The organism is Neoalteromonas facilis (assembly GCF_002807665.1).
Classification (GTDB): Bacteria; Pseudomonadota; Gammaproteobacteria; order Enterobacterales; family Alteromonadaceae; genus Alteromonas_E; species Alteromonas_E facilis.
Genome location: NZ_PEAY01000004.1, coordinates 1 through 57,671, shown reverse-complemented (window position 1 = coordinate 57,671; position 57,671 = coordinate 1). Strand labels below are relative to the sequence as shown.

50 protein-coding genes (1 of these 50 running past the window's edge) are annotated in these 57,671 nt (G+C 45.3%); 42 read left to right on the top strand and 8 right to left on the bottom strand.

Annotated elements, in window-relative coordinates; translation table 11 throughout:
• The 8 genes from CSH93_RS11665 to CSH93_RS11630 form a co-directional block, all read left to right on the top strand.
• A protein-coding gene (locus tag CSH93_RS11665; protein WP_100643454.1) for a glucosamine kinase nucleotide-binding domain-containing protein crosses the window boundary here: on the top strand, nt 1-866 show its 3' portion. 25 nt of this gene lie to the left of the window's left edge; 866 of the gene's 891 nt are visible here — the last part of the coding sequence; its start codon lies beyond the left edge, outside the window; it ends in the stop codon at nt 864-866.
• A complete protein-coding gene (gene nagB-II / locus CSH93_RS11660; RefSeq protein WP_240615588.1) occupies nt 859-1,869 on the top strand; it encodes a glucosamine-6-phosphate deaminase NagB-II in 1,011 nt (336 codons plus the stop codon). Before CSH93_RS11665 ends, nagB-II begins: the two co-directional genes overlap by 8 nt.
• Complete coding sequence (nagA, locus tag CSH93_RS11655) at nt 1,866-2,987, top strand: N-acetylglucosamine-6-phosphate deacetylase (RefSeq protein ID WP_100643453.1); 1,122 nt, start codon at nt 1,866-1,868, stop codon at nt 2,985-2,987. The genes nagB-II and nagA overlap by 4 nt, the downstream gene beginning before the upstream one ends.
• Nucleotides 2,988-3,011: 24 nt before the next feature.
• Nucleotides 3,012-4,328, top strand: coding sequence for a sugar MFS transporter (locus CSH93_RS11650; RefSeq protein ID WP_100643452.1), 1,317 nt, complete (start codon nt 3,012-3,014; stop codon nt 4,326-4,328).
• Between the two features lie 62 nt (nt 4,329-4,390).
• Nucleotides 4,391-5,050 (top strand): cupin domain-containing protein, encoded by a 660-nt coding sequence (locus tag CSH93_RS11645; protein WP_205663319.1) that lies wholly within the window; start codon nt 4,391-4,393, stop codon nt 5,048-5,050.
• A gap of 13 nt (nt 5,051-5,063) precedes the next feature.
• Nucleotides 5,064-6,677 (top strand): hypothetical protein, encoded by a 1,614-nt coding sequence (locus tag CSH93_RS11640; protein ID WP_100643450.1) that lies wholly within the window; start codon nt 5,064-5,066, stop codon nt 6,675-6,677.
• A gap of 234 nt (nt 6,678-6,911) precedes the next feature.
• On the top strand, nt 6,912-7,109 hold the full coding sequence (locus CSH93_RS11635; RefSeq protein ID WP_100643449.1) for a hypothetical protein: 198 nt from the start codon (nt 6,912-6,914) through the stop codon (nt 7,107-7,109).
• Nucleotides 7,110-7,111: 2 nt separating this feature from the next.
• On the top strand, nt 7,112-7,573 hold the full coding sequence (locus CSH93_RS11630) for a hypothetical protein (protein ID WP_100643448.1): 462 nt from the start codon (nt 7,112-7,114) through the stop codon (nt 7,571-7,573).
• Nucleotides 7,574-7,594: 21 nt separating this feature from the next.
• On the opposite strand, the gene CSH93_RS11625 is transcribed toward CSH93_RS11630, so the two are convergent.
• Nucleotides 7,595-8,755, bottom strand: coding sequence for an iron-containing alcohol dehydrogenase (locus CSH93_RS11625; protein WP_100643447.1), 1,161 nt, complete (start codon nt 8,753-8,755; stop codon nt 7,595-7,597).
• Between the two features lie 153 nt (nt 8,756-8,908).
• Between CSH93_RS11625 and CSH93_RS11620 the strand changes: the two genes are divergently transcribed.
• The 6 genes from CSH93_RS11620 (at nt 8,909) to CSH93_RS11595 (ending at nt 18,898) form a co-directional block, all read left to right on the top strand.
• Nucleotides 8,909-9,229 (top strand): TraR/DksA family transcriptional regulator, encoded by a 321-nt coding sequence (locus CSH93_RS11620; protein ID WP_100643446.1) that lies wholly within the window; start codon nt 8,909-8,911, stop codon nt 9,227-9,229.
• Nucleotides 9,230-9,447: 218 nt separating this feature from the next.
• Nucleotides 9,448-13,944, top strand: a complete 4,497-nt coding sequence (locus CSH93_RS11615) for a PAS domain S-box protein (protein WP_100643445.1) — start codon at nt 9,448-9,450, stop codon at nt 13,942-13,944.
• A 75-nt stretch (nt 13,945-14,019) separates the two neighbouring features.
• A complete protein-coding gene (locus tag CSH93_RS11610) occupies nt 14,020-16,557 on the top strand; it encodes an efflux RND transporter permease subunit (RefSeq protein ID WP_100643444.1) in 2,538 nt (845 codons plus the stop codon).
• A gap of 17 nt (nt 16,558-16,574) precedes the next feature.
• The gene (locus tag CSH93_RS11605) at nt 16,575-17,360 is read left to right on the top strand and encodes an outer membrane lipoprotein-sorting protein (protein WP_100643443.1); all 786 of its coding nucleotides are present in this window, start codon (nt 16,575-16,577) and stop codon (nt 17,358-17,360) included.
• Complete coding sequence (locus CSH93_RS11600) at nt 17,360-18,667, top strand: hypothetical protein (RefSeq protein WP_100643442.1); 1,308 nt, start codon at nt 17,360-17,362, stop codon at nt 18,665-18,667. Before CSH93_RS11605 ends, CSH93_RS11600 begins: the two co-directional genes overlap by 1 nt.
• Before the next feature lie 15 nt (nt 18,668-18,682).
• Complete coding sequence (locus tag CSH93_RS11595; protein ID WP_100643441.1) at nt 18,683-18,898, top strand: YgaP family membrane protein; 216 nt, start codon at nt 18,683-18,685, stop codon at nt 18,896-18,898.
• A gap of 41 nt (nt 18,899-18,939) precedes the next feature.
• On the opposite strand, the gene CSH93_RS11590 is transcribed toward CSH93_RS11595, so the two are convergent.
• Complete coding sequence (locus CSH93_RS11590; protein ID WP_100643440.1) at nt 18,940-21,102, bottom strand: winged helix-turn-helix domain-containing protein; 2,163 nt, start codon at nt 21,100-21,102, stop codon at nt 18,940-18,942.
• 212 nt (nt 21,103-21,314) lie between these two features.
• On the opposite strand from CSH93_RS11590, the gene CSH93_RS11585 reads away from it, so the two are divergent.
• The 18 genes from CSH93_RS11585 to CSH93_RS11500 all read left to right on the top strand — a co-directional run bounded on the left by CSH93_RS11585 (nt 21,315) and on the right by CSH93_RS11500 (nt 40,351).
• Nucleotides 21,315-22,676, top strand: a complete 1,362-nt coding sequence (locus CSH93_RS11585) for a trypsin-like serine protease (RefSeq protein WP_100643439.1) — start codon at nt 21,315-21,317, stop codon at nt 22,674-22,676.
• Nucleotides 22,677-22,802: 126 nt separating this feature from the next.
• On the top strand, nt 22,803-24,455 hold the full coding sequence (locus CSH93_RS11580) for a tetratricopeptide repeat-containing diguanylate cyclase (protein WP_100643438.1): 1,653 nt from the start codon (nt 22,803-22,805) through the stop codon (nt 24,453-24,455).
• Between the two features lie 62 nt (nt 24,456-24,517).
• On the top strand, nt 24,518-24,952 hold the full coding sequence (locus CSH93_RS11575; protein WP_100643437.1) for a hypothetical protein: 435 nt from the start codon (nt 24,518-24,520) through the stop codon (nt 24,950-24,952).
• A gap of 291 nt (nt 24,953-25,243) precedes the next feature.
• Nucleotides 25,244-26,389, top strand: coding sequence for a tyrosine-type recombinase/integrase (locus CSH93_RS11570; RefSeq protein WP_100643436.1), 1,146 nt, complete (start codon nt 25,244-25,246; stop codon nt 26,387-26,389).
• Complete coding sequence (locus tag CSH93_RS11565; protein ID WP_100643435.1) at nt 26,386-28,041, top strand: phage integrase SAM-like domain-containing protein; 1,656 nt, start codon at nt 26,386-26,388, stop codon at nt 28,039-28,041. Before CSH93_RS11570 ends, CSH93_RS11565 begins: the two co-directional genes overlap by 4 nt.
• Nucleotides 28,038-29,906, top strand: a complete 1,869-nt coding sequence (locus CSH93_RS11560) for a tyrosine-type recombinase/integrase (protein ID WP_100643434.1) — start codon at nt 28,038-28,040, stop codon at nt 29,904-29,906. The genes CSH93_RS11565 and CSH93_RS11560 overlap by 4 nt, the downstream gene beginning before the upstream one ends.
• The gene (locus CSH93_RS11555; RefSeq protein ID WP_100643433.1) at nt 29,899-30,318 is read left to right on the top strand and encodes a TetR family transcriptional regulator; all 420 of its coding nucleotides are present in this window, start codon (nt 29,899-29,901) and stop codon (nt 30,316-30,318) included. Before CSH93_RS11560 ends, CSH93_RS11555 begins: the two co-directional genes overlap by 8 nt.
• Before the next feature lie 339 nt (nt 30,319-30,657).
• Nucleotides 30,658-33,009, top strand: coding sequence for a PAS domain-containing hybrid sensor histidine kinase/response regulator (locus CSH93_RS11550; RefSeq protein ID WP_205663318.1), 2,352 nt, complete (start codon nt 30,658-30,660; stop codon nt 33,007-33,009).
• 434 nt (nt 33,010-33,443) lie between these two features.
• Nucleotides 33,444-33,860, top strand: a complete 417-nt coding sequence (locus CSH93_RS11545; protein WP_100643432.1) for a GFA family protein — start codon at nt 33,444-33,446, stop codon at nt 33,858-33,860.
• A 28-nt stretch (nt 33,861-33,888) separates the two neighbouring features.
• The gene (locus CSH93_RS11540; RefSeq protein ID WP_100643431.1) at nt 33,889-34,269 is read left to right on the top strand and encodes a VOC family protein; all 381 of its coding nucleotides are present in this window, start codon (nt 33,889-33,891) and stop codon (nt 34,267-34,269) included.
• Between the two features lie 39 nt (nt 34,270-34,308).
• Nucleotides 34,309-34,668 (top strand): cupin domain-containing protein, encoded by a 360-nt coding sequence (locus CSH93_RS11535; protein ID WP_100643430.1) that lies wholly within the window; start codon nt 34,309-34,311, stop codon nt 34,666-34,668.
• A 170-nt stretch (nt 34,669-34,838) separates the two neighbouring features.
• The gene (locus tag CSH93_RS11530; RefSeq protein ID WP_100643429.1) at nt 34,839-35,213 is read left to right on the top strand and encodes a hypothetical protein; all 375 of its coding nucleotides are present in this window, start codon (nt 34,839-34,841) and stop codon (nt 35,211-35,213) included.
• A gap of 129 nt (nt 35,214-35,342) precedes the next feature.
• The gene (locus CSH93_RS11525) at nt 35,343-35,774 is read left to right on the top strand and encodes a GNAT family N-acetyltransferase (RefSeq protein ID WP_100643428.1); all 432 of its coding nucleotides are present in this window, start codon (nt 35,343-35,345) and stop codon (nt 35,772-35,774) included.
• Between the two features lie 98 nt (nt 35,775-35,872).
• Nucleotides 35,873-36,379 carry a GNAT family N-acetyltransferase gene (locus tag CSH93_RS11520; RefSeq protein WP_100643427.1) on the top strand — a complete coding sequence of 169 codons (507 nt, stop codon included), beginning with the start codon at nt 35,873-35,875 and terminating at the stop codon, nt 36,377-36,379.
• Between the two features lie 110 nt (nt 36,380-36,489).
• On the top strand, nt 36,490-36,825 hold the full coding sequence (locus CSH93_RS11515; protein WP_100643426.1) for a 5-carboxymethyl-2-hydroxymuconate Delta-isomerase: 336 nt from the start codon (nt 36,490-36,492) through the stop codon (nt 36,823-36,825).
• Nucleotides 36,826-36,879: 54 nt separating this feature from the next.
• Nucleotides 36,880-37,341: a GNAT family N-acetyltransferase gene (locus tag CSH93_RS11510; protein ID WP_124748971.1), complete on the top strand. Its 462-nt coding sequence runs from the start codon at nt 36,880-36,882 to the stop codon at nt 37,339-37,341.
• 161 nt (nt 37,342-37,502) lie between these two features.
• Nucleotides 37,503-38,438 carry a hypothetical protein gene (locus tag CSH93_RS11505; protein WP_124748970.1) on the top strand — a complete coding sequence of 312 codons (936 nt, stop codon included), beginning with the start codon at nt 37,503-37,505 and terminating at the stop codon, nt 38,436-38,438.
• Nucleotides 38,435-40,351: an alpha/beta hydrolase family protein gene (locus tag CSH93_RS11500; RefSeq protein WP_100643423.1), complete on the top strand. Its 1,917-nt coding sequence runs from the start codon at nt 38,435-38,437 to the stop codon at nt 40,349-40,351. Before CSH93_RS11505 ends, CSH93_RS11500 begins: the two co-directional genes overlap by 4 nt.
• 101 nt (nt 40,352-40,452) lie before the next feature.
• On the opposite strand, the gene CSH93_RS11495 is transcribed toward CSH93_RS11500, so the two are convergent.
• Nucleotides 40,453-41,751 carry a sigma-54 interaction domain-containing protein gene (locus CSH93_RS11495; protein WP_240615586.1) on the bottom strand — a complete coding sequence of 433 codons (1,299 nt, stop codon included), beginning with the start codon at nt 41,749-41,751 and terminating at the stop codon, nt 40,453-40,455.
• A gap of 207 nt (nt 41,752-41,958) precedes the next feature.
• On the opposite strand from CSH93_RS11495, the gene CSH93_RS11490 reads away from it, so the two are divergent.
• The 8 genes from CSH93_RS11490 to CSH93_RS11455 all read left to right on the top strand — a co-directional run bounded on the left by CSH93_RS11490 (nt 41,959) and on the right by CSH93_RS11455 (nt 50,787).
• A complete protein-coding gene (locus CSH93_RS11490; RefSeq protein ID WP_100643422.1) occupies nt 41,959-43,230 on the top strand; it encodes an NAD(P)/FAD-dependent oxidoreductase in 1,272 nt (423 codons plus the stop codon).
• 3 nt (nt 43,231-43,233) lie between these two features.
• Nucleotides 43,234-43,857, top strand: coding sequence for a Tll0287-like domain-containing protein (locus CSH93_RS11485; RefSeq protein ID WP_205663316.1), 624 nt, complete (start codon nt 43,234-43,236; stop codon nt 43,855-43,857).
• Nucleotides 43,858-44,059: 202 nt separating this feature from the next.
• Complete coding sequence (locus tag CSH93_RS11480; RefSeq protein WP_100643421.1) at nt 44,060-45,652, top strand: cytochrome ubiquinol oxidase subunit I; 1,593 nt, start codon at nt 44,060-44,062, stop codon at nt 45,650-45,652.
• Nucleotides 45,649-46,785, top strand: a complete 1,137-nt coding sequence (gene cydB, locus CSH93_RS11475; protein WP_100643420.1) for a cytochrome d ubiquinol oxidase subunit II — start codon at nt 45,649-45,651, stop codon at nt 46,783-46,785. The genes CSH93_RS11480 and cydB overlap by 4 nt, the downstream gene beginning before the upstream one ends.
• 10 nt (nt 46,786-46,795) lie before the next feature.
• A complete protein-coding gene (cydX, locus tag CSH93_RS11470; protein ID WP_100643419.1) occupies nt 46,796-46,906 on the top strand; it encodes a cytochrome bd-I oxidase subunit CydX in 111 nt (36 codons plus the stop codon).
• On the top strand, nt 46,906-48,516 hold the full coding sequence (locus CSH93_RS11465) for an ATP-binding cassette domain-containing protein (protein WP_100643418.1): 1,611 nt from the start codon (nt 46,906-46,908) through the stop codon (nt 48,514-48,516). Before cydX ends, CSH93_RS11465 begins: the two co-directional genes overlap by 1 nt.
• On the top strand, nt 48,513-50,105 hold the full coding sequence (locus tag CSH93_RS11460; protein WP_100643417.1) for an ATP-binding cassette domain-containing protein: 1,593 nt from the start codon (nt 48,513-48,515) through the stop codon (nt 50,103-50,105). The genes CSH93_RS11465 and CSH93_RS11460 overlap by 4 nt, the downstream gene beginning before the upstream one ends.
• Complete coding sequence (locus CSH93_RS11455; RefSeq protein ID WP_100643416.1) at nt 50,092-50,787, top strand: MBL fold metallo-hydrolase; 696 nt, start codon at nt 50,092-50,094, stop codon at nt 50,785-50,787. The genes CSH93_RS11460 and CSH93_RS11455 overlap by 14 nt, the downstream gene beginning before the upstream one ends.
• On the opposite strand, the gene CSH93_RS11450 is transcribed toward CSH93_RS11455, so the two are convergent.
• From CSH93_RS11450 to CSH93_RS11440, 3 genes are read right to left on the bottom strand one after another with little or no spacing between them, the layout of a single operon-like run.
• Nucleotides 50,776-52,050, bottom strand: coding sequence for a sensor histidine kinase (locus tag CSH93_RS11450; RefSeq protein WP_100643415.1), 1,275 nt, complete (start codon nt 52,048-52,050; stop codon nt 50,776-50,778). The genes CSH93_RS11455 and CSH93_RS11450 overlap by 12 nt on opposite strands.
• Nucleotides 52,047-52,730 (bottom strand): response regulator transcription factor, encoded by a 684-nt coding sequence (locus tag CSH93_RS11445; RefSeq protein WP_100643414.1) that lies wholly within the window; start codon nt 52,728-52,730, stop codon nt 52,047-52,049. Before CSH93_RS11445 ends, CSH93_RS11450 begins: the two co-directional genes overlap by 4 nt.
• Before the next feature lie 19 nt (nt 52,731-52,749).
• Complete coding sequence (locus CSH93_RS11440; RefSeq protein ID WP_100643413.1) at nt 52,750-54,168, bottom strand: S41 family peptidase; 1,419 nt, start codon at nt 54,166-54,168, stop codon at nt 52,750-52,752.
• A 135-nt stretch (nt 54,169-54,303) separates the two neighbouring features.
• Here CSH93_RS11440 and CSH93_RS11435 point away from each other — a divergent pair, with 135 nt between their 5' ends.
• Nucleotides 54,304-55,398: a type 1 glutamine amidotransferase domain-containing protein gene (locus CSH93_RS11435; RefSeq protein ID WP_100643412.1), complete on the top strand. Its 1,095-nt coding sequence runs from the start codon at nt 54,304-54,306 to the stop codon at nt 55,396-55,398.
• A 270-nt stretch (nt 55,399-55,668) separates the two neighbouring features.
• Nucleotides 55,669-55,854, top strand: coding sequence for a hypothetical protein (locus CSH93_RS18010; RefSeq protein ID WP_205663314.1), 186 nt, complete (start codon nt 55,669-55,671; stop codon nt 55,852-55,854).
• A 3-nt stretch (nt 55,855-55,857) separates the two neighbouring features.
• Here CSH93_RS18010 and CSH93_RS18005 read toward each other — a convergent pair whose 3' ends face one another.
• Nucleotides 55,858-56,082, bottom strand: coding sequence for a hypothetical protein (locus tag CSH93_RS18005; protein ID WP_205663312.1), 225 nt, complete (start codon nt 56,080-56,082; stop codon nt 55,858-55,860).
• A gap of 100 nt (nt 56,083-56,182) precedes the next feature.
• Nucleotides 56,183-57,334 carry a serine hydrolase domain-containing protein gene (locus CSH93_RS11425; RefSeq protein ID WP_100643411.1) on the bottom strand — a complete coding sequence of 384 codons (1,152 nt, stop codon included), beginning with the start codon at nt 57,332-57,334 and terminating at the stop codon, nt 56,183-56,185.
• Nucleotides 57,335-57,671 lie beyond the last annotated feature (337 nt).

The window sequence follows — 57,671 nt, the reverse complement described above, 5'->3', positions numbered from 1 at the left end:
GCGTCGATGGTGGCGGAACCAAGTGTAAAGCCGTTATTTTTGACAACGATTTATCCGCTATCGCTGAAGGCATTGCAGGACCCGCCAACGTCGCTCGCGACCCTGTTTTAGCTATACGCTCGATTGAACAAGCGATCACTAACGCTATTGCGAAACTGAGCTTCGCAAACGAGCTACGCCTGTCTGATTTACACGTGTCTGCCGGATTAGCCGGTGCCAATATCACCAGCGCAGCAGAACACCTAGGTCACTGGCAGCATCCGTTTAAGTCATTTGAATTTATGACTGACCTCAAGGCCGCTACGATTGGCGCTCATGCAGGCAATGATGGCGCAGTATTAATTGTGGGTACCGGCTCTTGTTCGGCGGCAATGCGTGACCATGTACTCACGCAAATAGGCGGCCACGGATTCTTACTTGGAGACAACGGTAGCGGCGCCTGGTTAGGCCGACGCGCGGTGACAGAAACTTTAGAAACACTCGATCATGTTAGGGCGCCTTCGGTCTTAACAGACAAAGTGCTCGCCCATACTGGCGCGACCAATTCAATAGAGCTAATCGAACAGTTCAATATTCTAAAACCGGCTCTGTTCGCACAACTGGCACCGATTGTTTTTGATGCCGCAATAGAACAGGACCCTCACGCTCTATCAATAATCAGCCAAGCGGCTGACTATTTATCAACAATAGCACAACAAGCCATTACTCAATCAAACGGCCAACTTGTGCTTGTTGGCGGCGTGGCGACGGCGATACAGCCTTGGTTAACTAAATCCGTTCAAAGCGCTATTGTGCCAGCTCAGCACGGACCTGAATGGGGTGCTGTTTTTCATCATCTACAACAAGAGAAAATTCATTATGGTTGAGGCGATTTCACCTAAAAGTTTAATGCACAAAGAAGCCAGCGAAACGCCTGATGTTATCGCCGCTCAGCAGTCGGAAAATCACGGCTTGTGCTATTCCCTAACAGAAACATTGCGCAATACACCACCTAGAATGATTTTTATGATAGGGCGCGGAACCTCTGATCATGCGGGCGTGTTCGCCAAGTATCTATTTGAAACCGCATGCCGCATACCTGTTTGTGCTGCGGCTCCCTCTGTGGCTGGCGTATTTAATCAACAACTAGATTTACGCGACAGTCTCGCCATTGTTATTTCGCAATCAGGCAAAAGCCCCGACATTGTTAAGCAAGCACAGGCAGCCAAACGCGGTGGCGCAATGACGCTGGCGTTGGTCAATGATACTACCTCGCCACTTGCGCAAGCCGTCGACTATGTACTGCCGTTGCGTGCGAATGCAGAGTGTGCCGTTGCCGCGACTAAAAGTTACTTGGCAACACTGAGTGCGCTATGCCAGTTAGCGGCTTACTGGACACGAGACTCTGCCTTAACTGACGCACTAACATTGTTACCGGCTTCATTAAGAAATGTGCAGAAGTCTCCTGCAAAGCTGGTTTCCAGAGACTTGCACAATATCAAGCATTGCGTAGTGCTTGGCCGCGGTTTCGGCTACGCCATTGCCCGTGAGGTCGCACTGAAACTGAAGGAAGTATTGGGCATTCATGCTGAAGCATTTAGCAGCGCAGAATTCCTTCATGGGCCCGTCACCTTGGCACACAATCACTTGCTTGTATTGGATATCAGTATTGATGATGAGACATTGCCCTCTCATAAACAGCAAATTTCAGATATTGTAGAACGCGGCGCTATCGTGAAAGACATCAGCGTAGACGCTGTGCTGCATCCAAGACTTCATGCGTTATTGATCATGCAGCGCTTTTATTTAGATATAGAAGCCATTGCACAGGCGAACGGAATTGACCCAGATTCGCCCAAAGGCCTGAAAAAAGTGACCGAAACATTATGAAAATAACCTGCGACCGAATATTGATGGGAAGTGATTGGAAAACCAATCAAACCATTACCATCGACAATGAAATCATCACGGATATATCGCCTACGACGGCAGATAAAGACACATCTGCTATCCAGGTAAATACGTTGATACCGGGTTTTATTGATATTCAGGTCAATGGCGGTGGCGGGGTATTGTTTAACCAAACCCCTAACGCTGAAGCGTTACATCAAATGTTTAATGCGCATCAGGCTTACGGCACAACTGCTATGTTGCCAACGTTGATCACCGATTGCGAGCGCGTTATGCAGCAAGCGGCTGATGCGATTGCTGAAGTCAGATCGACACATCCAACCCAATTTATCGGCATTCATTTTGAAGGCCCTTGGTTAAGTCAGGCTCGAAAAGGTGTTCATCCACCAGAGTTTATTCGTTCACCCTCAGCTGCTGAACTCGCCATTTTAAAACGCCAAGATCTAGGTTTGGTTATGGTAACCATCGCTCCCGAGCATGTACCAACCGACATCATCAAAGACATGGTGGAAAGTGGCATTATTGTATTTTTGGGCCACTCCGCTGCAACCTATCAGCAAGTCCAATCAGCATTAGATGCAGGTGCGAGTGGGTTTACCCACCTATTTAATGCCATGTCGCCGCTGCAATCTCGCGAACCGGGTATGGTTGGCGCGGCACTCGCCCATGACGGCTGCACCGCGGGGTTAATTGTTGATGGCTACCATGTAGACCCTGTGTGTTGCCAAATCGCGATTAAAACGATGGGTATAGAACGTATTGCACTGGTCACTGATGCCATGGCATTGGCCGCGTGCGAAGCAAACGAAATGCCTTTCTTTGATACCACGATTCGTAAAGAGAACGGTAAATTGACGACGCCAGATGGCACGCTGGCAGGTTCATGCTTAACGATGCATGATGCTCTCCTGAATGCCCAAAGAATGTGCAATGTCTCGCTAGCCCAAGCCGCCTACATGGCGTCTACTTCTCCAGCCAAGGCCCTTGGGATAGAGCATTTACAAGGCCACATAGCGGTTGGATGTCATGCCAATTTAGTGGCGTTGGACGACGCTTTGGCCATTACTCACGTATTTCAACAAGGTCGACCTTTATAGTCGGTATAATTGCAGGTAAGCCCTATGACGACACAAACCGCAACAACACACACTACTCCCAGTGCCCTTATGCCCATGCTGATTATTGGTGGGCTGTTTTTTATTTTTGGTTTTATTACGTGGTTAAATGGCGCGTTGATCCCATTTTTACAAATAGTGTGTGATCTGACGGAAACACAAGCGCTTTTGGTCGCTTTTAGTTTTTACATCGCCTACACGGTAATGGCACTGCCAATGTCATGGGTGCTGGATAAAACCGGTTACAAGTATGCCATGGTCTGGGGTTTAGTCATCATTGCGGTTGGCTGTTTACTCTTTATTCCAGCTGCATATAGCCATCAATTTTCACTTTTCTTGTTGGCTCAGTTTGTCGTCGGTAGTGGTTTAACCATTTTACAAACGGCTTCCAACCCTTACATCGTTAAAGTTGGCCCGCACGAAACCGCGGCGGTACGCATCTCAATCATGGGTTTGCTGAACAAAGCGGCGGGCGTAATAGCACCCGTAGTATTTACTGCATTGGTGTTGGGAGACTTTGCTCATGTAACAGCTCAATCAGTTGCCCTAATGAGCGAAGCTGAACGTGCCATAACGGTAAGTTCTCTAGCGGATGGACTCGTTAGCCCCTATTTAGGCATGGCAATAGCGCTGATTGTTTTGGCGGGCTTATTGAAAGCATCGGCATTGCCAGAGCTTGAAGCAGAAGCAGAGCAAGATACTCACGCAGATAACACCTCTATTTTAAGCTTTCCACACTTGATACTCGGTGCCATTACCTTATTTATGTATGTCGGTGTTGAAGTTATCGCTGGCGATACGATTGGCCTGTTTGGTTCACAGCTGGGTGTAGCAAACGCCACCACACTGACATCCTACACCATGATGTTTATGGTTATTGGCTATCTTGCAGGTTTGGTGCTTATTCCTCGCTTGATCAATCAAGCGCAGGCGCTATTAATGTCAGCACTTTTGGGTATCGTTTTATCTATTCTTGTTGTGATGTCAGATCCAACCTCGTATGCGGTTTCAAGTATACTGTGGGGATGGATGGGTATCATGACAGTCCCAGACACAGTGGCGTATATCGCTCTTCTGGGCCTAGCCAATGCGTTAGTATGGCCCGCGATTTGGCCGCTTGCTTTGGAAGGTCTGGGTAAGTTTACCTCAAGAGGTTCTGCCTTGCTGATAATGGGAATTGCAGGTGGGGCGATCTTACCACTGGTATACGGCGTATTAGCAGAAGCCAAAACCGGACAAGATGCGTATTGGATGCTATTGCCTTGCTACATATTCATCTTGTTCTATGCGGTTAAAGGGCACAAAATTAAACAGTGGCGCTAAGTCCCCCTTGTTAATCATCATAGGGTTGTGCGGCGCTGGCATTACCCTATGGAACAATTAGCATGCAAATTAATCATGATTTTACCCAGCGCGTCGTCATCACACCTGATCAATATCATTGGGTAGATAGCCCCGTCGCCGGCGTCGAAAGGATGATGCTCGATCGGATTGGCGAGGAAGTGGCACGTGCAACATCGCTTGTTCGCTATGCCCCCAACTCTGAATTTCCTGCCCATGAACATGGTGGAGGCGAGGAAATCTTAGTGCTGTCCGGCACTTTTGCGGATGAGCACGGTGAATACCCTGCGGGCAGTTATCTCAGGAACCCCATTGGCACTTCTCACTCACCGCGCGTAGGGCCGGACGGAGCCATGATCTTCGTTAAATTACATCAATTTACAGCTGACGATACTTGCCAAATCGCCATTCAAACCAATGACATGCAGTGGTCACCGGGTATTGCAGACGGCTTGCAGGTAATGAGCTTACATCAGCATGGCAGTGAGAGTGTTGCATTGGTTAAATGGGCGCCGAATACCCAATTTCACCCCCACCGTCACTGGGGAGGAGAAGAAATTTTCGTATTAGAAGGGACCTTTCATGATGAACATGGCAGCTACCCTAAGGGTTCGTGGATACGTAGCCCACATTTGAGTCAGCACACACCATTTACCAAAGAAGACGGCGCTTTGATTTATGTTAAAGTGGGGCATCTCGCGTAATAAAGGCAAAGGAATGAGTAACACCTGCTGGCAACTACTTGCTATTGAGCCAACAACTGATCCAAAGAGCATTGAACAAGCCTATCAACGTCAGTATGACTTACTCATCGAACAAGGGAATACCGAGTTTTTGCATGCGTTGAGTGACGCTAAGCAGCAAGCACTAGCCTATGCAGCTCCCTTTGTTTTAGACGAATTAAACTTTCAACACGTACAAACGCTTATCGATTGGTTCGAGAACGCCTTGAACAATAGCGCCATGCGCCAAGATCCTGAGCAATGGCAATATTTCTTCCATTATCTTACTGACACAAATGCCGAATCACTGAACGCTATTCGACTATTATGCTTTGAGATGATCGCCGACTACTTAGATGGCAATAGAGCCCAGCAATACCCCTTTGACCTACCGCCGAACATATTGTCATCTATCGCCACCGAACTTGACTGGCATGCGCACAAAGACGCACTCACTCATTACTATTCAGCGGGTCGCGTAGATTCTGCCTTTTCTATTATTAACGGCGATTTGTCACCGTTTGCTCAGAATAATAAACGACCTGCGCACACTCCCTTTTACTATGCTGCAAGCCTGTTCTGTATCGTGGGTATTATTTTATGGCTCGCCAACATCTCACACCAGCCGACAGAGCCTCTCGCAACAGAACTCGCAATGGAGTGGGAACCTGACTTAGTACTATGTAATGAGGTTGAAAACGCCGAAGCCACAGCTGCATTTGAGCGCTGCCTTGAGCTAGCGAATGAAGATTGGCTAGAAGCCAAAAAACGGATTGCATGGGCCTACACCGTAGAACATGACGCACAAGATTGGGCAGAGGCCTATCGTTGGCTTCAAGATATTAGCCATGTCGATCAACACGCTGAATTTTTAGCCAACATCATACTCTTTATGCTTGGCGAAGATGAACAAGACAAGCTTAATGGTGAGCGACGGATCCGCGAGCAGGCAAACCTGCGCTATGCGCCTGCTGAAGCCTATTTAGGCACTATTTATGCGCTAGGTTTAAACTTGCTTGAACGAGATGCGAATATAATGTGGTTACTGGAAAGTGCCTATGAGCAAGACGCCAGCCTGATCAGTGTATATGACATGATCCAAATTCATGTTAATGGACTGAAAACACGTGTCAATTTGACCAAAGCGCGCCAGCTATTGGCCGAGTATGCACAATCAGACGCCCCGGGAACCGTGAACAATACCGCTTGGTTTCTCGCTACCTTGGACAATAACCAGCTACATAAACCATCCCATGCAGTCGAATTGGCAGAAACCATAGTAAAGTCGGAAACCGGCAGTCAAAACTATTCTTATATCGACACGCTAGCGGCCGCCTATGCTGCCGATGAGCAATTCGACAATGCAGTTAAGTATCAGCAACTAGCATTATCTTTACTGACAGCCGACCAACCTGAAAACGAATCCGAAATTGCCTATTATCAAGAGCGCTTAACGCGCTACGAGCAGCAAAAATCCGTGATCTACGATGATCTTGTGGTGGACAACCCAAGAGATTTTTTTGACGATATTAAAACCGATATCGAACAAATTATGCTGAACTATTTCTACAATGAAATTGAAATCCCTGACCAGACCTTATCAGAATGATTTTGGGGTTGTGCGTTGTAAATGGTTGCTATCCAATTGCACAACAGCAACATCACCAACCATGTGGTTAACTTCAGTAAAAGCCATGCCTAGCGGTGTTAAAAATATCACTGAAATGTTTAGTAAAGCTTTAATTGTTGAAATACTAGCCCAACACCACCACTATTAGGTTAGTACCAGCCAGTAGACGCCGGAGTATCTCTGAAAAACCCTTTTTCATCATTAAACACAAAAATGAAGCAAGCGATTCGTGACAAAGCAATCGATCGTGCACGTACACGCATTGTGCTAATGAAACGCAAACCTGAAGATTTTTCTCCTGACGAACTCGAAGTCGTTGTGCAAGAGGAAGAATCTAAAATTTACTCTGCGATCAAAGAGAAAGGGCTGTTGGCAATCTTAGCAGTGTTGGGTTTCAATATTTTTGGTTAAACATGAATAAGCTTATCAACATCATTCTCTCTGGCCTATTGTGGCGAAAATACAAATTTTTACTGGTGTCTTTGCTTATCACTATTGTCGCGATCGTTTTAATCGGTCAGATTCACAATGACTATTTACGTTATGCAGAATCGACTCAGAACGCCTCAGTGGGCTGGTCGTTTGTCATAAAGTGGAGCGCCTGGATTGCCGTCGCAATGGGCTTTTTATTGGCCAATCATGGCTACAATCAACGCAAACAAGCTATTGCTGATCAGCAAGGCTCTAATACAGCTTTGCAGCGACTGCTGAAGTTTAAACATAAAATAAAAGGCGATGAACAGGCAGCTCCGGATGATGAGGCCACTCGTCCACCCGCATCACCCGATAAACACGATCCTTTCGCACACCTCAGGCATAAAGACAAACTGCGTTCTTACGCCGACATAGTGATTGAAAATAAAGACAAAGACTAAACACTACCTTTATCGGGAACTTCAGCTATAGGCTTCTTCGTATAGGCTCATAAGTGCCTTCTTTTCTGGCACTTTAGGGTTATTTGCAGGTGAACCCGAAGCAAGTGCTTGGGTCGCCATCAAGTCAATCAAGTTCGCATATTGCGCTTTGTCGATACCGAATTCAGACATTTTGGGAACCTTTAACTCAGTATTGAGCAAGTTTAGAAAGTCCATGAGCTCTTTATGGCAGAGTTCGATATCAAACGTAGAGTCTACTAGTCCAAGATGCTTTGCACATTCCGCATATTTATTAGGATTTCCTGACAGTGAGTACTCAGTTACCAATGGTAGCAACATAGCGTTACTCATGCCGTGTGGCACATGAAAATGAACGCCAATAGGACGGCTCATACCATGAACCAGCGCAACCGATGCATTAGAAAACGCCATGCCCGCTAAACTTGCGCCTAGCATCATGGCCTCTTTTGCGCTTTTATCGTCGGGTGATAAGCAAGCACTCAATAAGTTAGGGGCTATTAAACGCATAGCACTGATAGCCATCTGATCACTGAAAGGATTGGCTTTCTTGCTCACATAGGCTTCAATAGCATGCGTGAGTGCATCCAACCCCGTATCAGCAGCCACTCTGAACGGTACTGATAAGGTAAGTTCATAGTCCAAAATTGCACACTTTGGCATTAAGCCGGGCCCCATACACAGCATTTTTTCAGCCGATTCGCTGTCGCTGATCACGGTGACACGAGTGCACTCAGAGCCCGTTCCAGCAGTCGTCGGGATGGCAATCACGGGCATACTTTGCTCGCTGATAACGTGTGGCACCTTATAGTCACGCATTGCACCTCCATGCGTTGCCAATAACGCTATCGCTTTTGCGCTGTCAATCGCACTGCCGCCGCCTAATGCCACTAAACCATTGCATTGATGCTGCTTGACCAATTCAACCGCACCGACAATTGAACGGTCATCTGGCTCTGGCATTACGTCACTGAACAGTGCTGCTGAGATCCCCTCTTCTTCCAACTGCGCGGTCAGTTTCGCCACCCAACCCAGCGTCACCATAATCGGATCAGCAATTATGCAGGGTTTTGTTACGTTCAATTGCCTCATGATAGCGGTCAGCTCATTAAGTGCTCCGCCGCCTGATTTAATGGTTCCTGGAATTTGAATATCTGCAATCATGCTCAATGCCTTTTAACCTTCTATTTGGTCACCTTGAGCGCGATCGGATTGCTTTGCAAGTGAAAAAAACACGATTTTTGTTGGCCCAAATCAATAAATCTGCCCTGCAATTCCCACACAATATGGGCTCACCCTACAGATAAAGGCACCATTATGAGCCAAACTTGTATCGACTACGGCGCAATTCTAAGCGCCAAACAAAGCGAACTCCTTTCGCGCATTGATGCACTAAAACATGACATTGCCAAAGCACATTCGGCTGATTTTGCCGAGCAAGTCACTGAGCGAGAAAACGATGACGTTTTGCACAACCTTGTTCATGAGGCAACTGTAGAGCTGCATCAAGTCAATGATGCCCTTGATCGCCTAGCGCGCGATGAATATGGGGTATGTGCAAAGTGCGGCGTCGACATTTCACAACAAAGACTGCAAGTCATTCCGTACACACAATTTTGCCGCGATTGCGCACAATAACTCTGCGTATAGCCCTATGTGTTACAACATACATAGGGTTAAAACTTCGCGCGAATTACCAGCTCTCTGCTATGTTTTATAAGCAGGCAAATATTGCGCTGCATAAAAGGTATCAATTTACGCACCATAGATGCGGTTAAGCAGCGTAAAAACTGGCCGATATCTTTTATAGTATTGATTTCGTTAAACTTGATTCTTACTGTCAGGACCGAATTGTAATGCCATACCGAGCGCTCACATTGTTGCCATTGAAGGCAAAGTTTTTCGTTTTTCTCGCATTGATACTCAATGCGTCTTCAGCATGGGCTATTTCTGAGCCTCTGCAATCAGCAAACCCGCTGGTGCTGGATGCAATATTAATTGTGCTGCTCGTTGCCATTATTGGTCTCGCCATCACGATTTTCATGCAAAAAGGTAAGCTTCAAACAAAGGATCAAGCGTTAGCAGCGTCGGACGACAATATTGCCCACGTTCAAGAACAACTCGATCGCTTCAATAGTGGCATTATTCAACTCGACGCAGAGGGTAATATTCTCTACGCCAACCGCATGGCGGCCTACTTCCTGACCAAAAAAATTGAACACATGATCGGTACGCCATTTGTGCAAGTGTGTCCAAAGGAGCTTAACGACGAAGTTAGTGCAGCGCTATCACAACACCAAGAAAGCCATATTCAATGTTTGTTAGGTAGTCGTGATAGTCAGGTGCGCATGCGTATCGCACCGCAAAAGAAACCGATTGGTGACATCGTCACATTGATCGCCATTGAAGACATCAACAGTTATCAAGAAAACATCGATGAGCAAAGAGGCATCATTGCGCATCATGTTGGCACCTTCATTAATGCGCATGTGAGCCGGGCCGAATTTGATCTCGATGCCGAAACACTGCATGTAAATGAGCCACTGGCGAAACTGCTCGGGCTTGGCGATTCAGAATCCATCTCGCTAGCCTCGTTTACGCGGATGTTGCAAGAAGGAAATAAGCCCGAATGGGAGCGCACGATCAAACAATTCGCAGAAGGGCGCTCAGCTGAACTTAACGTTGAATTGAACGTTAACGAAAAAATTGTGCCCGTCATTATCAATGCATACCCTTACACTGCAGCGGGCAAAGAGTCACCTCAATCGATTACTCTGATCTTCACCAGCCTAGCTAAAATTGAAAAGCTAAAAGCCCAATCTGAGCTCTATCAAAAACAACTTAAAACACTTATTGCGGCAAGCCCGTTACCGGTTTATTTCCTAAATGAGAAAAATCAATTGGTGGATTGCAACCGAGCCTTTTGTTCACTGTTTAAAATTGAGCTCAATCGCATCAAAGGCAAGTCTATCGACGATATCGAGATTTTCAGTGACGAATTCATTGGCGTACATAAATCCTCTGAAGGGCTCGGCGCCAAACGTAAGTCGCTTACTATCATGACAGGTGACGAACAACCGGCTGATGTAAACGTCCATGTACTGGCGTACAAGCTAGAAGGTGTTCACGCTGGTACTATAGCCGTGATTGAAGATCTAACGCCGATTAAAACCATGGAACGAGAGGCTGAAGCTAAATCGAAAGCATTGGAAAGCTTTATTGACCAATCGCCGCTCGGCATCGCCATTTTTAACGAAGAAGACAAGGTGATACGCGTCAATACGTCACTCGGTACCATTTTGGGTAAAAGCCAACAAGAGCTGGAAAAACAAACCTTCTATCAGTTCTTTAAGAATCCAGAGCACTCCGGTACTGCAGCAAGGCTATTGCATCAAAAAGGCCTGATTGAAAACTTTTACTCTGAACTGGCGTGTGGCGAAGATGGCTCCATTGCGACTCGTTTGGACGTTACCAAACTACCCGGCAAAGAAACTCGCTATGTATGCTGGGTAACGGATTCACGTGACAAGCATTTCATCAGCGAAAAACTAGACCGTTTGATAACCTACAGCGCGATGCCAATCGCTATTCTTGGTAGTGACGGGTTTACTCAGTTAAACCCTGCTGCATGTGCCTTTTTTGACGTTAAAAGCGAAGACGAATTACGCGGGCTTTCACCAGCCAGTAAGCAGCTTAACAGTGATGACCAACACGCTGATGAAATGAGCACCTATTTAGATCGTGTCCAAGCTGAGAAAAAAGTGAATTCATTCTCTTGGGTGCATGAGCACAACGGTGTCCAGCTGCCGTGCGAAGTGACGCTAGTACCATTGTTTGACCAACAGCAATACGTTGCCACATTGTGCTTATGGGTTGACCTGCGCGCTATTGAGCAAGCCAATGCAGCACGTTTAGAAGCGGTAAATCTGCGTGCCGCGGCTGAACGTGAAATAGCCGAGAAACAACAACTGCTTGAAAGTAGTCAAGACTTGTTGGCCAGCCGAGCACGCTCACTGCAAGATACACAAGATAAACTGCAGGCGGCGGAACATGATCTCGCAGCCAAAATGGATACCATTCAAGATCTGCAACAAGCGCACGAAGATATCAGCGGTCACTTGCAATCATTGCAGGACGATTACGCCCGCAACCGTGAATTATTAGCAGAGAGTCAAGAGGCTAACGCCGAGCTCGAAGCACAACTGGAAGAATCGAGTGACAAGGTTAATCGACTTCAGAAACAGCGTAATCAAATTGCAGATGCCCTTCAATACAGTGAGAAGAAACACAAGAAGGCGCAAGAACAATTAGCGTTAAGTGAGCAAAATACCGAACGTTTGAAAGCGGAACAGGCTAAGCAACAAGAATCTCTTCAAGCGTCGTTGGCACAGATTGATTCACTCAAAAGCTCTATCGATTCCAAAGATAAGCAAATCAGTGACGTCAGCGGCCAGATCAATAACTTGCAATCTCAATTGGTCAGTTCTAGCCAAACCAGTGAGAAGTTACGTGAACAACTCATCAATCAGCGCAAGGCCTCTGAACTGGCTGAGCAAAAACGTCGTGAGTTGGAACTGCTGTGTCAGGAAGCACAAGCTGAGTTAAGCAATAAGAGCAGCTATGTCGATCACTTACAGCATGAAATGAAGATGCTTGAGCAAATGTCACAGCAACAAAAAGGTGACATGGAGAAGCAAACTCAGCAACTAGCACAAGAGCTCAAAGCCAAGCAAGAGCAACTTGATACAACTGAGCAAGCCTTAACCCAAGCGCGTGAACAATCAGAGAAAGAAAAGCAAGCAAGTGCTGCACGCGAAGCGGAACTTGAACAATTACACCATGAGCTACAAGAAGTTGAAAAACGCAGTATAGAGCAGCAGGAAAAAATCGCCGAGGCTGATGCGAAATGGCAAGCACAGCAAGCGGAACTGCAGGCTGAACTAAAAGCAAAACAAGAAGAGCTACAAAAAACAACCGAGCAACTCAGTAGTACTCAACAGCAAACCGAAGAAGAAAAAGCACAGCACGCAGCATTACTTGAGAAGCTCGAAGCTGAATTAAAAGACGTTGAACAACGCGCTGCTGCGCAAGATGAAAAAATCGCGCAAAGCGACCAACAATGGCAAGAGAAACAAAAAGCATTGGCTGAAGAGCTCGCGGCGAAGAAAGCCCAGCTCGACACAACCCAAGCCCAATTGGATGAGCACCAACGCCAGGTGGATGCGGAAAAACTTGCACGCAAAGCACAACAAGACAAGCTTGCTCAATTGAAGCAAGAAATGGCTGATGTTGAGTCTCGTGCTGTTAAGCAACGCGAAATGATGGAAGGTAATGACGAGCAATGGCGTCAACACCACGCTGAAATTGAAAAGCAAAAGCAACAGTTGCAACAAGCGCTTGAACAAGCCGAAGCGCAAAATAAAGAAATGCAGTCTACCTTAGACAACAAACTAGAAGCACTGAAGAGTGCGGAAACAACCGTTTCTAAGACACAATCTGACGAGCAAAAACTCACGCAAGAATTAAATGCTGCCAAAGAGCAGGCTGACGCATTGCAAGCACGTATCGCGCAGCAAGAAGAGGAAGAGAAGAAACTTAAGCAACAAGTTATTGAACAACAAAACAGCCTGCAACAGCGTGAAGATAACATTCAAGCGTTGCAAGAAGAGCAACAGCGACTCACCGAAGCGTTACGCTCAGTAAAAGAAGAATATGCGCAAAGCAAAGCGTCACTGAATGATCAAAACAGCAGCCAGCAAGAGCTCAATGAGCAATTAAAAGCGCTGGAAGCTGAGCTGCAAGACAGTAAACAGCAACTAAGCAGTAAAGAAAACGCATTGCAGGATGCGCAAAAACAAATTGCTTCAAGTGCAGATAAATTGGCTGCACAAGAGCAGGCGCTGATTGATGCTCAGAAAGAAGAATTGAAACAAGTTAATGAGCAGCAACAATCAGCCGAGCCGCGCCCTGTTCCAGAGTTTGCAAAATTGCCCATGCCTTCAGATCCGGCTGTATGGTTTGATTTATTACCATACTTACAAAATCATCAGGGCGTGACGTCACTGGCAAGCACCCTTCAAGGATTGATCGACGGCTTACAAGAGCGAATTGATGAATTAGATAAAGCCGTAGAAGAGAATAATAACCGTGATATTCAGCTTTCTTCACGCAAGCTAATAACGATGCTAGAAAGTATTCATTCGGCGCCGCTCAGTGATATGGCGAACCGTTTGCAGATGTTCTGTGAAAACCGTTTAATTGATAACATTGCGATTTTCTGGCCGACGGCTAAGCAGAACATTAATTCAACCTTACGCGTGATTTATTCGCATTTACACGCAGAAGAGAGCTAGCTAAACCGCTGCATATAATACGGCACGATTCTTGTTTATATATTCTTAGAGTATTTAGTTATCGGTTTTTATTATATGCAGCACATAGCGAAAAATCTTGTCCATTTTTGTATCACCAAGCCTAAATTGGTGTATGCAGTGTTGGCAATTTTAGCCCTTATTTTTACAGCGCAAATCCCTCGGATCCAGATAGATACTGACCCAGAGAACATGTTGGATGCTGAGCATCCGGCGCGTGTTTTTCATAATGATGTGAAAACCCGCTTTGCAATGCATGACGCAATTGTGGTGGGTGTGGTTGAGTCAGAGCACAGTGACGGCGTGTTCACACCAGCGGCTTTGACTGACATTTTTGACATCACAAAGTCAATTATGTCAATTGACGGTGTCATCGCGGCTGATTTGATGTCCATTTCAACTGTCGACAACATCTCACAATCTGCGCCTGGCACCATCCGATTTGAATGGATGATGTCTAAACCACCCGAGTCAGAGTCTCAAGCTGCACAAATTCGTCATAACCTGTCGCGCTTGCCACTGCTGCAGGAAACGCTAGCCTCTCAAAACGGTAAAGCAGCAGCTATTTACGTTCCGATAGAAGACAAAAACCAAAGCTATCGGATTGCAGAGCAGATCCGTGGCGAAATCGATAAGCTAGACGGTACCGCAGACTGGTACATCACAGGATTACCCGTAGCAGAAGATCAGTTTGGCGTTGAAATGTTTGTGCAAATGGGCATTTCTGCTCCGTTGGCTGGCCTCACCATATTCATTCTGCTGTTCATTTTCTTCAGGAATATTCCGTTGATTATCGCGCCGATGATTGTGGCCATGGCAACGGTCATGATCACCATGGGTGGGCTTATCGGCATGGGATACACCGTGCACATCATGTCCTCGATGATTGCTATTTTCTTGATGCCAATTGCCGTGGTTGACTCTGTGCATATTTTGTCTGAATTCAGTGACCGCTATTTACCCGGTAAAAACTTAAACGATACCATTGAAGAAGTTGTCGGGCATTTGTTTACCCCTATGTTGTACACCTCGATTACCTCGTCAGTTGGTTTCTATTCTTTGATGCTGACACCCATTCCGCCGGTACAGATTTTTGGTGCGTTCGTGGGCACGGGTATATTGCTCGCCTTCTTGATCACGATTGCCTTTATGCCAGCTTATCTATCACGCATGAATGAAGCATCGTTGAATAAGCTTCAAGAAGTCATGCATGCACAACACGGTGGCAGTAAAATAGCGGTTGCAGCACGACAGCTCGGAAAGTTCGCCATGGGTTATCGCGGTACATTAATCGTTGCATTTGCAGCGGTCTTTGCGGTATCGGTTTGGGGTATCACTAAAATCCAAATTAATGACAACCCTGTTCGTTGGTTTAAGCAAGATCACGAAATTCGCGTAGCTGACAGAGTGTTAAATGAGAACTTTGCCGGTACCTATGATGCTTATGTTGTGTTGAGTGCATCAGATACGCTGCCGTCGATTGAAGCCTTCTTATCACAAGGCGCACCGTCTGAACTTAACGAGTGGGTCGCTGAACGCACGCAAGCGCTGGCTAATTCACCACTGAATGAACAATACCAACAATTGATTGTTGATATTGATGACAAGTTATTTGGTGATAACTCTGATGAAGTCGTGACTTTCCTTGAAGCTCGCTTATCAGCTGCAGAGAAAGCATTAAGTCAGTCTAAAGCGTTCCAATCACCTGAGCTACTCGCCTACATTGCCGACCTACAAGTACATCTGCAAGCGTCTGGTTTAGTGGGTAAGTCAAATTCACTGGCGGATGTAACCAAAATAGTGAACCGTGAGTTGCGCTCTGGTGACGACAAGGACTATCTGATCCCTGATTCACCACAGGCAGTGGCGCAGACATTATTGCAATACCAGTCTTCTCACAGACCTGACGATTTATGGCACTTTGTTACACCAGATTTCCAGCAAACGCTGGTGTGGTTACAGCTCACCTCTGGTGATAATCAAGATATGACACGTGTCATTCAGGTTGTTGATGAATACGTCGCTAACAACCCATTACCTAGCGGCTTAGAGCTGGGTTGGGCAGGTAAAGCGTACTTGAATGTTGTGTGGCAAGAAAACATGGTAGCTGGCATGTTAGATAGCTTAATGAGCGCCTTTGTCATCGTCTTCATCATGATGATAGTGCTGTTCCGCTCATTAGTGTTTGGCGTATTGGCCATGTTGCCACTTACTATCACGATCTCGTTTATCTACGGCCTGATTGGTATTATCGGTAAAGACTACGACATGCCCATTGCGGTGCTATCTGCACTTACCCTCGGGCTGTCAGTGGATTTCGCTATTCACTTCTTAGAGCGTGCTCGTGAAACCTATTCTCAAACGAAAGATATCAAGCGCACATTTGAATTGATGTTTGGTGAGCCTGCAACAGCAATCGCGAGAAATGCGCTGGTTATTGCACTTGGGTTCACCCCATTATTATTTGCGCCACTAGTGCCCTACATCACCGTAGGTATTTTCTTAGCCAGCATTATGGCGATATCTGCATTAGTCACCTTGCTTGTCTTGCCATCGGTTATGACGCTGGCAAAACGCATCGTTTTTAAAGCGTGATTTTCAGGAGAAAAGTTATGTTGAAATTTATGTTAGCCGCAGTCGCATTAAGTGTATCAACTGTCAGCGCTGCTGAGGTGGATGTGAACGCACTCGTGACATCGGCTGAAAAGGCCGCCTATTACGGTGGCAATGATGGTCGCTCAGACGCTCGCATGATGATTGTTGACGCCCAAGGTCGTAAACAGATGCGCCAGTTTACTATTTTACGCCGTGACATCGCTGACAATGGCGATCAACAAATGATGGTGTTTTTCTCGCGTCCTGCGGACGTTAAAGACACCGTGTTCCGTGTTGAGAAACACACAGATGCCAGTGTTGATGATGATCGCTGGTTGTATCTACCGGCTCTTGATCTAGTCAAACGCATCTCTGCAGGCGATAAACGGACTTCTTTTGTCGGCTCTCACTTTTTCTATGAAGATGTATCGGGTCGAGCTATCAGCGAAGATAACTTTGAGTTGGTCGAAGAAACCGATACCTATTACCAGTTGAAAGCGACACCCAAATCGCCCGACAGCGTAGAATTTGAGTACTACTTGGTCAATATCGACAAGGCCACTCAATTGCCTGTATTGATTGATTTCTTCAAAAGCGGTGACGACAACTATCGTCGTGTAGAAGCGGTAAAAATAGAAGACATTCAAGGCTACCCAACCGTTGTGCGCTCTAAAGTGAGTGACTTACAAAGTGGTGGATATACGCTAATGGAATTTCGCAACATCAGCTACGACATTGGTTTAGATGATGATGTATTCACAGAGCGCAGCCTGCGTACTCCACCGCGTCAGTGGTTGAATTAATGAATATCAAAACCCTGTTTAGCATCGCTGCTTTAGCGATGCTGTCCAATCAAGCGCTGGCACAAGACGATGCCGCAGACGATGAATGGGACATGGACGAATGGCAAGAGGAAGAGGTTAAACCTTACCGCTTTTCAGGATTCTTAGAAGCGGCATACGGCACTCGTTTGTCTTCTGATCCCGCAATAGAGCGCAATAAAACGTTAACGGATGTGCGCGGTCAGCTGTCATACGACTATGATTTCAGTGCATCACGTTTCAGCTTAACGGTTGATGCTTACTATGACGGCGTGCGCGAACAATTACGTGCACAACTGCGCGAGGCGGCATGGCAAGGCAGTTTGGCTAATCTAGGTGATTGGGGTAAGCATTTCGATCTAAAAATAGGCCAACAGGTACTGACCTGGGGCACAGGGGACTACGTATTTTTGAATGACTTGTTTCCCAAAGATTATCAGTCGTTCTTTTCTGGTCGCGATGATGAGTACTTAAAAGCCCCGTCTCTTTCGGTGCGCTTATCTGGCTTTTTTGAGCTCGCGAACATTGATGTAGCGATTACGCCTGAGTTCACATCGGATAACTACATCAATGGCGATTACTTCTCGTTTTTCTCGCCCATGGCTAGACAAAATGTAGCCCCAGGCTTTGAAGTACCCTCATCACTGGAGCCTGATTCCCCAGAAGTTGCCGTTCGCGCGTACAAAACCATTGGTCAAACCGAATATGCAGTCTATGCATACGATGGCTATCACAAGTCACCTAATAGCTTTACCATCAATGGCATTCCGTATTTTGCGGAACTCGCGGTGTATGGGGCTAGCGCGATTACTCCCATGGGGAGCGGTTTATTTAATGCGGAATTTGCGTATTACGATTCAAAGGATGATGCTGAAGGCAACAATCCTCTGATTGCGAATAGTCAAACACGTTGGCTAGTAGGGTATGAACAAGAGCTGATTAAAAACCTCACGGGTAGCGTCCAGTGGTACATGGAGCGCACGCTCGACCATGACCAGTTAATCCTTAACTCTCCCACACCTGAATATGAGCCAAATCGCAGCCGGGTTGTATTAACCCAACGTTTAAGCTATCGCGCATTACAACAAACACTGACCTTCAGCCTATTTAACTTTTATTCAACCTCAGACAGTGATGGTTACGCCAAAATGAGTGTGGATTATAGTCCAGGTGATAAATGGCGTTTGTCAGGTGGTTTAAACCTATTTTATGGCAATGAGCCGCAGTCTTTCTTTAATCAATTCGCCGATGCCAGCAATGCGTTTGTTCGCTATCGGTATTACTATTAAATATTAGGAGGCAATATGTCAGCAGAAAGAGCGTTAACCGCGTTTGCTGGTTTTATGGTGTTATTATCAGTGGCATTAACCGTTTGGGTTCACCCCAATTTCATCTGGTTTACCGTATTCATTGGGGCTAACTTATTCCAACAAAGCTTCACGGGCTTCTGCCCAGCCACGATTGTACTGCGTAAAGTGTTCGGCTTTAAAACTGAAAAAGAACTCGCATTACAAAAGTAACATTAGCGCTCGGGTTTCGCTAAAGGCGCTACCCGAGTCCTTCAATCAACGTCGGCTTGTTTAATAAGGGCGATATCCATTTCTTTTTCTAAGCGACGGAAAAGCGCTGTACTTTCATCCTGACTGATATCGATTAAGATTTGGTTATCAGGCACATCCATCACCTTGCTGGCTTGTCGCGTTTCAAGATCAAAATGCCAGAGTTGATATTCCGCAGCTTGTCGTACTTGAAAATACATGCCACTGGCACTGTTGACCGACATTTCAATATTGTCTTTTTGCGAATCCCAAAGTTGCACGAGTTGCCCATCTTTGTCGACCAGAAATAGTCTGTTGTTCTGGATCACGACAATATTGTTATTGGCGATGGCATGCGCCGCCCACTCAGGCTTTATGAGGTAAACAGGGGTTAGCGTTTGTGCCTTCGGATCATAACGCCCCATCCACATTTCACCGGCTTGTCGATAGGCCAACAGTAGAGTTTGAGTGTCTGGATGCCAACTGAGCAAATGCAAAACATAGATGTCGATGGCAAAATCTTCAGTTAACCCTGATCCTGTTGCAATACGTTTCAATTCGCCATTGATTGCGACAAAAAGGGAGGACTCTGATTGCCACAACGGCGCGCTTATGCGGGTACCGTCATTTTCAGTGCTCACCAATAATTTTTCACTACCTTCTGCCCGAACGTACAGCTGATGTACGCTGCCTCGTTTAGACACAAAGGCCAACTTGTCGGCTTGAGGAGACAGGCGGGCGCTGTGATCGATCTGCGTTGAGTTAATCAACTCCGTTGCATCTTGGCGGTGCTCTTCACCCCCAATGGTGTAGCTTACAATATCCGAATCACGTTTAACCAAGCTAAAGACTATCCTATCAGGGCCGGCGAAACTTACGTCCTGTAGCTCAGAAAGACTGACATAATTTATTGGCGAGAGTTGATTGTTCGCATCCAATAAACGTAGCTTTTGACCATCATTGATTAATAGGGTTTTGTCATTCGGGTGCCAACTCACTTGATTATGAGCCGATTGCAACTTGATGCGCGGCGTCAATCGCTGCTCCATCAATTCATATTCAAAAACTTGCTCATTTAAGTACTTATCTTCTGCTACCAACGCAAGTCGGCGACCATCATGTGACAGCGCCATATCATTCAAGCTCAACTCATCTAAAAAGGGTGGCAGTAAATTGTGTTGCCCTGATACCAAATCCAATCGAAGGATATTCATACTGTAAGAATCGGCCGATTGCACCAACGCATACATGACATGATCATCTGCAATAAATAGATCGCCGAGAAATATGTAGCCTTCTATCCGTTGAAGCAGTTTTACATCGACTGAATCACCAGTGAGCGTTAACCGCTTTATTAAGAAGTGCGCATTGTCATCAACATATTCTAACTCCGCGAATATAAGAGCATGGATACTCTTTAGCCATGCCAACGAGAGGACAGGATTCTTCGCTGCATATAAAAAACGGTGACGCTCTGAGTCACCTTCACGCAACCAAAGCTCATTGGCTTGCGTCGTCTCTTTTACGTATGCGGTATAACGTAAGTCATAAGAAAAGCGCGGAAAATATTCATCGTCTTCACTTGAAGACAGCACCTGTAGTTCAATTTGCTGAAACGCTGGCTGCTCAGACGATTGCCAAATCCTCTCATTCAACAGTAACAATATGCACAGCGATACCAATAAGATGATTGTTGATTTCCAATACTTAAAGCCCACAAAACGAGGCATGTTGTCTACCTCTTTGGATGAAGGAGAAACTGCTGAGATTTCATCTGAGTTTGAGGGGAGCTTGCTTTCGTCATCAACATGGTGAGATTGGCGTACATCAGCTACTAGACTGTAACCTCGCTTTGGATGGGTTTTTATAACCTGCTGTGTTTTTGCGTCATCGCCCAGTGTCTTTCTGAGAATCGCAATGCAGCGCTGAATTGAACTTGGATTAAATATCGACTGAGGCCAAACAGTAGCAAATATAGATTCTTGGCTAACAAGCTCACCACGCTGCTTAACCAACAGTAACAGTACTTGCATGACTTTGGGTTCAACCAAAACTGGGGCGCTTGAGGTGCTTTCAATGTTGGTCGTTTCAGGCGTGGAGAACCGAGAAATGAGCCCTTTTTCAGGTTCAATGTAGTAGTCCTTCAACCAAAATGGTTTGCTTACATCCAACTTTATTTGATCCACTACTACCCTTAACTCTTTGATTTATATATGCCTAAGGTTTTCCTCAGGAAAAAAACAGTGTTCCTACATTGGCAATACCAACTACCCATATCACCCTGTAGCGGCATCAATATAGCTCTTCATCAACGCATTTTTAAGAGCCCATAGAAACAGCCCGTTGCGTCCATGGTTAACCGCATTTTAACCACAACGCTTTAATTCAAGGTAATAAAATGAACAAGCACCACCTTCTAAAATCACTATGCGCTTCTCCACTATTATTCGGTCTAGTGCTTACGTCTATCGCAGATAACGCCAATGCCATTGTTATTCGTCATGACAAAGCTGACGCTGAATATCTGCAACTGGCAGAGACTTTGGCACCTTTTGTTGCGCACTTAGATAGCTGTGTCGCCACGGTCATAAATGACCACTGGCTAATTACCGCTGCCCACTGTGTGAATGAAGCGGAGCACTATCCCGTAAAAATTACGCATTTGCAAAATGATTACCCCGTCTCTCGTATTATCAGACACCCTGACTTCGCCAAAACCGGCGACTCTGACATTGCTTTGCTGCAACTCGATTGGCCACTGACCTCAGCACAACATGCTGCGTTGTACACCCGTGACGACGAACTGAATCAAACAATCACCATCGTCGGTAAGGGTGCGACCGGAAACGGTATAACCGGTGATGCCATGCGTGATCATAAGTTACGCGCCGCTACCAACACTGTTGCGGTTGTCGATGGCAATTGGTTGTCATTTGAATTCAATCAAGCTGACGCTGCGACGGCCCTTGAGGGTGTTAGCGGCACCGGGGATAGTGGTGGGCCGGCTTTTATTTATCAGGCAAACGTTCCTTACTTAGCGGGCGTAAGTTGCTGCCAGGAGGCCGAAGAACAGGGCACTTATGGCGCAATGGAGCATTATTCACGAGTATCAACGCACTTAACATGGTTGCAGGAGCAACAATCCGCGCACCCGATTGAGGCACAAGTAGAAAGCGACATACTGTCCTTATTGCAAGCAGGTAGCCGAGCTGATGCATTGTCATTAATTAGCTCCCGTACCGATTGGCACGCGTCAGATAAGATCACCCAAGCCATACTCATTTATGCGTTTATTGAACAAGACTTAGCACTGCTTAAGACAATGGTAGCGACTTCACCCAAGTTGTTGGAGGCACAAATTCAGGGGTTACCGCTGCTGGATTACGCTTTAAAGCAAGGTAACGGGCGATTCTTTAAGTACCTCGTGGGTGCGGGTGTCGACTTGAATCATCGCGGCTTTCGCGGTCAACATTACTTGAGCCGACTGATGTGGCAATACTTTAATGACGACGCAGTAGAGTTGGCCCAAACGCTCATTGATGCCGGCGCTGAGGTTAATCTGCAAGATGAGCGGGGGGATTCTGCGCTGCATATGGCTGGCTATCAAGGCGATCTTGAGCGTGTTAAATTTTTGGTCGCACAGGGGGCTGATTTGAATTTGCAAGACAACCAAGGCAATACATTGTTGATGGATGCTCAAAGACGCGGTCAACAAGATATCATTGAGTACGTACTCTCCATCGGTGCGAAAGCCGAATAGCGCTGACTTTCACTCGGGTATCGCTTTACGCGTTGCCCGAGGTCTTCTTATTGCTGCTGTGACTGTTGCACCACCCAATTGATGGTGTTAGTTTGATACGCCTCAGTTCTTAACGTCCAAGTAGTAATGAAGAGCTTTCTCCTGTGTGGCTGGTTGTGGTTTTCTTTATCGCTTTCTCTATCGGTTTTTAATCCCAATGTCGTTTATGCCGTTGATAACGATGCAGCCAGCAGTGCTCAGATTGAGATAGATGCATTATTAAAGACATCCCAAGACAACTGGGGCAAATCGTCAGATGTTGCGCTGACTACAGCAGAAGAAGCTTTCAACAAGGCGTTAAAAATAAACGATATAAAGCGGCAGGCTCAAGCACTTCGTTTGCAGTCAGTCGCGTATTGGTACAAAGACGACTATCCCATGGTGGTCAAAAAGGCCGATCAGGCGCTCACACTGTTTAAACAAATAGATGATAAACAAGGCATTGCGGCCGCGCTAAATACAATAGCCACCACCCATTTAAACCTGTACAACCTTGAGCTGGCGAAAAAGAGCTATCTGGAAGCACTAGCCATCGCGCAAGAGATCAATGACGTAAACCGACAAGCCACGGTTTTGCAAAACTTAGGCACCGTCGCCATCGGTCAGGAAGATCTTGCTCTAGCTGAAGATTACTTGCTGCAAGCTCTCGAAATAAGGGCATCGGTACCCGATACCTTTGCTGAAATGACAATCATGGCTAATCTTGCCAGTGTCTATAGACGCCAAATGAAACTAGGACAGTCTTTTACGCTGCTTGATCAATTGATTACCATCGCGCAACAAGAAAACAATGCCACACGACTAGCCGATGCCTATGCAGACTATGGCACGACCCACTTTGAAGCCGGAAACTACGCGGAAGCAGTAGTCATGTATCAAAATGCATTAGCCATTGCCCAAGAGCATGAGTTACTGCGAATTGAAGAAGCCGTCAGCAATGGCTTACGCCAATCTTATGAGTTACTCAATGACTATCAAAAGGCCTACACAGCCTTTGAACAATATTCAGAAATCCGCGAAGCCCGATTGAATGAAAAGAACAATGAATTACTCGCCGAACTTGATGCGAAATATGAAGCGGAAAAAAGCCGCGCGTTGATCTTAGAGCAAAAGGCTGCGCTGGAAAGTGAACGCTTTGCGTCTACGGTTTACATGATTGCATTCATCTTTGCCGTGATCATCGCTGTCGCGCTCTATTATGTCTATAAGCTGAAAAAGGCCGCCGCAGACGTTTTACATGCGCAATCGCGGACCGATAATCTAACCGGATTAAATAACCGCAGAGCATTTAACGATATCATTGCCGACGGATTTAAACATCTGCAGCAACACAATACCCCGATGTCTATTGTGCTAATCGATATTGATAACTTCAAATCCATCAATGACACCTATGGCCATGTGGCCGGCGATAAGGTTTTAGAAACGATGTCAGAACTGGTCTCTCAGACCGCACGTAGCATTGATATTTGTGCGCGCTGGGGCGGCGAAGAGTTTATTTTGTATCTACCAAATACAGATTCAAACGTTGCCCAAAAAGTTGCCGAACGCATACGCGTAGCCGTAGAAGAAGCACTTTTCACACTGCCCGCCCCGCATGCGGCTTTGCATATAACCATGACGGCAGGCGTCGCACAGGCCAACCAAAGTGATGATCTTGAGGCATTGACTGAACGCGCTGATCAGGCCCTGTATCAAGGTAAAACATCAGGTAAGAATAAGGTAGTTGTGAGCCAATAAAACGGCTCAAGCAAAATTGAAGTCGTTAGCCATCGCAATTTACTCATGTCTAAAGGAATAACATGCACTCATCGAAACCGGATTTCACCCGCTACTCGCAAGAAGAGCTGCGAGAAGCCTTAGATTATATCGATAAAGAACAATTTCCAGAGCGTGTTGCTGAAATCAAAAGCCTTATTGTCGCTTCAGCGCCCATAGCATCTGACGATTCTGCTGGCCCACCGAAGAAGAAAGTATGGTCGCCCACCACTCAATTTTGGTGTTGCCTGTGTTTCTCGCTGTTCATGGGAGCGTTATCGTACAACGCTATTGTGAGCGGGCATATTCGGCTAAAAAGAAGTGATATCTATCTTGAAGACTCACCAACCGGCTTTTATATATCACTGCTTGTCTATATTGTATTACTGGGCTTTAGTTTGCATGGTATTTATGAATCCAGAGTCAGGGCACGAAAGCTTGAAACCGCGGACGATTGTCTCGGCACTGGTAATCAATAATCCATAGAGCAGCAGAGATGAAATATCCTCGTCAATATGCAACAAGCATGTTGACTAATAACCCTCCTTGTATAAACTGAATAAATATACAGTTTTATTATGTTTGTTATTGTTGTTGGGTTGTGTGTTTGTGGAGAATTAGTGTGTGTCTTTTTTGGTAGAAGTTGTGGGTAACTGCCTAAGCAGTTATCCATCAGCTTATACGAAACAGTCCACACGGTGAGCGAAGCGAAAATTCCCACAATCCACAACTACTGTATTTCTTTTTGGTTCTTTTTCTTTAGGTTAATAATGGATCTCGTCACTAGCACGGAAGACTTTAAAATAAAGGGGATAAGCTGCCCTGACTTTCCCATTTTAGTCGACAAGGATGGCGAGATATTCATGTATGCGGTAGAGTTTCTGGTCTATCACTGCTTGAAACGCGGCAGCGTGCAAAGCGTGCATAGCTGGAAGACGTATGGGCAGGACTTATATGATTTCTTTGGGTTTTGTGAAGGGAATAGTATTGACTGGCGAGAAGTTCGCTGTCGCCAAGATGAAACCATACTGGCTGTTTATCGTGACGCATCAATGAAGTATTTTGGAGCAGCGGCGAGCACCATTAACCGACGTTTACGCTTTCTCATTAAGTTTTATCACTACGCTTATAACCGTGGATGGGTGAATACGCTTCCCTATGAGCTTGAGGCGGTCTTGGTGAGAAAGCCCAAAGGGTTCTTAGCTCATACCGACACATCAGGTGGTGTTAAAGTGCGTCCTGATATCATGCTTAAGCAAAAGAGAACGAAGCTTAGAGTCCTCAATGGTGAACAGGCGACCCAATTACTAAGCGCTATTAAGAACAAGACGCTCAAGCTCATGGTCAGGCTAGGGTTGCTTACCGGACTGCGTAAAGCCGAAATCCTAACCTTCCCATTGTCTTATGTGGTTAATCCACAAAACCTGACTAATCGAAGCCACATCAAGGTATCGCTTAACCCTCAAGAGATGCAAATAAAGGGCAGCAACCCACGCAATATTATGGTGCCTGTAAGCCTCATGTCCGATTTGTGGGATTACGTCCTTCACGAGCGACACCAATTACTTGACGGTCAGGATGAGCCAACCGACAGGCTGTTTGTGACGCGTGACGGCCAGGCATGGAGCCTGAAATCTAAATCATTTAACAACCAGCTTGATGCGCTTACACTGCCTTTTCCCGCTCACCCACACATCTTGAGGCATACATTCGCTACCAACACTTTAAAGTGCTTAGAGGAGCGCAAAAGCGAAGGGACGTTCGGTGGCAATCCACTGATGACAGTGCAGTCATTGCTTGGTCACGCCAGCATTAATACTACCATGCAATACCTGCACTTCCTGCATGAGCTGGAAGATGATTTATCCACCGAATACCAACGCGAAATCGAAGCGCTATGCGAGGCCGTGACATGAGTAAAAAGCAGTTTAACGTCATTACTGATGATAAGATTGACGATGCTAAACGCCCCTCTGAATCAAAAGGCATTAACACCGACAAGCATAGTGTAAGCACCAATGTTGCCCCGAAAACGCCGGCCACCATGAAGGTTCACTTTCCCGAGAACCCTAGTAGTGTTAGAGCCTTCGACTTTGCGCCTTATTATGGACAAGGCTTTGATGCGATTACCACGCTATGTCAGGCGACTATCGAGAAACTCATCCAGCAGAGTGCCGATACCCAACAGGCTGCCATCGCTGTCACAACGATAACGAACTATTGTCGTATCGGCCTTAAACCCTTCTTCGAGTTTTTAACGCTGTGGCACGCTGGTGCGAAACGTGATTTACAGCCTGTCGATATCACACCTGAATTGATTGAAGAGTTTATCCATCACCTGAGAGCGTCGGATATCGGATATACAAGCCAGAAAAATTATTACACAGCCACCAAAGCCACACTGACTGCGTCGCACACGCAGGGCTATTTACCGCACGCAGATATTAAGCGCTTATTCCCGAAAAACCCCTTTCCCAATTCCAATCGCAAAACTAAAGGACAAAGGCCATTAACACAAGCAGAAACCAAACAGCTGGTGTTAGCGCTGAAAATGGAGATGACACGCATTCTGGCAGGCAACGCGCCGCTCGATAGCTTTGATTTAATGGTCTGCGTGCTGGGTATCGGTATGGTCACCGGGATGAATCCCATACCTGTATTATCGTTGCCGACAGACTGCATCCAGCCACACCCACTTAAACATAATCTGCGATTGCTCGTGGCCTTCAAGCGCCGAGGCAATGCCACGCAAGTGGTATCACTTCGCCAGTTTCAGGACATAGCATTACTTCGCAGCGTTAAGCTCAATGCTGCCAATACCATTGAGATGATTATTGAGCGCAACGCCGTCCTTCGTCGGCAATACCAAGACCCGATGCAGTTGTTGGTGTATCAGAATAAACGAGGCACGCACCATAGCGCTATCACGGCCTTAACCACAAATAATTTGAAGAAAAATATCAACACCCTGATTAACAAACATCAATTGACCGATGACGACGGGAAACCGATGCGCCTCAACATGATGCGGCTGCGCAAAACCTTCGTGAATCGCATTTGGGAGTTATCAGGGCAGGACCCGCTCATTGCAGCACGCTATGGCAAGCACACCCCTGAAACCAGTCAGCGGGATTACATGGTCGCTCCACCCGAGGCGGAAACGAACATGCGCTTTATCGGAGAGGCGCGCATTGAAGAGTTGCGCGTCAGCTATGGCCCCAAAGAGAACACTCCGATATCTGGCTGCAAAGACAGTAAATACGGGCATCGCGCCCTCAAAGACGGTTCAGTGTGCACAGAAACGCTTGATTGCTTTCGCTGCAAAAGCTTTGTGGTCACCGAAGAGGATTTATACCGCCTGTTCAGCTTTTATTGGGCGGCAGTGAGGGAGCGTGACAGCTTCGGTATCAAGAACTGGAACAGATACCTTCGCCATATCATTCGCATCATTGATGAGGACATCGCCCCACAGTTTGATGGCGAAAAAGTGACGGCGGCGCGGGAAAAAGCCAAAACCACACCCCATCCCTTCTGGCGCGATTTAACGATGGTGAGGATGGCACGATGAGCAATCGGGTCACCCAAGAGGTTATCTTTGCCGATAAAAACCGTCTCAGAGATGACCTGCGTACCCGTAATGGTCTGCATGGTGTTATCACCTATTTAAAGCTTGATAATGGTCAGTACCACGTACTCTCGCGGTATGAGCAGGATGAGTGGACACTGCCAGGGCATTGGTTTCCAAACGAGGTATCTGAGAACCAAAAAACACTTAACTTCGGACGCATCAACATCCCTGCCTTGCGTGATGCCGCAAAAGTCGTGATGGCGCGACTGCTGTGGGGGGATAACGCGATAAGCGGCAAGCGTCGAGGGGGGACACTTAGTAAACGCTTTAATGATATTATCTTATGGCTAAACTGGCTACCAACACTCGGCGTAACCGAGCTATCTGCGGTTACGCCACTTGTTGCCATGCAGTATGTTACGCATGTGAAATCCTTAACCTCCAATCGGGGTAAACGCAAAGGTAAGCCTCTTGCGCTCGACACAATGAGTCAACGATTCTTGGCAGTGGAGGCGTGCTACCAACAGCTTCGTGACACCCAATACGGGTTTGCGCATCCGTGGCCGGAATCCAGCGCTGGCGCGTTATCGGGATTCAAAAGTGCGGGCAAAGCCAAAGCCGAGATTATTCCCGATGAGGTATTGGCACCGCTGTTTCAATACAGTGAATCGATGTTACACCGTGCACCAGAATTATTGCGTTTACAGGGTCTGCTGTCAGAGTTTGTGCCGACCAGTAAGCATCAAAACGCTCAAAGCACAAAGCGCACCCAATACCTTAAACAGCACGGCTGGGCGTCAGGTGGCAATGAGTTTAATCAATCCATAAAAGCGCTTCGGGATAGCTGCCTGTTTATTATCCTGATGACCACCGGTATTCGTGTCCATGAGCTATGCAATCTCACGCGGGGTAACTGGTATTCTGAAGTCAGAGACGGTGAGCGGTTTTACTTTTTAGGCTCCAGGTCAGAAAAAACCGATGCAGGCGATACGCACTGGCTGTGCCCTGAAATCGCGATTGAAGCATTTAAAGTGTTAAGCGACCTGATGTTACCGATGCAGCAACTGCTTGAACAGCAGCTTGAAGCGGCGCGTCAGGCAGATGATGCGCAGGAAGTAGCGCGGTTACTGCGCGGCTCTGACTCTGTCGTGCTGGGTAAGACCTCGCATCAGAACAACAAAGTCGATGTGCTCAGTGGGGCTAGTATCAATATAGGTTTACAGAAACTCGCGGATTCGCTTGGCCTTGATATTAAGCTTACCTCGCACCGATTCAGACGCACCTTTGCCAGTTATGTGGTGCATCACAAATTAGGGGATTTACGCTATCTGCGTGACCACTTTAAGCACTGGAGCCTGGAAATGACGGTGCTATATGCTATGAATGAGCAGCAGGACTTAGAGCTGTACGACGAGATATATGCTGCCTTCGATGATGAACGTCAGGGAATAATCGGGCACTGGCTGGAGCCGGACACGCCGCTGTCAGGTGGGCTTGCCAATCAGATACGCAACCTTCGTGACAAGGCGACGCCAACACGAACCTATCAGTCTCGTACAGACATGATCCGTCATATCTCAGAGCAGATTTACCTTCGCTCCACGGGGCTGGCATGGTGCACCAACGATGACGGCTCCTGCGCAGGCGGGCGCTGTGAAGAATGCGAGCACGGCATCATTGATGACAAGAAACAGGCCTTCTGGGAAGGTGTCTACGCGCAGCAAATCGAACTAAGGTTAATTGATGATTTAGGTGATGCGGGTCAGCGCACCGTAGATAAAGCCATTGTTCGCTGCGAAAAGGTGCTGACGGACCTTGGCGCAGATATCGAAGCAATCAAACAGCGAGTCAAATCCAATGGCTAAATCAGCTCCACGTAACCGCGAGAAAACCCATAATAAGATACGCATGGCGATTGTCAGGCTTGAGCAGGGCCGACCTAATGTCGTCAAGCCGGAGCGCAAGATGTCCGTTGCCGCCGTCGCAGAAGAGGCCGGTGTCAGTCGCACGCTTATTATGAATCAATATCCCGATTTGCTTGAGCGTATTCGTGGCGGCGCGAACAAACATATTCAAAAGCAGCGTGACGAGAAGTATGAAGCGCTTAAAAAAGAGCGAGAAAAGAATCGAGAGCTTAGAAGTACGCTGGCTGACGTGATGCAAAAATATCAAGTCATGGTATCTAGAAACGCAACGCTTGAAATGGAAAATCGACGGTTAACAGGCATTGTGGAAAACGAGAATGTGACAGTGTTTAGAGGGAAAATTAAAAACTGAAGTGAAACCAATGCCGACCTATAGCAGTTCTATCAGCTGATTTAGATATAGTGCTTTGTGTCACTTACGGAAGCTGGAAGCAGTCTCTCTGTGCGATCACTTTGTACGTATTTCAGACGTTGAAGTGACAAAATTTCTGCGACAAGTTTGAGAGAGAAGCGGAAGGTCCACTTGCTGTTGCGTTTCCCCTCCATCAGCCATTAAATCAACTTAAATCTGGTTTGCTAAGAAGATTATTGACTTACTCAAAATGAAAATGAGTAAGTACACATCTATTTCTATACTATTTTTCTGATTTGTCTATATTTAACAAATGATTACTTTTAAGAAGGGAAAGTTTTGGACAAGGCATTCAATTTAATTCATCAAACATCCAATATCTTTGCCATCAAGTGGAAGAGTAACGACTGTGACAGCATTGACGAATACTCTATAAATTCTTTGAGCTTATTGCAGTTGTCTAAAGATGGTGACTTCTCAACTAACCTCGATGATGATGTCTCATTAATTAGAAAGGAAATGATTGATGCCAACCACGACTCTACCTTAATAATCCCTACATATGAGATAAAAGACAATAATGGAAAAGTTCATCATTTAAAAGAAGAAATCATTTTTCAAAATGATTCACCTCCCGTTTCGTTTTTCACGGATGTGACACAACTTGAAGAAGAGAAGAAAGCTAGTCAAAAAATTCAACAACGTTTAGCACTTGTATTAGAAGGAACTCGCTTAGGTATGTGGGATTGGAATCCACAGACTAATGATGTTACGTTTGACGAACGATGGGCTGAGATGCTTGGCTTGAAATTATCTGATTTAACTCAAACCTTATCTGACTGGCAGGACAGAGTTCACCCTGACGACATTGAAGGGTGTTTTGCTGATATTACAGCTCACATGGAAGGTAAGGTAGGTTTTTATGAAAACCTGCACCGAATGAAGCATACTGACGGTGACTGGCGTTACATCTTAGACCGAGGCCGAGTTGTTGAGTGGGATAATGATGGCGCCCCGATTCGCTTTACGGGCACCCACACAGACGTTACTGACTTAAAAAAGGCTGAGTTAAAGGCTCAAGATGCGCTTTTATCTCGCAATCGATTCTTTGCCAATATGTCTCATGAGCTAAGAACACCACTGCATGGGATCCTAAATTTAGCTGAATTCGCATTTAAGGAAGAGAGCAAAGAAGAAAAAAATAGCGCGCTTAAAAGCATTTTAAGCTCTACTCAAATTTTAACTAACATCGTTAACGATATTTTAGACTTTGCGAAAATAGATGCTGGAAAACTTGAAATAGAAAACATCGAGTTTAACCTACAGGAGCTTATAAGCTCTGTTGAAAAACCTATGTTACAAATGGCAAGCGACAAAGGCATTCAATTTATCACTGACCTATCACCAAACATTGCCAACGTGCTTATTGGTGATCCTGTTCGTATATCTCAAATACTTAATAATTTATGCTCCAATGCTGTGAAATTCACTGAGTTAGGCCAAGTCACCCTTAAAATTGATGTTTTAGAGTCTCAAGAAGATAAACAAACTCTTCAGTTTCAAGTTATTGATACTGGCATTGGTATAAGCAAGCAAGCTCAGAAGAAACTATTCCAAGAGTTTCATCAAGTAGATAAGTCGACTTCAAGAAAATATGGTGGGACTGGCTTGGGTTTATCTATTTGCGCCAGATTAAGTGAGCTTATGAATGGCACTATCAGCGTTGAGAGCAATAAGCACCGTGGCTCAACATTTACCTACCAGCAAGGCTTTGCTGTTTCTCTACTTAGTGATATAGACAAAAAGCATATAGTAAGCGTTGATTTAAAATGCACAGACGTGTTGGTGGCAGAAGACAATGAAATCAATCAAATTATCATAACCAAGATGCTTGAATGTCACAATGCCAAAGTGACAGTGGTAGACAATGGGAAGCTGTGCGTTGAGCATTTTTTGAAATCTTCTGTAGATTTAATTTTAATGGATATACAGATGCCTGAAATGGACGGTATACAAGCAACCAAATTAATTAGGGAACAGGATAAAGGTAAGTCTATTCCCATAATCGCAATGACTGCAAATACCATGCGAGAAGATATCGAGCATTATCTGTCTATTGGAATGGATGGCTACTTAACTAAGCCATTTGATAAAGCTAAACTCAATAGCCTTCTGAATGTTTTCAATCCAAATTTATTGACCCTCAAAAGATTTGCAACCTCAATTAGTGATCCACAAATAGGGCCAAAAGATAAATTAAACGCAATCTGCGTGGAACTTAAAAGATTAATACCAAAAGCGAATAGAGTGAGTCTATGGCTATTTAAAGATAATTATTCAAGCATTAAATGCTTAACTTCCCTTGATGAGAATGACCAAATATCAAACGGTATTGAGCTAAATGCAAAAGACTTTCCGCAATACTTTCAATACATCGTCAGTCACCAAGTACTCGATGCATCAGATGCCAGAAGCAACAAACATACTCAATGTTTCAATAAGACATATTTTGAACCACTAAAGATTTATTCCTTATTAGATTACATCTTTATAGTTGATAACAAACCTGCAGGGATTATTTGTTGTGAGGCGGTTAACTCTCCTGTTACTTGGCAGACTGAAGATGTAGATTCTTTGGCTAAAGTCGTTGATATTGCGACTCTGTTTCTTGCAGAAAATATAACCCAATAATTATCTCAGTGTCGGTATTGAATAACTTAATAGAGTATTTACGTTAGCACGTTTTGGGGCATAAATGAGTTATTACCACAGTCCGTTATCGGCACAAACCAGAAGTAACAAAACAAAAGTCTGAGGATCCGCTCCTTGTCTTCAGAAGACTGCCGCTTGCGCTACAGTAACGGTCTGGATATCGCTTCTAGTGAACATTCACGATGCCATACCTACTTGTCAGATAAACGCTGCTCAATTAATTTAATTCATTGCATCTCACAACGGCGCACACTGTTTGAATCGGAATCTTCGATAGGTGTTAATTTTAGAAAATAAAGTGCGGCATTGTTTAGAGGAAAAAGCAGTGAAATATTGGAAAAAGTGCAACTTAAAAAAAGCTAATACAATCAGTTACTCACTCACTTGTTGCATGAAACATGGGGATTAAATTAATGACAACACCAACACACGCACAGGGATCATGTAATTGTAGAGCAGTAACCTTTTCCGTTTCCGTCCCATTAGAGGATGTGTTTGTGTGTCATTGTTCGATTTGCCGAAAGTCCACTGGTAGCGGCGGCATTGCCGTATCAATCGTTCCAGCTGATGCTCTGACGTATCATACCGGCACTGACCATATAAAAATCTGGAAAAAACCTCAGCACGATTGGCTAACCCATTTTTGTGATGTCTGCGGTTCTCCCTTACCCGGGAAAAACGATGAACATCACTCATACATACCGGTGAGTTTGTTAGACAATGGTCATGAAAACCTAACCGTTAAGCATCACGTGTTTGTCGATTCTAAAGCCCATTGGGAAATCATCGGCGACAACGGAAAACAACATAAAGCAGGGTATAACGAATAGCCCACGCTGCAGAAAATCAGGAGACACAATGGATCTGAATCAAGTCACATTACCAGTAAAGGATATGCCGGAAGCGGTGCAATTCTATCTAACACTCGGTTTCACACTGATTGTAGATACACCCCACTACGCTCGATTTTCCTGTCCAGATGGGAATGCTACTTTTTCATTGTCATTGGAAAGCGGCAACTTCGACAATCACAGCGTGATTTATTTTGAGCATGAAGCCCTCGACGAACTGTGTCAGGCATTATCCGATAAAGGGGTTGTGTTTGAACAGCAACCGACTGATCAGCGCTATCTCTGGCGAGAAGCGATATTAAAAGACCCCTCAGGCAATAAAATTAAACTTTATTGGGCTGGTGAAAATCGCCTAGACCCACCTTGGAAAGTCAATCGACAAGCGTAATGCTCAATTCACAGTATTACGACAAACCGGAATGACATTATGAATAAAATAAACATAAAGCAAAAATTCGCTTTATTTACTGACGAATGGACACCCAAAATTATTGCCGAATCGAATGGTCAATTGGTAAAAGTTGCCAAGGGCAGTGGTGAATTGGTGTGGCATTCCCACGAAGATGAGTTGTTTTTGGTGTTTAAAGGCAAACTCACACTGATGTTTCGCGATGGTTCAGTTAGCCTAAGCCCGGGTGAAATGTATGTAGTCCCCAAAGGCACAGAGCATTGCCCTGTTGCCGAAAAAGACACGCATTTTTTGATGGTTGAACCTGCCAGTACAGCGCATACTGGCAGCACACAATCGAACCGAACCGTCAGCATAGATGAGCAAGACTGGATATAGAAATTAAGACACTTTGTGTCCAATCAACGTAAGAATAACAGGATCACACGATATTACATGGAAGCAGACATAGCTCACGGATATAAAAAACTGAACCCGCTAACGCCCACTATGAAACTTATTTCATACATGCGAATATCGAATCAATACTCCATTGAAAAAGGAATTTTATGCTGTATTTACTACTAGGCTATTCCATTGTCGGGCTTTCAATCCTTGCCAGTCTACCCTTCGATGATACTTTCAACGCGAACCAAATTATGATGCTAATTGGGATAGCTTTCGTATTTGATCTGATCACGGTTGTACCTTATTTAGTCGGGCGATTTTTCAGTAAAACAGAGTCATTACATTGGTCTACATTAGTTTTCATAGGGCTTGTAATGGGGCTTTTGTGGGATTTACTCATACCGACGCTAAACGTGTTGCCTTCAGACTCTGACATTTCATATGCAGGGCCCATGTTCCTATTTATGGTTCTCGCTTTTGCGTCACCTAAAATCGAATTTTGGCGCAGGGCCACGCCTAAAGACAATGCTGAATAATAAAACATTGGTTCACCCAAAACGCATATAGTCATTGAGCAAGGCCCTGCAATAGACTTTTCCACTACTCGGGCGTTACAATGCGCATTCGCGGCTGCACATAACTTTCAGTCACTACAAGGAAAAGCAATGATTGTAGAAAATGTGCTTCCCGACAACTACGCAGAAATGTTAGCTGTTTGGGAAAACTCAGTCCGAGCGACTCATGACTTTCTTTCCGAAGAAGACATTGAGTTTTTTAAGCCGATTATTATTCAGCAGGCATTCCCTGCTGTTACATTAAAATGCATTAAAGATGATAACGGCTCCATTGCTGGCTTCGTAGGCGTGCATGACGCAAAGGTGGAAATGCTATTTGTGTCAAATGCGGTGAGAGGTCAGGGTATTGGAAAGGCGCTGTTGCAATATGCCATTGCACATTTAGGCGCGTGTAAAGTCGATGTGAATGAACAGAATCCGCTTGCTGTAGGTTTTTATAAACGTATGGGTTTCACGGTTTTTTCACGTTCACCATTGGATGATATGGGGAAGCCTTTTCCCATTTTGCATATGACGCTGTAACGCTCGGTGGTCGTAACCCGATTTGTTAGTAGAAACGCCCAAGGCTAATAACTTTGGGCGTTTCCGTTTGTACAACAGCCAAGGAACTAAATAACCTCATGATCCCGTCCCTCGAAACAGCTCGACTAAAACTAATCCCACCCGAAGTTAATTGTTTCGATATGTACGAGCGGTTTTACACCGATGAAGATGCATCCAAAATGTACGGTGGCCCAATCTCCAAAGAGCAAGCATGGGCCAGGCTAAAGGCCGATCTAGGCTCATGGCATCTACTTGGTTTTGGCATTTGGGTTATCCAGTCAAAGTCTGACAATCGTTACATAGGTACCTGTGGATTTTGGCAAGGGCACGAGTGGCCAAAAGAGCTAACGTGGTGGATCATTCCCTCAGAGCGCGGTAAAGGTATTGCGACAGAGGCGTCTATAGCCGCTGTAGCGCACGCGCACGAGGTATTTCAATGGGACATTGTCGAAACCTATATGAATGATGAGAATGTTGCAGCCCGCGGCTTAGTGGAGAAACTCGGCGGCATAAAAGTAAGACGACAAACGTTTAATGACGGATTGAGCCGAGATATTTATCAATTGCCCAACCCTTCGATGTAATATTGTTTGATTGTAAACAAAACCAGAAATACCCGGTCTCTTTTGCTGAGCTATAGAGAATTGAACTGAATATCAAAGGCCTTTTAGTCTTTAGAAGCGGGAAATAACAGATGCCTCATTGTGTAGTAGAATTTTCGTCTAACATTCAACCCGAGCCCCTGATCGAGGCTGTTTTTCAAGGCGCATTGTCGTCACAGTTGTTTGCTGACGGCGGTAGCGACATAAAAGTACGAGCTTATCCTTGCGATATCCATATGAGTGGAGGTAACCAAACCTCTTTCATTCACGTAACGTTAAAAATATTGTCCGGGCGTACCCAACAGCAAAAGTTGGCGCTTTCTGAAACGGTACTCCAATCAATCGCGCAAACTCACTATGAAAGCTGTTCAACATCAGTTGAAGTTATCGATATAGACCGCAGTGTCTATAGCAAAATCCTGACGTAATTAAGGGCCTAAGACACATTTGGGTAACAACACAAACGAAAAGGACTGATGGTGATGACAAGTCTTCACTATGTATCATTTGATGACGTTGATAGTCGCGACTTTATCACCTTGCTGAATCAACAAAGGATTCGTGAACACCTCATTCAGCATGATGTTTTCGATGAGGTATCCTTTGCAGAATGGAAAGCGTCTAAACAAGCCATGGATTCAACCAAAGGTTGCAGAGTCAGAGCATTGAAACTCGATGAAAAACTCGTCGGTTGGTGCGGTATTCAACTCGTGGACGAACAATTTGAAATCGCACTTGTTCTGGATGAATCCGCGTGGGGGTTAGGCAAAGACGTATTTAAACACATCATGCAGTGGGCAAAAGAATTTAACCATCGGGATATATTCATTCATCTACTTAGCACTCGCAAAGAGTACCGCTATTTGACAAAAATGGCCCATAAAGTATTTCACAGCAGGCTATACGGCAGCCAGTTCACCACTTATCAATTTCGGTTGAGTTAAGTACTCAGAAATTATTTCAATAATGACTTAGTTGTCTTCTAAGCATTGCAATCAGACTAATACATATATTAAGGTACGCGAACACAAGGATTGTGAGTACTTACCTGAGCAGCGCTTATTTTGTGCCCGCGTCCTAGACCATTTTGCATCAAGCACAGAATATGAAAAAAATACTTTTACTCCTGATTTTAATTGGAATATCTCCGAGCCTAGTCGCAAATTCTTGTGGCGAAGAAATGTATGAATTAGCGGTAAAACATCGCGAGCAAGTTGATGAGTGGCTTGAAGATTTCAATATCGCCATGACTTCAGCTCAAACTCTTTACGAGAGCAAACAAGCGGACCCCACCGTATCTTTTGACATGATTAAAGAGATTTGGGTTAACCACTTCGGCTATAAAGCTTTAATCGATAACGTAACCAAACCTTTTGATAACATTATTTTAGACTTTGAAGCTAACCCAGAATCGACCGAATACTGTACTAAAAACCCAATGGTAGAAAGGCTATTCAAGGTTCGGCTAAATAATTTTCATCAAGCACTAGTCAACACGCAAGAAAGAATTGAGCAGCGTATCGATCTTGAGGAGCTAAGTGACAATGAAGGATTAGCGATAGTAGCCGCATACGCATATGGCACCGCTCCCAAAATAGTTATTAAATCTCCAAACATATTTGATGGAAATATCAATATAGGTCCACTTGTATCCAAAGAACACATTGAGATTCGAAAGCTAGCAAAAGGGCAATATCAATGGGACAGAATTGAGCTTGGATATACTGGAGTTGGCCTCCTAGATAGCAACATTGATATGGTTGCTCCATCGACCAGGCATTATATTGACTTCAATGACTGGAACCTTTTCTTAAATGTCGAAGCGTCCAAACTGAACTTCAACGGCATTTTCATATTTGAGGGTGGTTATAGCGGCGGTTCTGCCCAAATATATGATCGATTGTCTTACTTAGTTAAGAGAATAGAAAAATTATATCCCTATTTAATCCACCGCCTTGAGTGGACAAACTCTCTTGCTCCTAACGACCCTTTCATCCAATTTTATTACTCGCAACGATTTAATCAAGGAGCGACCAAATGATCTTGCGCTCATTATTAATTCTGAGTTTGTTACTTTCTTGCACAGTCATTGCAGATGAAAACTCTACTTCAATTGAGGATTTTTTTCGGAGACCTGTGGTAACGCAAGCCGTTTTAAATCCGTCAGGAAACCTAGTTGCATATGAGCGCTTTGGTGCCGTTATGGTAGGTAGTCAAGGACTTCCATATACAGATATATTCGGCGTTAATAATCGCTTCGAAATAAATAAACTGATTTGGTTGTCTGAAGACATCATAGCCATTCAAATTAGAAAAAAAAGCAGTGGCGAAATTTCAACCCAGATAATCGAGTTATTGACTACCGAATCTGAGATAAAAATAAACCGAACACAATTTATTTCAAATGATGGATATATAGTCGACCCTCTTAAAAATAATCCAGGTGCATTCTTATTTGCGCAATATAGAGTTGATGACGAAAAAGTATTTTCCGATGTACATAGAATCCCTCTATTTTCAAAGAAACCTTACCGTTTTAAAAAGAATAAAAAGTATAACTACAACAGTGGAAAGATAATTAATTGGATAACAGGGAATGACGGAAGCCTGCGTTTAGGTCTAAGTTATGAAAATAGAAAACCCTCATTGTGGCATCGTACTTCAGCAAAATCGCATCGAATGACGAACATTTGGACGGGCAATACTGATACAGAGTTTTCAGTTTATGGAATCAATGCTGACTTTACTAAAGCGTGGGTAGTTACGGATTTTGAGCGTGACAAAAGTGCCGCTGCCATTTTTAATCTCGAAACAGCTACCATCGATTCAATAATTTTTGAGCATCCTAAGTACGATATTCATAGAATCATCATGGATTCCAATGGAGAAAATCCACTTGCTGTAACATATCTTGATCAAGGCGAGCTCGTATATCATTTTATGAGTGAATCAGCCGAAATTGCCTTTAATGCAATTAAAGACAGGAATCCAGACCATCAACTTTCGGTATTTGATAGCAACTCATCCGCCGAATCAATGTTGCTCTTTCAATATAGCGCCTCAGATCCTGGAGCTTTGCTACATTGCCAAGAAACGGGGAATAAGTGCTCAAAAGTTACATCTCTATACCCATGGTTAGATGATGTGTCACTATCCGTTACCGATGTCTTTTTGACCCAAATCAGCGACAATGTAAGTGTTGAAGCATTTTTGTCCTACCCATCAAATTTGAATAAAACCGAAGTTGCTTCTCTCCCTCTGATTATCATGCCTCATGGGGGACCGATTGGCGTATTCGACTCTAAACATCTAAATTCTGACGTGGAATGGCTAGTTCACAATAGATATGCCGTACTTAGGGTTAACTACAGAGGATCAGGCGGCTACGGCAATGCTTTTAAAGCCCAAGGATTACAACAATGGGGGCGAGCAATAGAGCAAGATATTAACGCTGCAACTGAAAATGCTTTTAAAAAGTTTACATTCTTGGATAAAGAACGAGTCTGCCTTTTAGGCGGTAGCTATGGTGGGTACTCAGCGATTATGGGAATAATCCAGAATCCTGGCGCTTATCGATGTGCAATTTCATTTGCTGGAGTTACGGACCTACCACTGTTATTTAACAAATCATCAATACAAAATGATGAGGAAATGTTGGACATCATTAAGTCAATTGTAGGCGATCCTTCTACTCACATGTCAGAACTACAAGCTTTCTCTCCAGTATACAATGCCAACCAAATAAGCCGCCCATTGTTACTCATACATGGCTCCAAAGATGATGTAGTTGATGTTGAGCATAGTTGGAGACTAAGTCATATGTTAAATATCTATGAGATTGAACATACGCTAAAAACTATGAATGGTGTCAATCATAGTTTTACCTCGACAAAGCAGGTTAAAGATTTTTACGAATCAGTAATGCCCTTCTTAGAAGAACATTTAAGTAAATAAGCCCGACAAAGACGTCCCCTTAATTAATGGGGGACGTTATTTCCGTTTTATGGCAAAGGTATTTTGCTGTGATAACTTTACGTTCGCTAATGTCATATCGCCTACTCGTACTTAAGACCATACTTTTGCAACTTGCGGTATAGAGTTCGAGTACTCACACCAAGTACATCAGCCAATTCATTGATCGGCGAGGTTTGGGTTTCACACAGTTGCTTTAAATAAGTCGCTTCTGCATCTTCCAATGTAATAACCGTATCTGTAATTGTATCTGCTTGGTGTTCTTGTTGCGTCACGATGCGAGGCAGGTCGTCAACGTTAATAATATCTTCATTCGCCATCAACGCTGAATGTTCAACGATATTACGCAGCTCTCTAATATTGCCGGGGAAACGATAATTACTCAGGGTACTCAAAGCATTATCGGTGAAACGTTTATGATTCGACTCTGAGAGGTTAAGGAAGTGCTTTGCTAGTGAAGGGATATCATCTTTACGTTCCGACAACGACGGTAATTCAATTGGGAAACCCGCGATACGGTAGTATAGGTCTTTGCGGAATTCACCTTGCTCAACCAACTCTAGCAAGTTTTTATGACTGGCACATATAAGACGAAAATCCGCCTTTTTTTGCTTAATCCCACCGACACTGCGGTAGCACTGCGTCTCCAGCAGGCGTAGCAGCTTCACTTGCATGCTCAGCGGCACATCAGCAATTTCATCAAAGAAAACGGTGCCACCATTGGCAATTTCAATGAGACCCTTTTTCGCATGGGTTGCACCAGTGAACGACCCTTTCTCATGCCCAAATAATTCCGACTCAAATAAATTTTCATTTAAGCCGGTACATTCGATAACCACAAAAGGCTTCTCTGCGCGCGGGCTCGACTCATGTAGCGCCTTTGCCACAAGCTCTTTACCTGTTCCGGTTTCGCCATGCAATAACACAGAGATCTCTGACTTAGCCGCTCGGTTGATCTGCGTTAGCATTTGCTTGAAAGGTACAGATGCACCAATCATTTTATTCATCTCTGATTCGGCAGAGGCAAAGTTAATGCGGTCGAGAATTTCTAAAAAGCCTGTGGTAATGCCATTTTCATCCTTTACCGGCTTCATCAATATGTCGCAGTACGTTTTTCCTAATTCGGTATTGTGAATGTGCACCACGCTACAGGACCTATTAGTTGCCTTACAGGTCTGAATTGGGCACTCCTCATCGTGTTTGTCGCAAGGCTGTTTGTGCCCATGAGAGATTTCAAAGCAGCGGCTCGTTCCAACAACCACTTCTGTTTCATATGTATCACGGTATGCATCATTAACCGCCAGAATGGTGTATTGCGTATCGATAAAGATGGCCGGTTTATCGATTGCATTGATCATGGATTGAACAATAGACGTGTTCATAGCGCTCGCTTTTTGTTGTGTCATAGTTGACTTTTGAGTGACAAATATGACACAAAATACTGTTCAAAATCCACCCACAATATCACATCTATCATAAATCATTTAAAAACAATAGTTTGCGATCACGCAAACCTTGGCACGCGTTTTGTTTACACCCTATTTACATTTGGGCAGTTACGTTAACTGACAATCAACTAGGACAAGATAATGGCAAAAGTGGTGGTGTTAGGTGCTGGTACAGGTGGAATGCCTGCAGCATATGAAACAAAAGAAATTCTGGGCAAAGATCATGAAGTTGTAGTCGTCAATGAAAGGCCAGAATTCCGCTTCGTTCCGTCCAACCCCTGGGTTGCTGTCGGTTGGCGTGAACCTGAAGCCATTACAATCCCAATTGAGAAGTACCTGAGCAAGAAAAAAATAGGCTTTGTGTGTGCACGTGTGACAGAAATCGATGCTCATCATAACCAGTTAATTACTGAAGCTGGTGAAACCATTGAATACGATTACCTTATCATCGCCACTGGCCCGAAGCTCGCTTTTGGCAATATCGAGGGCTCAGGACCTGAATACTTTACCCAGTCTATTTGTACCTTGGATCACGCGATGCAATGCCACACTGACTTTGAAAAGTTGGTAGAAAATCCAGGCCCCGTGGTAGTGGGAGCGTTTCAAGGCGCGAGTTGTTTTGGACCGGCATATGAATATGCCTTTATCCTCGACAAAGCACTGCGAGATGCCAAAGTACGTCACAAGGTACCAATCCACTTTGTTACCAGCGAACCTTATATTGGCCATCTTGGCCTCGGTGGTGTGGGTGACTCTAAGTCGCTGCTGGAATCTGATTTGCGCGCTAAAGATATCAAGTGGATATGCAATGCCAGCGTAGATAAGGTTGAAGAAGGTGTCATGCATGTATCGGAATTGAACCGTAAAGGGGAAGTGGAATTTACACATGACATCAATTTTAATCATGCCATGTTGATCCCACCCTTTGCTGGCATTGATGCGGTCGCCAATGTTGAAGGACTATGTAACCCCAAAGGCTTTGTGATCACCGACGAATTTCAACGAAACCCGACCTATCCCAATATATTCTCCGGCGGCGTGTGTGTTGCAATCCCGCCAGTAGAAGCAACCCCGGTACCAACTGGGACGCCGAAAACCGGTTACATGATAGAAACCATGATGACCGCCATCGCTCACAACTTGAAATCGATCATCATCGATAATGAAGAGCCCAGCAGCAAAGGTACATGGCATGCGATTTGTTTGGCCGATATGGGCGACACCGGTGCTGCGTTTGTGGCGATGCCTCAAATTCCTCCACGTAACATTACCTGGTTTAAGAAAGGTAAGTGGGTACATTTAGCCAAAATTGCGTTTGAAAAATACTTTATGCGTAAGATGAAAACCGGCACGAGCGAGCCTGTGTATGAAAAATATGTACTCAAAGCACTCGGTATTGAGCGACTGGAATAACGCATGAATTCAGTGCTTATAACCAACCTTAAACGAACAGCAATGCCAATCATGGCACTGCTGTTCAGTGTATCTACACAAGCACAAGTCCCCGCAGAGACTGACGTATTAAGTGAAGCGGAACGCGTGCAATTTGAAGCAGAGGCTAAACAAAAAGTCAGTGTTTTTGCCTCAACACTAAAGCAGGCATTAATGCATGCGGTTAAAACCGGCGGTTTAACTATGGCTGTCGATGTGTGCCATCAGCAAGCGCCTGCCATAGCGCAATCACTGTCGACAGATGGTTGGACTGTGGGCAGAACCAGTCTTAAAGCGCGAAACCCCGATAATCGTCCAGATACTTGGGAATCGGCGGTTTTGACAATGTTTGAAAATCAGCGTCTGCAAGGTGAACCTGCAGGCGACCTTGTTGCAAAAAGTGCTGATGAAAATTCCTTTCGCTTTATGAAGGCTATTCCTACTGGAGAGTTGTGCGTTTCATGTCATGGCTCTTCTATTGAGTCCAACCTAAAAGCAACCATTGATAGCTTATATCCACAAGATCAGGCAACCGGCTTTAAAGTGGGCGATATTCGCGGCGCGTTTACCGTCACAAAATCCCTTCAAACACCCTCACAACTCAAGTAAACCGCATACATAACAAGGTGTTGCCATATATGACAACACCTTTGTCACATTCGACACAAGCACATGAATAATTCACGCCTTGCACGCCAAAATTTGATCTAAATCAATAGTTTTCAGGCTTTTCACACGATGCATTATTGGCACAGTCGATGCTAACTCATGATGTATTTAAATTTCAAAATGCGTCACAAGGAGAAACAGCATGAACGAAACGCTCGTCGAGCTATCGCGACTTCAGTTCGCGATGACGGCCATGTTTCATTTCATATTCGTTCCATTAACGTTAGGGCTCACATTTATGTTGGCCATAATGGAATCCGTATATGTCATGACGGGCAAAGAAATATACAAGCAAATGACCAAGTTTTGGGGCAAATTGTTTGGTATTAACTTCGCCATTGGTGTGGCCACAGGCCTTACCATGGAATTCCAGTTTGGCATGAACTGGTCATATTATTCTCACTATGTTGGTGACATTTTTGGTGCCCCTCTCGCAATAGAAGGTTTAATGGCATTCTTCCTCGAATCTACATTCGTCGGTTTGTTCTTCTTCGGCTGGGACAGAATGTCAAAGGTTAAGCACCTTATGACGACTTGGTTAGTGGCACTAGGCTCTAATTTCTCAGCACTGTGGATCCTCATTGCAAACGGCTGGATGCAATATCCCGTAGGGGCAGAATTTAATTTTGAGTCTATGCGTATGGAAATGACTAGCTTTACCGAAGTGATGTTCAACCCTGTGGCCCAAGTTAAATTCGTCCATACGGTATCTGCTGGATACGTCACGGCTGCTGTTTTTGTCCTTGCGATTTCGTCTTATTACCTACTCAAAGGGCGCGATATCGCCTTTGCACGCCGTTCTTTCGCAATTGCCGCGAGTTTTGGTCTGGCATCAGTACTGTCCGTTATAGTACTCGGGGATGAAAGTGGATATGAACTCGGTGACGTACAAAAAGTAAAATTAGCCGCTGTTGAAGCGGAATATGACACTCACCCTGCGCCAGCCCCCTTTACTGTTTTTGGTATACCCAACGACGAAACGGAGAAAGTCGACTACGCCATTCAAATACCTTATGCCATGGGGATCATCGCGACACGCTCGCTGGATGAAGAAGTGACTGGCCTCAAAGATCACAAAGTTGAACACAGAGCGCGTATTTTATCAGGTATCAAAGCCTATGAAGTGTTAGACATTGTGCGCAGTGGTGAAGCAACTGAAGCGCAGGTAGCACAGTTTAATCAGCATAAAGATGATTTAGGCTATGCCATGCTACTAGAGCCGTTTGCTGAGGATATTACTAATCCCAGTGAAGAAGCCATCGCAAAAGCTGTTGAATATAGCGTACCCAAAGTTGCGCCGTTATTCTGGAGCTTCCGCATCATGGTTGCCTCAGGCGTCGCCATGTTGGTCTTGTTCATATTAGCGTTTTACTACTCAACCAAACACCAAATCACCAAACCTCGCTGGTTATTAAAAGCGGCGGTTTGGAGCTTACCACTCCCTTGGATAGCGTCTGAGGCAGGGTGGTTTGTTGCTGAATATGGTCGTCAACCCTGGTCAATAGCGGAAATTCTGCCGGTGCATACTGCGGTTTCTAACCTCACCGTGACTGATGTTGTGATCACAATGGTGGCTTATTCAACCTTTTACGCGTTGATGTTTATCGCCGCATTCTATTTGATGCAGAAATACGCCAGAAAAGGGCCTTCTGCGACTTTTGCAGAGCAAGAACTACTGCTAGAGAAGGTCTCTGCAGGCCTAGTTGATTCTACCCCTAAAGGAGCACACTCATGATTGATTATGAAGTACTACGTCTTATTTGGTGGGTCTTGGTTGGCGTGTTGCTGATCGGGTTTGCCGTAACTGATGGGTTTGATTTAGGGGTTGGTGCGTTGCTCACATTGGTGGGTAAAACCGATGAAGACAGACGCGTAATGATCAACACCATTGGGCCTCACTGGGATGGCAATCAGGTATGGTTTATTACCGCTGGCGGTGCCATATTTGCTGCATGGCCATTGATCTACGCAACCGCGTTTTCCGGTTTCTATTTGGCCTTAGCACTGACCTTGATCGCCCTTTGGATGCGTCCACTCGGTTTTGATTATCGCAGTAAGTTGCCACATAAAAAATGGCGTTTAATGTGGGATTGGGCGCTGTTCGCAGGTGGCATTATTCCAGCTCTGATCTTTGGCGTCGCATTCGGTAACTTGTTGCTCGGCGTGCCGTTTGAATTGGATAACACCTTAAAAGCAACCTACACAGGAAGCTTCTTTGGGCTACTAACCCCATTTGCACTGCTCGCTGGATTGGTTTCCGTCGCAATGTTACTCAACCATGGTGCAACATGGCTGCAATTAAAAACAGATGATCAGCTTCACCTGCGTGCTCGCAGTGTATCCGTTGTGCTGTCTATTGCGACTGCAGGATTATTCATTGCAGCTGGTTTAGCATTAATGTTCTTCGTTGATGGCTATGTGATTACCTCCACGGTAGACACTATGGCTACCAGCAATCCATTAACTAAGAGTGTTGAAATTGTCAGTGGCGCATGGTTAACCAACTACTCAACATATCCTTGGATGATTGTTGCTCCGGTGTTAGGTATTGGTGCTGCGGTACTTTGTGCCTACGCATCTTATGCAGGAAGAAGTGGTTTGGCTTTTGTCGCCAGCGCATTAACCATCACCGGTATTATCCTAACAGCAGGCTTCTCAATGTTTCCGTTCTTGATGCCAAGCAGCACCATGCCTGAGGCTAGCTTGACTGTGTGGGATGCAACATCGTCATTGCTGACATTGAAAACCATGTTCATTGTTGCATGTATATTTGTCCCCATCGTGTTGAGTTATACCGCATATGGTTTCTGGGTGATGCGTGGTCGTATCAAGCAGTCTGATCTCAACAAGTCACACGCAATATATTAAGGAGAACATTATGTGGTATTTCACTTGGATATTAGGCGTTTTACTCGCCTGTTCATTCGGGATCATTAACGCCATGTGGCTTGAATCTACTGAAGACATGGACAGAACGGACGAGTCTTAATGCAACAGGCAGCAACATCACCAAACAGCCCTGCGCAACAATGGCTAAAAGCAGAAGCGAAAGGTTTGCGAGCGCCCCAGCTGAAAATCCTCAGCGCACGTGTGGTCCAGCTCGCGGCCCAAATAGTCACCTTTGCCCTGTTTAGTTCATTGGTATACCAAGTCATTGTTGATGGACAGAGTGTACAGTTCACGCAACTGTTGCCGTTCATCATCGCAATGACGCTCTGGGCCTGTGGTTGGTTTGCTGCCGATCACTTAACGTATGCTGCACGCTCCGACATATCCAACATGTTCGAGCAGCGCTTACACGGTGTGTGGGGGTCGCGCCAAACGGCCATCACACGCCAATTCACTCCCACATTTTGGCAACAACTTTCATTGACCCATATTCCGGATGTTGCAGAGTTTTTCACTCAATACAGCATCCAAAAATGGCTTGCTGGCATAACACCTTTGATAGTGATTGCTGTCATTTTTCCGGTTAACTATGTAGTCGCCATTAGCCTGCTTTTAACACTGCCCGTTGTTCCCCTTTTCATGGTGTTGGTAGGTAAACAAGCAGCTAACCTGCATCGCAAACATTTCATTGCATTAGAACGCCTTGGTGACATGTTTAGCGACAGACTAAAAGCTCTGCCTTTGCTGGTTGCTACTGATCAACATGCGCCTCAACGAGCTAGATTAGACGACGCTAGCCGTATCGTGAACCGCAAAACCATGAGCGTAGTGTCAGTTGCCTTTCTATCAACGTCTGTACTGGACTTCTTTGCTACCGTTGCTATCGCACTGGTGGCGGTATTTATTGGCTTTACATTGTTAGGCGAAATCAACATTGGCCCAACCATGAATTTCGAACAAGGCCTTTTCATGCTACTCGTCAGCCCTTTGTTGTTTGCCGAGCTAAAAAATTTAGGCCGCTTTTATCACCAAAAAGCCAAAGCTGAGGCAGGTGCTGAAAGACTCGAACAGGTACTTAAGGACACTAAACCCTTGCGTTTCAGTGAACACTTTGACGGCATATCTTGGCTCAATTATCGCGTTGAGGAGCCAGCTATGCATGCCAGCGCATTAACCATAAAGTCCGGTGACTGGATTCTGCTGTCAGGCGCTTCAGGCGCAGGTAAAAGCGTGTTATTAGAAGCGTTAATGGGCTTTCGCCCAGCAACTCATCAGTTTCCTATTCGTCCAACCATGATGAGCCAACAAGCCACCATATTCGACAATACATTGGCCTATAACCTGTCTCTTGAACATACCGATATTACCCGTACTGCCATGATTGACGCTTTACAAAAAGTGGGCTTATCAGATTGGGCAGAAGCACTGCCTTATGGCTTAGATACCCCGCTAGGCGATCATCCACCATTATCCGGTGGTGAGGCGCATCGACTTGCCTTAGCACGTATATTGTTACTGAAACCTGAAGTGATTTTACTAGACGAACCAACAGCGCACTTAACCCTTGAGCAACACAAACAAATCAGCACGTTGTTGCGTGCGCAATTAAAGGATAAGACCGTTATTTGGGCCTCTCATAAACCACTGCCAAAGGAGTGGTTTACTCATCAGTGGTCAGTCGAAACCGGGGAGGTTCAAGTACACGCATGAGCACACAACTTCCACCGCGTAGATTTATGTCCTTGTTGTTGAGCCTGACACTTGCCATTGCTCATTTCACTGCCGGTATCGTTATCTTACTTGTGGCGTCATGGTTTATAGCCGCGTGCGCTATCGCCGGCGTTGGATTTAATTACATGCTGCCAGCTGTCGTCATTCGGGCGTTAGCGCTGATTCGGATCGCCAGTGGCTATTTCAGTATGCTTACGGGGCACAATGATTTACTCGATCGACTCGCGGGTTTGCGCTTGTGGGTTTTTGATTCACTGCGAGACAAACCGGTTACATCTCGGGAAGATTTTCTAGATGCTCTCAATCATGACAGTGAAGAAGTTGCGTCTATCTGGATTTCGTTTGTGGCGCAAAACAGCAGTATTTTGGTTTCGCTAACATTGTTAAACATCGTCAGCGTAGTATTAATTTCGGCGATTTCACTCATTACACTGGCGTTCAGTGTTAGCTTCTTTCTTATCTATTTGGGATTGCTCGCGTCTCTCATCGCCTTATCAACACAGGTTGTGAGAACGCGACGAGCGCTACAACTCAAAATCCATCAACACGTAGAATCCGCCAACATTTGGCACTTGCTGCCCAATCCAATAGCCGCAGCCCCCAAAAGTGCTCCGTTAAACGTACTGATCAACAAGATACAGGCACGTATTCGTGTAGCAAGCATGACATTATTGTTTGCCGGTCTGGTGAGTATATGCAGTATCTTTTTGTTACACAGCGAAGTACTTGCAGGGCAAGCAATGTTCATTGTTGTGCCTATGGCATTGCTTGGTTTAACCGATTGGCTGTCACCCAGTTTAGCGAATCAACGCAAACTGTTGGATTACATTCACGCACGACGTTCTCTGAAGATATTAGACACCGAAGCGGAGCGTTTAAACCGGATTTCGTACCCAACTAATCGAATACAGCTTTCGCAATTCAAAGCCACCAACACACGTATGCCACGCGTAACGACGACAATCTTATCAGGCAGCATGACCATTATCGAAGGCAGCTCAGGCAGTGGGAAGTCACGTTTGCTGCAGGCAGTTGTGGGTTTATTGCCATTTGAAGGTAAACGCTACTTATGCTCTCAAGCAGGCACTACGCCTACGCTGGAGCATACGCAAGGCGTATTGTCTAACGCGTTGTATATAGAACAATTTCCTTACTGCTTATCTGATACGTTGCGCGCCAACCTCACACTTGTCGATGTAGCGCTTAGCGACGAACGCATTCACAACACCCTTGCCGATGTGGGGCTTGGGTACTTGAGTAACTTAGATGAGTGGCTTGGGGAAAATGGACGACCGCTGTCAGGCGGTGAAAAGAAACGTCTTGGCCTTGCCAGAGCAATACTCAGTAGAGCCGACATCGTCCTGTTAGATGAGCCATTTGAGGGGCTTGATGCAGAGAATATTAAACGCGTAAGTGAGCAACTCAACATACTTTGCGCTGAAAAAACCGTCATACTGAGTACGCATATTGTGCCGGACACCTTGCACGTCGATCAGCGAGTTTCATTGGATAGCGATACCCGTGATCAGCATCAAAGCGTTCCAGGATATAGCCATGAAAACGCTTGATATCATGCCGTTCATTGAGCCTAGCTCGCACAGCGTCACCTATGTGGTAAGTGATACCGCCACAGGCCAAGCGGCCATAATAGATCCCGTGTATACTCGTTGCGCCAAACAACAAATCGACACAGCAAGTGCGGATGAGGTTATTCGGTATCTGGATAGCAATAATTTGGATTTACAATGGTTGTTAGAAACCCACACTGACCGCCAGCATTGTAGTGCCTCTACCTATATCAAAGCGCTCAGAGGAGGGGAAATTGGCATCAGTGAACAAATCAAACGAGTACCCGCGGAAGACGTCTCATGGCATATCGTAAACGGACATGCGACTCAGCAATTTAGCGATTACGACTATTTGTTTGAAGAGGGTGAAGTGATCTACCTCGGACATTTAGCGCTCTCCGTTATCTTAACGCCTGGCTTATCCCCCGCCGCAAGCTGCTATCAAATTGGTGAAGTAATATTCGTTGGTGATGCATTGGCGCTATCTGGCATAGAATGCAAAGACAGCTCTGAGCCAAATGGCATCAACAAGTCGTGCCTGCAATCGATGCAAAAACTGCTCGCCAGACCTAATCAAACACGTCTTTTGAAGGGCCATGAAAGCCAAGCTAAGTCGTCATCAACATGGGCATGGGAAAGCACTGTCTTTCAGGAAAAACACCGCCACCTGCTATTTGGATAACGTACCGGCAGGCGCAAAATTAATAGTGATTTTGAATTTTCCATCCACAAATGCAGTCGCTGCATGCCAGCCGAAATGGTCACAAATACGCTGAACCATATGCAAACCTTGTCCAATGCCTTCACTGTCGGGCCCTTTTACATTCGCACTCATCACGTCCTCAACAGGCTCTTGATTGACTGGGTTTGTAAAGGTTAATGCTTGCCCTTGTAATTCCACAGACAAATTAGGCGCACTAGCATGGCGCAAGGCGTTGCTGATCAGGTTATTGATTAAGATGCGCAGTAAATTGGGATTCGCCTGCAAGTGGAAATCGGCGCCTACATTTACATCCAAGGTGAGATCAGACACCCCCATCAAATGGCTATGATTCACCAGGCAATACTCAATTTCTTCCAACAAGCATAGGGTACGTAAATGCATGGATTCTTCGCGAGCCAATGCCAATAACACATCCAGCGTATGTTCAATTTGTCCGACACTGCGGGTTAATTCTTGGATAGTTCTATCGTCTAAAGGCTCTTGATTGTTTATGCGGCGCACGATCATCTTCAAAACGGTGGTCGGGGTGCGAAGTTCATGACTGACATCGCGGGTAAAATCAGCTTCTCTGCCCAGCGCCTGCTCTAGCCGATTAATATTGAGCTCTATGGTCTCGCCAAGATAACCAATTTCATTGTTCGGCAGTGAGTGACTCAAAGCCATGGCTTCGCCGGTTTGATGTTGCTGGATCTGAGCCGCTATCGACTCTATTGGCATGACCATTTTGCGCGCGAGATATCGAGACAACATAAATGCTGCCGCCATCACCACCAACAGTACAGCGAGCAACCAAGGCACTAGCCAAGGTAGATAGTCTCTCGATACTTCAAATTGAGTCACATCCGCCACTAACAAGCGCTCTTCATCGCCTAATTGCAAGGGCTTCAGATGCATTGTCCCACCATCAGGTAAGGGAAATTCGATACGCGTTGGCGATGCGTGATGCAACGCTTGAATATCACTGGGGAGTTGCTCCCAACCTGACAACAATTGCATGAAAGGTACTCTGGGCTCAACAATGTCGAGTGATTGCGCATAGTGAGCTTCAATATAATCGGCTTCGCTGGCGAGTAGACGGTTAAACACATTGTCTTCAATCACCCACGCATAAGACAACATGAGCAAAATCATAATCGTCGCCAGTAGCGCACTGAATCCCACAATAGTCTTGAGCAGTGTAGCGTTTAAGCTTCGACTCGCTTGCATGGTAGGCTTAGTCATTCAGGCACACTGAGTTTGAATCCTATACCGTGCAAGGTCTGCAACATCGGTGCAGCAAACGACTTATCCAGTGATTGACGCAAAGTATAGATATGGGAGCGCAAAACATCGCTATCAGGCATGTCATCGCCCCACACTTTATTGATGATTTGCTGACGACTGACTGCATTTGGATATGCATGTACCAGCAACAGCAATATTTTAAAGTCCGTTTGACTTAAGCGAATGGGCTTCCCCTCACGCTCAACGGTCTGTTGTTTTTCGTTAATGCACAGATCACCAATAAATGTTGAGTGAGACTGGTGTAACTGCTGCCTTCTTGCCAATGCTTTACAACGCAAGGCCAGCTCCTGCAACTCAAACGGCTTAGTTAGATAATCATCAGCGCCCGCGTCAAAACCTTCGGCTTTGTCATTGATACTGTCTCGCGCGGTTAACATCAGCACTGGCGGCACAGGTTCACATAACTGTTTGATTTGTTCACAGACTTTAATACCGCTGAGGTCAGGCAACATGACATCCAAGATGATCACGTCAAAATCATGTTGAATTGCCAGCGCTAACCCTTGCTTCCCAGTGCTTGCGTAATCAACCCTCGCCCCTTGAGAGGCGAGATAATCACACACTTCTGTTGCAATCTGAACAGTATCTTCAACCAGCAATATCGATAACCCTTGCATTCATCTATCCTCAAAAATGCTAGCGAAACTTAGCGCTTTGCCCAATATTTGTTGAGCGGTATTTCGACAAAATATGTTCAACCGCAGCATCTTTACCTTGCTGAAAATCTTGTTGAGTTGATTCAACCAGTATATCAGGAATTACAGGTGCTACCTTTGTATCGCCACTTGGCCTGACCAATAAACGCGTTGCGATATAAGCGCGTAGCTGAGAATTAGGTAAATTAAACAAGTTGCCCTGCGCCGTTTGATTGGCATAGCCTCCCGTTGGCGTGCCTACCAATGTCGCGAACTGGTTATCTTGCACCGTTGTGGCAAATACGATGGCCGCTGAGTATGTTATAGGCCCAATCAACACGTAAACGTCACCATCAAAACGCACATCCTCATCCTGCGGTTCAATATAATCCGTCCATGGCGTCACTTTAATGTCGCCTATATTCCCTTTGTGATGCATCCACCCGCGATTGTTGTGGTTTAGTTTTTCACTCATCTGCGACACCATCAGGAAAGGCTTATGTGCAATATATTGCGCTAAGGCCGTCGCCGTATCGGTATTGCCACCACCATTTTCACGAATATCAATGATCAAGGTACTGATATTGTTTTGCTTTATGCTTGCAAACGCTTGCTCCAGAGCATCTTCAAACAAACCCGGGTCGACATCAAATGTTGCCACTTTCAGTAAACCCACAGCGCCTTCCAATGGCGTAAAAGCAAAGTCGCCCTCAAGGGAGCTATCTTGATCGACAGCTTGCCACCCATCATTCACACCGACCGTCAACGAATGAGTTTGTCCCGCTAGCTGATACGTTATGGCAAATTCATCTACAAAACCATATCCCGCCCACAACATTTGTGGAAAACGCTCCACTGCAACGGCTTCGCGCAGACGACGACTTTCGCCACCGACAAATTCTTGCAAGTTAGCTAAAATTTCTTCTATCGCTACATCATTCACAGAGAGTATTTTAGCGCCTAAAGGTAAGTACTCACTTTCGGATTTGTACTCTTTAATTGTGAACACGCCTTCACTGCTCAGTGTCATTAGGAAAGGGAAGTGCATATGCCCATTCTCGCGCAATTGCATATACTCCTGATACGGCCAAATCAATAAGCTGTGACCGTCTTGGAATGCATGAGACAAACGTCCAACATGGCGGAAGAACGTTTCTCGCGTCATTGGCTCTGTAATACTCGCTTTGATGTCTTTACGCAGAGTTTCCACCATTTTTTCATCAGCGTACTGCGCCAGATCTGGATGAAGTGATTGTGCAGTTTGAATAAACGCATCAATATCAGCATGCAATTGTGCAACAGGTAGCTTTCGCTCTAACAAGGTTGGATCTTCCAAGTCAGGAAATATGTCCAAGTGCGAGCGAGAGCAGCCACTGATAAAGGTAACGGTTAGCATAATGAGGATCAGTAAACGATTCATAAGTTTCTCCTAGTTTCATGCCTGCACTGTAAAAAATTCCCCGTGAAGATTTCGTCAAGCAAAAAAGTCAAACGCTTCACGATCCCGCGACGCTCCTTTTTTTATTCTGCAGCTCAATCAACAGGAGGAGTTGTTATGAACAAACTAATCAAATGTATGTGTGTATGTCTTTGCATTGTAAGCAGCGCGGTACACGCGGAGTCAAAGCGTGTTTTGATGCTTATTTCGAGTAACGGTACAGAAGCAAAACCCGAACTCAGTTATGACTTGGAAGAACTGTCGCAAGCCTATCTGGTATTACATGATAACGGCGTGCAGGTTGACATAGCCAGCCCAAAAGGCGGGGCAGTGCTGGTAAAAACCAATAAAGATTCACTCGATTATATTCAGCGCTTTAAGTCGCTAGCATTGAGCAAACTCGAAAATACACTACCCGCAAGCACTATTGAGGTTAGCGACTATCAGGCAATATTTGTGGTGGGTGGCGCAGGTGCCATGATTGATTTGCCCGTACATGCAGCCACACAGCAAATGCTCACACAAGCGGTGCATCAGGCATTGGTGATCACGGCAGTTTGCCATGGCCCAGCGGCATTATTAGATATTCAAAATACTGACGGCACGCATTTTGTTGCCGGCAAAAGCGTTAATAGTTTTACCAACAGCGAAGAGCACGCATTCAGTGCTGAACACCTCAGCGAATTCCCCTTTTTCATTGAAGATGAACTAAAGGCGCGTGGTGCCCACTATGTGAATAATGCTCCCATGCTGCCGTTTATTGCGGTGGATGGAAATTTGATTACGGCGCAAAACCCTGGCTCTGTAGCAAAAGCAGCAGAGGCCACAGTTCTAGCCTTAGGTTTACCGTTAAAGGCGCGCTCACCATTTGCAGATGAAGCCACAATGGAGCTTATAGCGCTGGCGCGAAGCCTTGGCCCAAATGCCATTACTCGAGCAATCACGCAAACACCCGAAAAATATGATCTCAACTACTTGGCACTGTACGGGTTTTACGCATACAGACTGGCTGATGATGCCACCAAACCATTGGAGTTAGCCATCATGCAAGAAGTCGGGAAGTCGTTTTCGCACCCTGAATATGACAGTCAACTCATTGCCTTTTTACTAGAACAAGGCAAAAAAGATGACGCTATTGAAGCCGTCGCACAATTCAGCCGCAAGTACCCAGAACACGAATATGTAGCAAAACTGCGCGAAATGGTGCAATAACGAACAATCGCAGGCGCTTAACGTTTGGTTAATCGTCTGCTTTTTCGCTTTACTCTGAGCCTATTGTAGATGAATAATTGGTTTATTCTCGTACAACGTATTGTATTTGATGATTATTACTTCTCTTGGAGCGATAACTAGACCGTCACCACAGCTTAGGCGGTGGTCTGCTTCAGACAATTACCGGTCGTTAAGTCTCAAGCAAAATTCAAGGCAAAGAGTAATCAAAGTATACGAGCGAGTGAAACTAACGTTTGCTGGCAGGATATTTTGACAGGTAATTTTGTCACTGGCCTGACAGGTAGCGAAATCCTTGAGAACACTATCAAACAAGACGAAGCCAAAGGCATCAGAAGCAGCACTTACACTCACCCTCTGGGGTTTGTTGGCAATGCAAGTGGATCAACGATAGGCATGTGGGATAATCAGGGCCCAACACCAGTGCAGGGCGATTAGAAGTTATATCCAAATACTGGATATGCCATTGAAGGCAACATTGCCACAACGATTACTGAGTGGTGCGATCAATGGGTTCAAATCAAGCTTGAGCAAAGTGCGGTGTTTGACAGCGAAAAGGTCTGGTACCTCGCAGGACGCCAGACCCAGTGGCACATGATTCGCTAGCCTGGAAAATACTTCCAATGTTTGACCAATATTGATTAAAGAAGCTTTTGTGATACTCAAGCACAGAAGCTTCCTTTTCTTCAGTAGTGCCGCTTAATTTCAGTTGTGCAGCTGCTCAAACCAGATGCCAGCAAATAAAGCAGTTACCCTGACTGTAAAATCAATTTACATACCAATCGGTAATGGTCTTCGAGACTTCAGCACTGTTGATAGACACATTGTTGCACATCACTAAGTTCATAAACTGTTTTTCGATGAGCCTTTCGTATTGGATACTGGCACCCAACCATCCTCCGGAGTGCCTGGCAACCAATCCGTGTTCTGAATTTCGGAGACCCTGACCGTTAGCATAGAGCAGTGGCTCATCTTCTTCCGGGTTAACAGGGATCAGACTGTTCGGCTGCATGAACAATTTCATCAATTTTTCTGGTTGTTGCCCCAGTTTAGGCTGGTAAAACTGGCGATCCCATTTGTGCATGTCGTCAATCGTGGTATGCAGACCACCATCACCCACCCAGAACAGATTAGTCATGTTGTTGACATATACACCTTGTTCGGTGCGATAGTACCCATAGGCTCTATTTGGCACAATTTCGGTGGGGTTGTCAGCAAAGAATGTGGACGTCATGTCCAGTGGTTCAAAAATGTTTTCCTGGCTGAACTCCCTCAGGGTTTTGCCGCTGACCTCTTCCACCAAAATGGCCAGCAACACATACCCCATATTGCTGTATTGCCAGGTTTTATTGGGCTCTATGGCCAGAGGCAATTGCTTGACTAAATCGTGAAACTCACTGACCGTCAGATAGTCTTCATTGCCGATACGGAATGCACGCCCTGACACCGCCTTGAGATTTAGTGCGCCTTCTGGAATGTCATAGTCATCCGGCAGACCGTGGCTTGAAATCATGTCGTAATCACCCATGCCCGCAGTGTGACCAATCACGCTATGGACTGATATCTTGTGACCGTAATCGGGTAAATCGCTGACATACTCCCTGATATCTGAATTCAGGTCGATTTTGCCCTGATCGGCCAGCAGCAATACGGCCATAGCAACAAATTGTTTCGAAACCGATGCCATGCGATGCACGTTGTTGGTCGACATCGGGACGTTGAGTTCAAGGTTGGCCAACCCGTAACCTTTGCGCAATAAAGGTTTCCCTTTTTCGAAAACGCCCACAGAACAACCGGGCTCATCCGCCGGAATCAATTCAGAAAGCTGCTTATCCAGAGTTTTGATGTCTTTTCCGTTTGCGCTGCATGAAACCAACAAGCCAAATGCCAGGCTCGTTAGGAGTTTCTTTCGTCTCATTTTGAATATCCTCAAGGAATGGATTATTAGACAGCATAATCAGGACGCGCCAGAAAGCCAATACACAATTTTTTCATCGCTTTATTTTCAGCGTCGCCTTAAAAGTGTTTTAAGAATAAAAAACATTAACGCTATAGGCTAGACATAGTGACAGGTGAATTTGAGTCTGGTTTTATGTTTTCCTGATGATAGGTGTTTTGAAGTTTGATAGGTTTGTATGTGAGCCGCTAGCAATGGCTTCCTTGCCAAAGATTGACATTTCGGTGTGCAGTTGTTCGTGGTGTTAGTCTACAGACCTTGTATATGGAAAATCATTGTGTGAAGGTCCGCTTCACGC

Bases quoted from the DNA above. Each gene is read 5' to 3' on its own strand.
- CSH93_RS11555 (WP_100643433.1), top strand. From the start codon at position 29,899: ATGGCTAAATCAGCTCCACGTAACCGCGAGAAAACCCATAATAAGATA.
- CSH93_RS11615 (WP_100643445.1), top strand. From the start codon at position 9,448: ATGCCATACCGAGCGCTCACATTGTTGCCATTGAAGGCAAAGTTTTTC.
- CSH93_RS11535 (WP_100643430.1), top strand. From the start codon at position 34,309: ATGAATAAAATAAACATAAAGCAAAAATTCGCTTTATTTACTGACGAA.
- CSH93_RS11450 (WP_100643415.1), bottom strand. From the start codon at position 52,050: ATGACTAAGCCTACCATGCAAGCGAGTCGAAGCTTAAACGCTACACTG.
- CSH93_RS11445 (WP_100643414.1), bottom strand. From the start codon at position 52,730: ATGCAAGGGTTATCGATATTGCTGGTTGAAGATACTGTTCAGATTGCA.
- CSH93_RS11515 (WP_100643426.1), top strand. From the start codon at position 36,490: ATGCCTCATTGTGTAGTAGAATTTTCGTCTAACATTCAACCCGAGCCC.
- CSH93_RS11495 (WP_240615586.1), bottom strand. From the start codon at position 41,751: ATGAACACGTCTATTGTTCAATCCATGATCAATGCAATCGATAAACCG.
- CSH93_RS11620 (WP_100643446.1), top strand. From the start codon at position 8,909: ATGAGCCAAACTTGTATCGACTACGGCGCAATTCTAAGCGCCAAACAA.
- CSH93_RS11545 (WP_100643432.1), top strand. From the start codon at position 33,444: ATGACAACACCAACACACGCACAGGGATCATGTAATTGTAGAGCAGTA.
- CSH93_RS11630 (WP_100643448.1), top strand. From the start codon at position 7,112: ATGAATAAGCTTATCAACATCATTCTCTCTGGCCTATTGTGGCGAAAA.
- CSH93_RS11605 (WP_100643443.1), top strand. From the start codon at position 16,575: ATGTTGAAATTTATGTTAGCCGCAGTCGCATTAAGTGTATCAACTGTC.
- CSH93_RS11460 (WP_100643417.1), top strand. From the start codon at position 48,513: ATGAGCACACAACTTCCACCGCGTAGATTTATGTCCTTGTTGTTGAGC.
- CSH93_RS11435 (WP_100643412.1), top strand. From the start codon at position 54,304: ATGAACAAACTAATCAAATGTATGTGTGTATGTCTTTGCATTGTAAGC.
- CSH93_RS11570 (WP_100643436.1), top strand. From the start codon at position 25,244: ATGGATCTCGTCACTAGCACGGAAGACTTTAAAATAAAGGGGATAAGC.
- CSH93_RS11565 (WP_100643435.1), top strand. From the start codon at position 26,386: ATGAGTAAAAAGCAGTTTAACGTCATTACTGATGATAAGATTGACGAT.
- CSH93_RS11490 (WP_100643422.1), top strand. From the start codon at position 41,959: ATGGCAAAAGTGGTGGTGTTAGGTGCTGGTACAGGTGGAATGCCTGCA.
- CSH93_RS11625 (WP_100643447.1), bottom strand. From the start codon at position 8,755: ATGATTGCAGATATTCAAATTCCAGGAACCATTAAATCAGGCGGCGGA.
- CSH93_RS11425 (WP_100643411.1), bottom strand. From the start codon at position 57,334: ATGAGACGAAAGAAACTCCTAACGAGCCTGGCATTTGGCTTGTTGGTT.
- CSH93_RS11520 (WP_100643427.1), top strand. From the start codon at position 35,873: ATGATCCCGTCCCTCGAAACAGCTCGACTAAAACTAATCCCACCCGAA.
- CSH93_RS11540 (WP_100643431.1), top strand. From the start codon at position 33,889: ATGGATCTGAATCAAGTCACATTACCAGTAAAGGATATGCCGGAAGCG.
- CSH93_RS11580 (WP_100643438.1), top strand. From the start codon at position 22,803: ATGAAGAGCTTTCTCCTGTGTGGCTGGTTGTGGTTTTCTTTATCGCTT.
- CSH93_RS11640 (WP_100643450.1), top strand. From the start codon at position 5,064: ATGAGTAACACCTGCTGGCAACTACTTGCTATTGAGCCAACAACTGAT.
- cydX (WP_100643419.1), top strand. From the start codon at position 46,796: ATGTGGTATTTCACTTGGATATTAGGCGTTTTACTCGCCTGTTCATTC.
- CSH93_RS11480 (WP_100643421.1), top strand. From the start codon at position 44,060: ATGAACGAAACGCTCGTCGAGCTATCGCGACTTCAGTTCGCGATGACG.
- CSH93_RS11635 (WP_100643449.1), top strand. From the start codon at position 6,912: ATGAAGCAAGCGATTCGTGACAAAGCAATCGATCGTGCACGTACACGC.
- CSH93_RS11585 (WP_100643439.1), top strand. From the start codon at position 21,315: ATGAACAAGCACCACCTTCTAAAATCACTATGCGCTTCTCCACTATTA.
- CSH93_RS11600 (WP_100643442.1), top strand. From the start codon at position 17,360: ATGAATATCAAAACCCTGTTTAGCATCGCTGCTTTAGCGATGCTGTCC.
- CSH93_RS11455 (WP_100643416.1), top strand. From the start codon at position 50,092: ATGAAAACGCTTGATATCATGCCGTTCATTGAGCCTAGCTCGCACAGC.
- CSH93_RS11560 (WP_100643434.1), top strand. From the start codon at position 28,038: ATGAGCAATCGGGTCACCCAAGAGGTTATCTTTGCCGATAAAAACCGT.
- nagA (WP_100643453.1), top strand. From the start codon at position 1,866: ATGAAAATAACCTGCGACCGAATATTGATGGGAAGTGATTGGAAAACC.
- CSH93_RS11525 (WP_100643428.1), top strand. From the start codon at position 35,343: ATGATTGTAGAAAATGTGCTTCCCGACAACTACGCAGAAATGTTAGCT.
- cydB (WP_100643420.1), top strand. From the start codon at position 45,649: ATGATTGATTATGAAGTACTACGTCTTATTTGGTGGGTCTTGGTTGGC.
- CSH93_RS11595 (WP_100643441.1), top strand. From the start codon at position 18,683: ATGTCAGCAGAAAGAGCGTTAACCGCGTTTGCTGGTTTTATGGTGTTA.
- CSH93_RS11485 (WP_205663316.1), top strand. From the start codon at position 43,234: ATGAATTCAGTGCTTATAACCAACCTTAAACGAACAGCAATGCCAATC.
- CSH93_RS11465 (WP_100643418.1), top strand. From the start codon at position 46,906: ATGCAACAGGCAGCAACATCACCAAACAGCCCTGCGCAACAATGGCTA.
- CSH93_RS11650 (WP_100643452.1), top strand. From the start codon at position 3,012: ATGACGACACAAACCGCAACAACACACACTACTCCCAGTGCCCTTATG.
- CSH93_RS11510 (WP_124748971.1), top strand. From the start codon at position 36,880: ATGACAAGTCTTCACTATGTATCATTTGATGACGTTGATAGTCGCGAC.
- CSH93_RS11530 (WP_100643429.1), top strand. From the start codon at position 34,839: ATGCTGTATTTACTACTAGGCTATTCCATTGTCGGGCTTTCAATCCTT.
- CSH93_RS11440 (WP_100643413.1), bottom strand. From the start codon at position 54,168: ATGAATCGTTTACTGATCCTCATTATGCTAACCGTTACCTTTATCAGT.
- CSH93_RS11645 (WP_205663319.1), top strand. From the start codon at position 4,391: ATGCAAATTAATCATGATTTTACCCAGCGCGTCGTCATCACACCTGAT.
- nagB-II (WP_240615588.1), top strand. From the start codon at position 859: ATGGTTGAGGCGATTTCACCTAAAAGTTTAATGCACAAAGAAGCCAGC.
- CSH93_RS11505 (WP_124748970.1), top strand. From the start codon at position 37,503: ATGAAAAAAATACTTTTACTCCTGATTTTAATTGGAATATCTCCGAGC.
- CSH93_RS11500 (WP_100643423.1), top strand. From the start codon at position 38,435: ATGATCTTGCGCTCATTATTAATTCTGAGTTTGTTACTTTCTTGCACA.
- CSH93_RS11610 (WP_100643444.1), top strand. From the start codon at position 14,020: ATGCAGCACATAGCGAAAAATCTTGTCCATTTTTGTATCACCAAGCCT.
- CSH93_RS11575 (WP_100643437.1), top strand. From the start codon at position 24,518: ATGCACTCATCGAAACCGGATTTCACCCGCTACTCGCAAGAAGAGCTG.